General features: G+C 60.4%; 41 protein-coding genes and 1 tRNA gene. 28 read left to right on the top strand and 14 right to left on the bottom strand.

Annotation, left to right across the window (positions count from 1 at the left end; all coding sequences use genetic code 11):
- Positions 1 to 1,140 precede the first annotated feature (1,140 nt).
- The 4 genes from HY852_RS19000 to HY852_RS18985 all read left to right on the top strand — a co-directional run bounded on the left by HY852_RS19000 (position 1,141) and on the right by HY852_RS18985 (position 4,902).
- A complete protein-coding gene (locus tag HY852_RS19000) occupies positions 1,141 to 2,700 on the top strand; it encodes a 2-isopropylmalate synthase (RefSeq protein WP_291606334.1) in 1,560 nt (519 codons plus the stop codon).
- 170 nt (positions 2,701 to 2,870) lie between these two features.
- Entirely contained in the window at positions 2,871 to 3,872 is a 1,002-nt protein-coding gene (locus HY852_RS18995) for a TRAP transporter substrate-binding protein (protein ID WP_291606332.1), read from the top strand.
- Between the two features lie 202 nt (positions 3,873 to 4,074).
- Entirely contained in the window at positions 4,075 to 4,662 is a 588-nt protein-coding gene (locus HY852_RS18990) for a Spy/CpxP family protein refolding chaperone (protein WP_291606331.1), read from the top strand.
- A gap of 164 nt (positions 4,663 to 4,826) precedes the next feature.
- Positions 4,827 to 4,902 (top strand) — tRNA-Lys (locus HY852_RS18985).
- Between the two features lie 136 nt (positions 4,903 to 5,038).
- Here the strand turns inward: HY852_RS18985 and HY852_RS18980 are convergent.
- From HY852_RS18980 to HY852_RS27965, 3 genes are all read right to left on the bottom strand, one after another.
- Entirely contained in the window at positions 5,039 to 6,565 is a 1,527-nt protein-coding gene (locus HY852_RS18980) for a hypothetical protein (RefSeq protein WP_291606329.1), read from the bottom strand.
- 61 nt (positions 6,566 to 6,626) lie between these two features.
- Entirely contained in the window at positions 6,627 to 7,271 is a 645-nt protein-coding gene (locus tag HY852_RS18975) for a hypothetical protein (protein WP_291606328.1), read from the bottom strand.
- 245 nt (positions 7,272 to 7,516) lie between these two features.
- On the bottom strand, positions 7,517 to 7,705 hold the full coding sequence (locus HY852_RS27965; protein ID WP_367116374.1) for a DUF2235 domain-containing protein: 189 nt from the start codon (positions 7,703 to 7,705) through the stop codon (positions 7,517 to 7,519).
- Positions 7,706 to 8,691: 986 nt separating this feature from the next.
- On the opposite strand from HY852_RS27965, the gene HY852_RS18970 reads away from it, so the two are divergent.
- The 7 genes from HY852_RS18970 (at position 8,692) to HY852_RS18940 (ending at position 19,730) form a co-directional block, all read left to right on the top strand.
- Positions 8,692 to 11,172, top strand: coding sequence for an AAA family ATPase (locus HY852_RS18970; RefSeq protein ID WP_291606327.1), 2,481 nt, complete (start codon positions 8,692 to 8,694; stop codon positions 11,170 to 11,172).
- A 27-nt stretch (positions 11,173 to 11,199) separates the two neighbouring features.
- Positions 11,200 to 11,916: a DUF3223 domain-containing protein gene (locus HY852_RS18965; RefSeq protein WP_291606326.1), complete on the top strand. Its 717-nt coding sequence runs from the start codon at positions 11,200 to 11,202 to the stop codon at positions 11,914 to 11,916.
- A gap of 97 nt (positions 11,917 to 12,013) precedes the next feature.
- The gene (locus HY852_RS18960) at positions 12,014 to 12,169 is read left to right on the top strand and encodes a hypothetical protein (protein ID WP_291606325.1); all 156 of its coding nucleotides are present in this window, start codon (positions 12,014 to 12,016) and stop codon (positions 12,167 to 12,169) included.
- A 657-nt stretch (positions 12,170 to 12,826) separates the two neighbouring features.
- On the top strand, positions 12,827 to 14,701 hold the full coding sequence (locus tag HY852_RS18955; protein WP_291606324.1) for an AIPR family protein: 1,875 nt from the start codon (positions 12,827 to 12,829) through the stop codon (positions 14,699 to 14,701).
- A gap of 746 nt (positions 14,702 to 15,447) precedes the next feature.
- Positions 15,448 to 16,776, top strand: a complete 1,329-nt coding sequence (locus tag HY852_RS18950) for a DUF5623 domain-containing protein (RefSeq protein WP_291606323.1) — start codon at positions 15,448 to 15,450, stop codon at positions 16,774 to 16,776.
- Between the two features lie 291 nt (positions 16,777 to 17,067).
- Positions 17,068 to 17,277: a hypothetical protein gene (locus tag HY852_RS18945; protein WP_291606322.1), complete on the top strand. Its 210-nt coding sequence runs from the start codon at positions 17,068 to 17,070 to the stop codon at positions 17,275 to 17,277.
- A complete protein-coding gene (locus tag HY852_RS18940; RefSeq protein ID WP_291606321.1) occupies positions 17,274 to 19,730 on the top strand; it encodes an AAA family ATPase in 2,457 nt (818 codons plus the stop codon). Before HY852_RS18945 ends, HY852_RS18940 begins: the two co-directional genes overlap by 4 nt.
- Positions 19,731 to 19,836: 106 nt before the next feature.
- On the opposite strand, the gene HY852_RS18935 is transcribed toward HY852_RS18940, so the two are convergent.
- The 7 genes from HY852_RS18935 to HY852_RS18905 form a co-directional block, all read right to left on the bottom strand.
- On the bottom strand, positions 19,837 to 21,180 hold the full coding sequence (locus HY852_RS18935) for a hypothetical protein (protein WP_291606320.1): 1,344 nt from the start codon (positions 21,178 to 21,180) through the stop codon (positions 19,837 to 19,839).
- Between the two features lie 11 nt (positions 21,181 to 21,191).
- On the bottom strand, positions 21,192 to 27,434 hold the full coding sequence (locus tag HY852_RS18930) for an AAA domain-containing protein (RefSeq protein WP_291606319.1): 6,243 nt from the start codon (positions 27,432 to 27,434) through the stop codon (positions 21,192 to 21,194).
- Positions 27,431 to 28,099, bottom strand: a complete 669-nt coding sequence (locus tag HY852_RS18925; RefSeq protein WP_291606318.1) for a 4Fe-4S single cluster domain-containing protein — start codon at positions 28,097 to 28,099, stop codon at positions 27,431 to 27,433. The genes HY852_RS18930 and HY852_RS18925 overlap by 4 nt, the downstream gene beginning before the upstream one ends.
- The gene (locus HY852_RS18920) at positions 28,096 to 29,928 is read right to left on the bottom strand and encodes an AAA family ATPase (RefSeq protein WP_291606317.1); all 1,833 of its coding nucleotides are present in this window, start codon (positions 29,926 to 29,928) and stop codon (positions 28,096 to 28,098) included. Before HY852_RS18920 ends, HY852_RS18925 begins: the two co-directional genes overlap by 4 nt.
- Before the next feature lie 187 nt (positions 29,929 to 30,115).
- Positions 30,116 to 31,054, bottom strand: a complete 939-nt coding sequence (locus HY852_RS18915) for a tetratricopeptide repeat protein (protein ID WP_291606316.1) — start codon at positions 31,052 to 31,054, stop codon at positions 30,116 to 30,118.
- A gap of 37 nt (positions 31,055 to 31,091) precedes the next feature.
- The gene (locus HY852_RS18910; RefSeq protein ID WP_291606315.1) at positions 31,092 to 34,649 is read right to left on the bottom strand and encodes a YhaN family protein; all 3,558 of its coding nucleotides are present in this window, start codon (positions 34,647 to 34,649) and stop codon (positions 31,092 to 31,094) included.
- A 1-nt stretch (position 34,650) separates the two neighbouring features.
- Complete coding sequence (locus HY852_RS18905; RefSeq protein WP_291606314.1) at positions 34,651 to 35,925, bottom strand: DNA repair exonuclease; 1,275 nt, start codon at positions 35,923 to 35,925, stop codon at positions 34,651 to 34,653.
- Positions 35,926 to 36,717: 792 nt separating this feature from the next.
- Here HY852_RS18905 and HY852_RS18900 point away from each other — a divergent pair.
- The gene (locus tag HY852_RS18900; RefSeq protein ID WP_291606313.1) at positions 36,718 to 37,116 is read left to right on the top strand and encodes a thermonuclease family protein; all 399 of its coding nucleotides are present in this window, start codon (positions 36,718 to 36,720) and stop codon (positions 37,114 to 37,116) included.
- Positions 37,117 to 37,707: 591 nt separating this feature from the next.
- Here HY852_RS18900 and HY852_RS18895 read toward each other — a convergent pair.
- Positions 37,708 to 39,273, bottom strand: a complete 1,566-nt coding sequence (locus HY852_RS18895) for a recombinase family protein (protein ID WP_291606312.1) — start codon at positions 39,271 to 39,273, stop codon at positions 37,708 to 37,710.
- A 305-nt stretch (positions 39,274 to 39,578) separates the two neighbouring features.
- Here HY852_RS18895 and HY852_RS18890 point away from each other — a divergent pair, with 305 nt between their 5' ends.
- From HY852_RS18890 to HY852_RS18850, 9 genes are all read left to right on the top strand, one after another.
- A complete protein-coding gene (locus HY852_RS18890; protein ID WP_291606311.1) occupies positions 39,579 to 40,037 on the top strand; it encodes a GIY-YIG nuclease family protein in 459 nt (152 codons plus the stop codon).
- Positions 40,038 to 40,129: 92 nt separating this feature from the next.
- On the top strand, positions 40,130 to 40,357 hold the full coding sequence (locus tag HY852_RS18885) for a hypothetical protein (protein ID WP_291606310.1): 228 nt from the start codon (positions 40,130 to 40,132) through the stop codon (positions 40,355 to 40,357).
- A 6-nt stretch (positions 40,358 to 40,363) separates the two neighbouring features.
- A complete protein-coding gene (locus tag HY852_RS18880) occupies positions 40,364 to 40,588 on the top strand; it encodes a hypothetical protein (RefSeq protein WP_291606309.1) in 225 nt (74 codons plus the stop codon).
- 538 nt (positions 40,589 to 41,126) lie between these two features.
- Positions 41,127 to 42,323 carry a DUF932 domain-containing protein gene (locus tag HY852_RS18875; RefSeq protein ID WP_291606308.1) on the top strand — a complete coding sequence of 399 codons (1,197 nt, stop codon included), beginning with the start codon at positions 41,127 to 41,129 and terminating at the stop codon, positions 42,321 to 42,323.
- A 160-nt stretch (positions 42,324 to 42,483) separates the two neighbouring features.
- Positions 42,484 to 44,613 carry a ParB/RepB/Spo0J family partition protein gene (locus HY852_RS18870; protein WP_291606307.1) on the top strand — a complete coding sequence of 710 codons (2,130 nt, stop codon included), beginning with the start codon at positions 42,484 to 42,486 and terminating at the stop codon, positions 44,611 to 44,613.
- Positions 44,614 to 44,683: 70 nt separating this feature from the next.
- Positions 44,684 to 45,736, top strand: coding sequence for a toprim domain-containing protein (locus HY852_RS18865; protein WP_291606306.1), 1,053 nt, complete (start codon positions 44,684 to 44,686; stop codon positions 45,734 to 45,736).
- 332 nt (positions 45,737 to 46,068) lie between these two features.
- Complete coding sequence (locus HY852_RS18860; RefSeq protein WP_291606305.1) at positions 46,069 to 46,995, top strand: DUF2493 domain-containing protein; 927 nt, start codon at positions 46,069 to 46,071, stop codon at positions 46,993 to 46,995.
- A gap of 202 nt (positions 46,996 to 47,197) precedes the next feature.
- A complete protein-coding gene (locus HY852_RS18855) occupies positions 47,198 to 47,677 on the top strand; it encodes a hypothetical protein (protein WP_291606304.1) in 480 nt (159 codons plus the stop codon).
- A 542-nt stretch (positions 47,678 to 48,219) separates the two neighbouring features.
- The gene (locus HY852_RS18850) at positions 48,220 to 48,540 is read left to right on the top strand and encodes a DUF736 domain-containing protein (protein WP_291606303.1); all 321 of its coding nucleotides are present in this window, start codon (positions 48,220 to 48,222) and stop codon (positions 48,538 to 48,540) included.
- A 239-nt stretch (positions 48,541 to 48,779) separates the two neighbouring features.
- Here HY852_RS18850 and HY852_RS18845 read toward each other — a convergent pair whose 3' ends face one another.
- Entirely contained in the window at positions 48,780 to 49,013 is a 234-nt protein-coding gene (locus HY852_RS18845; RefSeq protein ID WP_291606302.1) for a helix-turn-helix transcriptional regulator, read from the bottom strand.
- A gap of 192 nt (positions 49,014 to 49,205) precedes the next feature.
- Between HY852_RS18845 and HY852_RS18840 the strand changes: the two genes are divergently transcribed.
- From HY852_RS18840 to HY852_RS18830, 3 genes are all read left to right on the top strand, one after another.
- Positions 49,206 to 49,499 carry a DUF2285 domain-containing protein gene (locus HY852_RS18840; protein ID WP_291606301.1) on the top strand — a complete coding sequence of 98 codons (294 nt, stop codon included), beginning with the start codon at positions 49,206 to 49,208 and terminating at the stop codon, positions 49,497 to 49,499.
- Positions 49,500 to 49,582: 83 nt separating this feature from the next.
- Positions 49,583 to 49,849 (top strand): DUF6499 domain-containing protein, encoded by a 267-nt coding sequence (locus HY852_RS18835; protein ID WP_291606300.1) that lies wholly within the window; start codon positions 49,583 to 49,585, stop codon positions 49,847 to 49,849.
- Positions 49,770 to 50,432, top strand: coding sequence for a DUF2285 domain-containing protein (locus HY852_RS18830; RefSeq protein WP_291606299.1), 663 nt, complete (start codon positions 49,770 to 49,772; stop codon positions 50,430 to 50,432). Before HY852_RS18835 ends, HY852_RS18830 begins: the two co-directional genes overlap by 80 nt.
- Before the next feature lie 184 nt (positions 50,433 to 50,616).
- Here HY852_RS18830 and HY852_RS18825 read toward each other — a convergent pair whose 3' ends face one another.
- Together HY852_RS18825 and lspA are read right to left on the bottom strand one after the other, a co-directional pair.
- A complete protein-coding gene (locus tag HY852_RS18825; protein WP_291606298.1) occupies positions 50,617 to 51,417 on the bottom strand; it encodes a GNAT family N-acetyltransferase in 801 nt (266 codons plus the stop codon).
- Positions 51,418 to 51,600: 183 nt separating this feature from the next.
- Entirely contained in the window at positions 51,601 to 52,203 is a 603-nt protein-coding gene (lspA, locus tag HY852_RS18820; RefSeq protein ID WP_291606297.1) for a signal peptidase II, read from the bottom strand.
- A gap of 232 nt (positions 52,204 to 52,435) precedes the next feature.
- Between lspA and HY852_RS18815 the strand changes: the two genes are divergently transcribed.
- The 4 genes from HY852_RS18815 to HY852_RS18800 all read left to right on the top strand — a co-directional run bounded on the left by HY852_RS18815 (position 52,436) and on the right by HY852_RS18800 (position 54,660).
- A complete protein-coding gene (locus tag HY852_RS18815) occupies positions 52,436 to 52,714 on the top strand; it encodes a helix-turn-helix domain-containing protein (RefSeq protein WP_291606296.1) in 279 nt (92 codons plus the stop codon).
- A 109-nt stretch (positions 52,715 to 52,823) separates the two neighbouring features.
- The gene (locus tag HY852_RS18810) at positions 52,824 to 53,288 is read left to right on the top strand and encodes a DUF2840 domain-containing protein (RefSeq protein WP_291606295.1); all 465 of its coding nucleotides are present in this window, start codon (positions 52,824 to 52,826) and stop codon (positions 53,286 to 53,288) included.
- The gene (locus HY852_RS18805; RefSeq protein ID WP_291606294.1) at positions 53,285 to 53,794 is read left to right on the top strand and encodes a S26 family signal peptidase; all 510 of its coding nucleotides are present in this window, start codon (positions 53,285 to 53,287) and stop codon (positions 53,792 to 53,794) included. Before HY852_RS18810 ends, HY852_RS18805 begins: the two co-directional genes overlap by 4 nt.
- Before the next feature lie 272 nt (positions 53,795 to 54,066).
- On the top strand, positions 54,067 to 54,660 hold the full coding sequence (locus HY852_RS18800; RefSeq protein WP_291606293.1) for a lytic transglycosylase domain-containing protein: 594 nt from the start codon (positions 54,067 to 54,069) through the stop codon (positions 54,658 to 54,660).
- The last annotated feature ends 228 nt before the right edge of the window (positions 54,661 to 54,888 follow it).

The raw sequence follows: 54,888 nt of genomic DNA, 5'->3' as shown, positions 1-54,888 counted from the left end.
GGGCCTCAAGTCCGTGAGCAAGGCTTTCGCGTGGACGAACGGCGCTGAAAGCGTCTTCGCTTAAGGCTTCGAGGGTGAGCACACGCCAGCCGTCGAACGCCTGGCGAGGATGTGCGCGGACGGCCAAATCGTGTGGTCCTGACGCCCGAAGCTGGCGTCAAGCCCGTGGAGGTGACTCATACCAACCGGTGCGAGGCGCCAAGGAATCCGCGCGGGCGACGGTGGCAATAGAGCTCGTCTCACCGGGGAGATCACGACATAAGCCGTTAAAACCATCCGTGCAGGGAAGGCCGGGTTGCTCCGGCTGCCCTGTGGTCCAAGCCGTGTGCGTCTTGCGCACGGACCGCGGGTGCCAGCCGGCACCCGGCCTTCCCTGCGCCCTCTGTTTCTGAAGAGGGTGAGAAAGTGAAACAAAACTCGGGCGCAAACGCGCCGCGAGAAGGCGGATTCATATCTACTATTTGAGATTCGGTGTTGTCGTTTGCCCGTCATTGCGCGCGAAGCGAAGCAATCCAGACTGTCTCCGCGGTGACAGTCTGGATTGCTTCGGAGCTTGCGCTCCTCGCAATGACGCTGTTGAAGCTGACGTGCGCCACATACTCAGTCGTAATGCCCGGGCTTGTCCCGGGCATCCACGTCTTCCTTCACGACGTCACGTGGATGGCCGGGACGAGCCCGGCCATGACGGGTGTCCAGAAGGCAGCCCGCCTCAAGCGCCGCCGTTGCGGCTACCCTTTCCGAGAAGGGTGGAGGGAATAAACCGAAGTTGTCGCAAATAGGTCATCAATACTGACCCTCTTTTGGCGTTGCGGCTGTGGGCCGTTCTCGTTAAGAAATGCCTCTCAGCCGCCACGGCAACGAACCGTCAATGGTTTTGGCCGAGGATTTCGCGGCTCACTAGGGTCTGGCAATGCTGATTCGCAGCCACATCGAGGGAATTTCGGGGGAGGCGGCTTGGGCTGTTCCTGCCGCGATTCCGGCTGCCTCGCTGTCCACCCTCCTTCTTGGCGGGCTTCTTCTTATCTGCCCCTGAGGGCCGGCTGGGCGGTATGCGCCTGGGCACTCAGGGGTAGTACGAGATCACCGGACCCCTCAGCGCTCAAGGCAAGACGAGCGCACCAGCCTAAAGGAATTTTTGAAATGGCCCCCGTGAACAAGTCCGAGAAGGACCGCGTCATCATTTTCGACACCACGCTGCGCGACGGCGAACAGTGCCCCGGCGCCACCATGAGCTTCGAGGAAAAGCTCGAGGTCGCCGAAATGCTCGACGACCTGGGCGTCGATGTCATCGAGGCCGGCTTTCCCATCGCCTCGGAAGGCGACTTCCAGGCGGTGAGCGAGATCGCCCGCCGCTCCAAGAACGCCGTCATCGCCGGCCTGTCGCGCGGGCAGCCGAACGACATCGACCGCTGCGCGGAGGCGGTGAAATTCGCAAAGCGCGGCCGAGTCCATACTTTCATCGCCACCTCGCCGCTGCACATGCGGGTAAAGCTCGGCATGTCGCCGGAGCAGGTGATCGAAGCCTCGATCGCCAGCGTCACCCGCGCGCGCAATCTGATCGACGACGTCGAATGGTCAGCCGAAGACGGCACCCGCAGCGAGATGGACTTCCTGTGCCGCATCGTCGAGACCGTCATCAAGGCCGGCGCCACCACGGTCAACATCCCCGATACCGTCGGCTATGCGGTGCCCGAGGAATATGCGCAATTCATACGGACGGTGATCGAGCGCGTGCCGAATTCCGACAAGGCCGTGTTCTCGGTCCACTGTCACAACGACCTCGGCATGGCGGTGGCGAATTCGCTGGCCGGCATCGGCGGCGGCGCGCGTCAGGTCGAATGCACCGTCAACGGTATCGGCGAGCGGGCGGGCAACGCCGCGCTCGAGGAAATCGTGATGGCGATCAATGTGCGCAAGGACAAGTACCCGTACTGGAACAAGATCGACACCACCATGTTGACGCGCGCGTCAAAGCTGGTTTCGGCGGCGACCTCGTTCCCGGTGCAGTACAACAAGGCGATCGTCGGCCGAAATGCGTTCGCGCATGAAAGCGGCATTCACCAGGACGGCATGCTGAAGGACGCTTCCACCTACGAGATCATGCGGCCCGAAATGGTCGGCCTGAAGCAGTCTTCGCTGGTGCTGGGCAAGCACTCCGGGCGGCATGCGTTCGTCCACAAGCTGGAGGAGATGGGTTACAAGCTCGGCGCCAACCAGGTCGAGGATGCCTTCGTGCGCATGAAGGCGCTCGCCGACCGCAAGAAGGAGATCTATGACGAGGACATCGAGGCGCTGCTCGATGAGGAGATCGCGGCCGCCTACGACCGCATCAAGCTGTCCTCGCTGACGGTGATCGCCGGCACCCATGGCCCGCAGCGCGCGACCATGAAGCTCGACATCGACGGCCAGACCAGGATCGAGGAGGCCGAGGGCAACGGTCCGGTGGATGCGGTGTTCAACTGCATCAAGGCCTTGGTGCCGCACCAGGCCAAGCTCGAACTGTACCAGGTCCACGCCGTCACGGAGGGCACCGACGCGCAGGCGGAGGTGTCGGTGCGGCTTTCCCAGGACGGCCGTTCGATGACGGCGCGCGCCGCCGATCCCGATACGCTGGTGGCTTCGGCGAAGGCCTATCTCGGCGCGCTCAACAAAATCGTCATGAAGAAGCAGCGCGACATGCCGACCCAGGCCGCGAGCTGATTTTACCGCCAATGCCCTTCACTCTCTCTCGCAAGGCGAGAGTGAGAGGGCGGGGGCGTCAAGCTCCCCCAAAGAGCAATAGCCATGGGGCCGACTTGGCTGTATTGCTGCACCAGTCGAAGACGCGCGGATCTGCCGGGCGCTTCGACGACACCTATGTGGGAGGCACTATGCGGAAGCTCGTATTTACAGCGGCATCCATTGCAGCCTTGGCCTTTGCCGGCCCGGCCGCCGCGGACGATCCGATCGTTATCAAGTTCAGCCACGTCGTCGCGGCCAACACGCCGAAGGGCCTTGGCGCCGAGAAGTTCAAGGAGCTGGCCGAGAAGTACACGGCCGGCAAGGTGAAGGTCGAGGTCTATCCCAACTCGACGCTCTACAAGGACAAGGAAGAGCTGGAGGCGCTGCAACTCGGCTCCGTGCAGATGCTGGCTCCGTCGGTCTCCAAATTCGGTCCGCTCGGCATCAAGGAATTCGAGGTATTCGACCTGCCCTACATTCTGCCGAACAGGAAGGCCCTGCGTAAGGTGACGGAGGGACCGCTTGGCGAAAAGCTGCTCAAGATGCTCGAACCCAAGGGCCTCGTCGGTCTTGCCTACTGGGACAACGGCTTCAAGCAGATGAGCGCCAACAAGAAGCTCGTCACGCCGGACGACTACAAGGGCGTCAAATTCCGCATCCAGTCATCGAAGGTGCTGCAGGCCCAATTTCGCGCGCTGAGCGCGCTGCCGCAGGTGATGGCGTTCTCGGAAGTGTACCAGGCGCTGCAAACGGGTGTGGTCGACGGGCAGGAGAATACCTGGTCGAACATCTACACCCAGAAGATGCACGAGGTTCAGAAGTACATGACCCAGACCAACCATGGCTACATCGGCTATGCGGTCATCGTGAACAAGAAGTTCTGGGACGGTCTGCCGGCCGACATTCGCGGCCAGCTCTCGAAGGCGATGAAGGAGGCGACCGATTTCAGCAACGCGCAGTCGCAGAAGGAGAACGATGACGCGCTCGCCGAGATCAAGAAGAGCGGCAAGACCGAGATCATCACGCTGACGGCGGAGCAGGACGCCGCGATGCGCAAGGTCATGGAGCCGGTGTACCAGGAGATGGCCTCTCGCGTCGGCCAGGCCGTGCTCGACGAGTTCCAGAAGGAAACGAAGGCTGCGGGCAACTAGGCTCGACGTGAACAGTCGAACGAACAGTCGAACGTGACGAGAGGGCCTCCGTACCGCGGTACGGAGGCCCTCTGTATTTGAATCGTAGTTGTGATTGTCGCGACATTACATCTTGGTAACACATCGCACTCTGTCCAAACTGTAAGTTGAATGCGCCTTGAGGCGAGCCCATCTTCAACAAACCTTTCACGAGGAGGTCCCCATGAAGAAGTTCGCCATCGCCGCCATTGCCGTGCTCAGCATCGCCGGCTCGACCGCGGTTTACGCGCAGTATCACCGCCCGTGGTCTTCAGAGCACATGCGGCACATGCGCATGAATCCGGAGGATCGGGCCGCCTTCGTCGATGCGAAGATCGCTGCCGTTCATGCCGGGCTGAAGCTCAACGCGGATCAGGAAAAACTGTGGCCGCCGGTCGAGGCAGCCGTGCGCGAGTTCGCCAAGCTGAGGATCGACCGCGCCCATGCGCGCATGAACGCCCAGCGCGGCACTGACCAGGACCAGAAGCTGGACGATCCGGTCGCGCGGCTGCGCCAGCGCGCCGACGACATGGCGGCGACCTCCGCGGCGCTCAAGAAGATCGCCGATGCCGCCGATCCGCTCTACAAGACGCTGGACGACGGCCAGAAGCGGCGCCTTGCCGTCCTGACCCGCCATCGGGGTCCGTTCGGGGCCGAAGGTCCACACGGGCCCCGGTCCTGGAGGGAGCATGGCATGGACCGGCACCACCACGGCGACCGCTCTTTCGATCGGGACGGCGGGTCCGACAGGGACGGGGCGGGCCGCCTCTGAAGGCGCCGCCTACCTTTGACGAGGGCAACCGAAGCCGCTGGAATCCAGCGGCTTTTTGCCTTGGCGGGTGGCGCGGCTAACGTTGGAAAACTGCGGCCGGTTCGCTTGCCTTCGCCGGACTGCTTTGCTAAACGACCCCCCTCGCAGGCCCGTTCCGGCCCGTCGGGCGCATAGCTCAGTTGGTAGAGCAGCTGACTCTTAATCAGCGGGTCCCAGGTTCGAGCCCTGGTGCGCCCACCAAACAAAAATTCATCTTTTTCAACAACTTACGGAAGTCGTCGTCGAGAACAAAACGGGTCTCGTGCGACGTTTTTTGTGGTCGTACGTCGCACGCCGTGCGACGAGTTGACGACGCCCCGTTCGACCCGGTGAGCGATCAGCCTTTCATCCCTTCCTTGCGTACCTGCAATTCGAGCCGGTCGATGCCGGCATCGGCGCGATCGGCATTGCGGGCGCGGTAATGCTTCACGATCGTCTGCGCACTCCGGTACGAGTGCCCGGTGATGTCGCAGATCGTCAACAGGTCGCAGCCTGCGCGATCGAGCAGCATGACGCACGTATCCCGCAGGTCCTGGTCGTGTTTCTGGTCGAGTTCGCCGGCGCCATTGACGAACATCAGCGACGGGCACGGCTTCAGGCGCCATGCCGCCTCATTTCCATTGCTGTCGCGGGCCGCCTGCACATCCAGCCATTCCGCCAGCACACGCGCGCGCTGATCGATCGCGCGGGCGCGCCTTGCTTTGTTCTCTTCATCGAGCGGGAAAGGTGAAAATTGCGTGTCGACGTTCCTGATCAGTTCGGAGGTCAGTCGCTCCGCGCGGACGATCGCCTTGCGCACGTTATCCCGCGCGAGAAAGCCGAACACGGCGATAGCGCGCGCAGTCGACACCCAATGCCGATAGGTGCTCTCGTCATAAGGCTCGCCATTGTCCTCGTTGACGACAAGTTCAGGCGGCACCTTCTCAAGTTGAAGCCGCAATTTGAGCGCCTTCACCCGCGTGCGCGCCGCATTGAGCCGTGTAGTGAGTTGTGGTGCCTCCTTGATATCGACGAGTTCGCCAGTCTTGCTCTGCCGGAATGCGTGCCGTCCCTCCACGTCGCTTTCGTTACGCATGATCAGGCGATCTGTCTGGCGTTGACCAGTGAACAGTGCGAGATAGAAACTGTCGCCGACAGAACAGCGTTCGATTGCATCGGCTGCGGCAACCCAGGCAGAGAATTCCGGCATCGAGACCAGCACGATGCGGCCGTCCGGATGATCGAACTCCATCCCCTCTCGCGGGTTGGGTCCGAGGCGCCACAAGACGCTCTCCTGGCCCCAGGTAAATGCGGCTGATAGCGTCGCTATCATCGCAAGCGCCATATGATGACCGCGTACCGATTTCGCGTAGTTGTAGAATGCTCGGAGTTCCGGCTTCCCGATCGACGATGGTGTGGCGGTCGCGATCGCCTCAAGTTCGCGCGCGGGCTCGGCCACGCCGAGCAGTCTGGCGGCGCGGACCTCGGCACGCATCTTCGCAGCGGCTTCACGCGTCTGCGGCCGATAGAGGACGGCGGAGATACACTTGCGGTAGGATGATTGCGAGGCGGTCGACAATGCCTTGAACTCGGCCGACTTGCTCCAGTCGTCCAGAAGATCCTCAATCGAGGTACGCCTCCGGGCAGTAATCTTTTTCGGCAATTTGCCTGCGCGGCGCGCCGCCTCAATTTCCGATCTTCGTTTGTCGGAAAAATCGGATGCCTCCTGAAGATTGAACCATGCGCCGACCGGGCGGCCCTTTTCATCGTTGGGCGGATGGCGAAGGTCGGCGTCGACAAAGCCGAGCGCCCTGGCGTAAGCGCCATGAGACGAGCGCGGACGACCGTTACGCCACTTCACATAGGGAAATTTCGGATCGGCCATAGAAAGCCTCGGTGCCGAAGTAAGTGAAGGCACCTATTGGAATCTAGCACGATCCGGAATGTCAAGCGTCATGATGCCCATAGGCCGTTCTCAGCCGCTCGCGATGTTCTTCATCGCTTGCTGCCGAGGGTGGCGCGAATGTGTCATTAGCGATGGTCTTCGGGCGCATAGGATGATGCCGAGTCAGCCAGGTGTCGAAGCCACTACGTTCCCATTTAAGCGGCCCCCGTTCGCTGATCGGCGCTGGCAAGCCGTCGCGCTCGTGCCGGATTTGGCGCGTGCGATAGAAAGTGTCCAGTGAGATGCCTATGGCCATCGCAACCTCGGTCGAAGAATAGGGCGGCAATATCCTCTGCGGACTATTCGGCAGGCGCAAATGCATAAGTCCGCAACGTCGCGTCACTCTTCTCTCCATTGACCAATGTCGATGGAAGATGGGAGCAGACAAGAACGAAGGGGAAAAGCGCACGGACCATTCGTAGGGAATTCGGCTAATTTGGAGTGCAAATACGATGCAAGCGGCGCTGTCACGTCGAGCATTCGCGCGCCCCTTATGCGAACCTACATCCAGATCGTTATGAGCGGCAGAATATTGACGGCCTTCGTTGATTTTGCTGCGTTTTCGTACTGGCTCGATAGCATCCGTTGGATAACGTTTTTTCTGGTGCGAAACTGGTGCGGTACTTAGAAAACCAGGATCAAGCACCAGATGGTCGCCTATGGACCTGCTGACTCTTAATCAGCGGGTCCCAGGTTCGAGCCCTGGTGCGCCCACCATATTTATCAAGATCTTAGCGAGAAAGACCGTTTGAGAGAGCCGAACTAAAACGGTTTTTCAAACGGTGAATTTTCGAGTTCGCCAAACCGTCCACTCTCAACAATGTGATCGGCGCCGGGGCAGCAGAAGACAAGGGCGACTGTTCAAAGGCGTCCGACACAGCCGGCGTTCCTTCATGTCAGTTCAATATCGTCAGCGACGTGCAGGCGCGCGTCCTTCTCCAGGTAGCCGCTACCGATATCGGCGTGCACTCCCAGAAACCATACCTGTTCGAAGTGCAGGCTGCGGTGTTCGTCCCGCCTGTCTTGCTTCTCCTGTATCGGGTGACCAGCCCACCCGCTTGAAGTCGGCGCGGTTCTCATCAACTGAAATCGCGTGCTTGGCGCAGCCTACATCGGGATCAGCGTTTTGACCGTCAGGTCTTCTGCGTTCGTCCACGTTCAAGCGGCGGGACCCAACCGGTACCCGAAAACGGCGACTGTCCAAAAGACCACTTGTCCCTGTCCCGCGGTCCCACAGGTTAGGAAGTGGCACTCTGGGACAGATCAAGGTCTAGAAATTGCCGCCGGCGCTTCGCGCCAATCCTTACCCATCCAAGGGCGGCAAACGCACTAAACGGTCGCCTTCAAGAGCAGGGCGGCTGCGAGGACGCAGAACGCTGCGACCATGAAGCAACACGCCCCGAGCGGCCCTCGAACTGGATCTTTGGGAGCTTCAGGCTCAGTCTAACCATGCTGGGTGATCTCCGCGCCACCTCTCGGGCGCCTGAGGGTCCCGTCGATGTCGCCGGGCGACCACCAATCATGGGGATATTCCTGCAAGGCGCACGAAAAAAGCGGCGAGCGCTCCGTACCCCTAAAGGGCAGGCGGCGGCCGCATGTCGAATGAGGGCTTCCGGTGATCAGACCGTTGCTGCAGGAGCATTGTTGCTTCTAATCGACATGAGCGGCGAGCGCTGAACCTGCCGTGGCCGCTAAGAGGCTGTGCTGGTCATTGCTGGAACGGCCAGCACACATGGTGAGCCCGCTTCACCCCAATGGTTGACGGCCCTATGCCGGGATACATGGCGCGCCTCGCCAGCGGCCGCGTTGGGAGCTCGTGAGCGAAGTCCCTGTGTTTAAGCACCGTGAACCCTGCTTTTATTGAGACTTTCCCACCTCTCGGAATTGACCCGCAACCCAAGGTTATGCAAATGCAGCAAGCTGCACTTAACCACGAAACCGTCAGCTAACCCGTGACAGTACTCCAAGAAATACTCGCGTGGTCGTATGACCGCCCGACTTGGCAGCGCGATGCTCTACGTCGCCTTGTGCTAAATGGCGAACTCTCGGAAGACGATATTGGGGCGTTGACTGACATCTGCAAAAGCGCCTACGGACTTGCAGAACAGCAAGCTGTCGCTCCGCTGACCAGCGACGATGTACCGGCAGAGGCAGCGGGCAACGCTCCCGTTTCCCTGCTGTCCATATTTCATCACCGTGGGGTGAACGCGCTCGCAGAGGATCAGACTCTCAAGTTCGGGCCCAATCTCACCGTCGTCTACGGCGACAATGCCGCTGGAAAGTCCGGGTATATCCGCATACTCAAGAGCGCATGCCGAGCACGAGGCCAAGAGCAGATTCTCGGAAACGTCACTTCCGGAACAACGCCGCTCTCGCCCGTGGTATCAATCAAGTATGGGGTTGGAGCCGAAGAGCAGCCGCGCGAATGGACGGGCGAAGGCGATGACAGCTCCATTTCTCGCGTGAGCGTGTTCGACACCCAATGCGCCGCCGTCTACTTGACCGAAAAGACAGATGTGGCATTTCGCCCATTCGGACTGGATCTGTTCGACAAGCTGGTCAAGGCATGCAAGTCCGTGCGAGCGAAACTTGAGGCCGAACGGAACGCCTTGAGTGCCGATGCCCTGAGCACCATACAAGTAGAAATTCCTCACGGGACGGCTGCCGCGAAATTTCTCGCGGGGATTAGCTCGCTTACAAGGCCGGAGACGGTTCGAGCGATGGCGAGCCTGTCGTCGGAAGAAAGCGCTCGGCTCGCAGAACTAGAGAAGTCGTTAGGCGATCTCCAGGCCAATGATCCCGTTAAACTGGCCCAGCAACTGGACTTGCGCGCAGGACGTGTCGAAGCGTTCGCGCGCCAGCTCAAGAACATCGAAGCGACACTATCCGCAGGAGCTATTGCCGAGGTCTTCACCGTGCGAGCTGAAGGCTATCGAAGAGCCGGAAAAGCCAAACGCCTTTGCGAAGGGGCCTTCCCAGCGAACATGCTGCCCGGCACTGGCGCAGAAACTTGGACAGCTCTCTGGGAGGCGGCACGTCAGTTCTCTCAAGAGAGCGCCTATCCCGCCCAAACATTCCCCGTCGTTGATGATGGTGCCGTTTGTGTGTTGTGCCAGCAGGATCTAGACCATGCGGCTGGCCACAGGCTTAAGCAATTCGAGGCGTTCGTCGCTTCGACGACGGAAAAAGAGCTTCGGGAGCTGAGGGAGTCTCTTTCTCAGCTCAAAAAGACTTTTATTGACGTTCCCATTGTCACTCCTGCCGCTGAAGATTTGCTCAATGAAATCCGTATCGAGCACGCGCCGCTTGCAGATTCGATAGCAGCCGCGTTGTTGACGAATGAAGAACGTCGAAACGCGGTGGTTTCAGCTTTGGCCGAGAACCGGGATCTTGTCGCCGATTGCCCAGAGTTGGTAAGCATTGCTCACGAGGCCGATGCGCTCGCCGCACAGCTTAGGTCGCGGATCAAAACGCTTAGGGACAGTGCAACGAGCCAAATGCGCGATGCCATGTTCTCCGAAGTGTTGGAGCTGCGCGCTAGAGGTCTGCTTGCACGGCACCAGCAGGCGATCCTCGACGATATTGAACGGAGAAAGAAATATGCTGCCTATGGCCTCTGCCTCGACGAGACCAAGACGCAAACGATCACGCAAAAGAGCACTGCTGTTACCAAGACCGCTGTTTCACTGAAGCTCAAGCAGAGGTTCAAGGACGAACTAGCGCAGCTCGGCTTTCGCCATGTCGAGGTTGAACTTCGCGAAGCAGGAGGATCGGACGGCGTCCTCTATCACAAGCTGGCACTGACTCGCGCGCCCGGCGTCGAACTGCCAAAGGTCGTAAGTGAGGGTGAGCAGCGGTGTCTTTCGATTGCAGCATTTTTTGCCGAACTCAGCACCGCCGATGATCCTTCCGGGATCGTGTTTGACGATCCGGTCTCATCGCTGGATTACAAATACCGCGAGGCAGTAGCACGGCGACTGGTAGTGGAGTCAGAGGCGCGACAAGTCATTGTCTTCACTCATGATGTCGTTTTCCTATTGTTTCTCAAGCAATATGCCGCTGAACTCAATATCGATCAGCTCGATCAGCATATTCGGCAACTCTCCAAGGGAGCTGGAGTCTGCGAAGAGGAGCTGCCGTGGGTCGCCTTGCCCGTAAAAAAGAAAATCGGACATCTCAAGAACGCGCGCCAAGCTGCAGATAAACTTTTTCGTGATGGCCATCAGGATGCCTACGAAAAAGATGCAAAGCATCTCTACGGCCTGCTGCGCGAAGCATGGGAACGTGCGCTTGAAGAAGTTCTTTTGAATGGAATTGTTGAACGGTACCGCCCGAGTGTTCAAACGCAACGGCTTGCCATGATTTCCGACGTTACGGACGAGGATTGCCAAGCGCTTGATGCCGCGATGACCAAATGTTCGAGGTGGCTTCCGGGCCATGATCAAGCGGCTGCGGCACGCGCGCCCGTGCCTGAGCCGAACGAACTGAAGGACGATATTGACGCGCTGGAGAACTGGGTTGCGGCGATTCAGAAGCGGCGGCGGTGACTTCGCGCACACCAACAGAGGGCTTCAATGGCGAAGGCGAAATACAGCATCGGTGGCGATGCATTCACGACGAAGGCAGGGATTACAGAGCGCTGCCGCAAGATTCGCGACGCAACGCCTGATGGCGCCTTGGTTGCGGCGGCTCCGGATGTTGCCTTTCTGCTTGATCTGTTCGGCACATGGCATGACGAGTGGGATGACAAAACTGCTGGCGGCTTTGTCGGCTTCACCACCATGACGGTGCGTGCGAATGGAAGGGTGACGCGCTGCTTCGCTATTCAGTCGGCGGACGATGACCAAATCGATATTTCATTCCCGCATGCCATCCGACGGATCGAAACCGCCCGGACGGCAACCCTGATACCGCAGGCTTTGCGTGATTTCCGCAATGCTGCTCGGATTGAGGTCGCACGGCAAACGATGAACTACAGAGCAACGGCACTTTCAGTCGGAACACCGTGCTCCGTAACGGGCCTCCAGCTCACGGCAAGTAATTGCGCGGTGGATCATCATGGTCGGAGCTTCGACGAGCTTCTGTTCGCGTTTTGCCAACTGCGCAGCATAAATCCTCTGAAGGTCCAAGTCGGCTCTGTGCAGGGCGTGCAAGCGCGGTTCGTTGACCGGGTATTAGCTCAACATTGGCAGAGTTACCACCAACAACATGCCCAACTAAGGCTCATTGAGAAGACTGCGAACCTGAAGATTCCCAAAGTACGAAGATCTTGGGATACACTAACGACCTGACGTTTCCGGACACAGCGCTTGTTTCCAATGGCCGAAGGCGATCCCATCCGCGTCATTCCCCCACCGTGGCGTAGACGACGACTGCGGAAGCCTTGAAGTGTGGTTCGCGGACGGGCGGAAATCGGTCAGGTTCTACTGGGACAACCTTGTCTCACGCCGATTGAACCCGAGCACCCTGACGCGACAAGAGGCCATCGAGAAGGCCACGGCGCTGGCGAAGGCCGAGATGGACAAGCTGGACAATCCAGAGTGAGCCGACACGGGCGATGCATGTACCCGCTACGGCAAACGATCGAGACATGCGAACGTTTCCAAAACCTGCCAGCGAACACCACGTGAACCGTTGTCACACCCTAGTGGGTCGGGTGTGACCGCGAAGCCAAAAGTAGGATGTTTTCAAACGCGATGCTGCCGAATGGTGGAGCCCGGCAAGACTCGAACCTGCAACCAGACCGTTATGAGCGGTACGATGTGCCCTAAGCTATTGACTGATTTGCATATTTTGCGCCTGTTTGACCCCGTCTTGCACGTTTTTTGTGCTCAACCTGTGCCCCAGCTGAAAGTGAAGCAAACCCTATAACTGAAGGGGTTTTCTACGCTGCACGACGTCCCAAACGAGACCGGGTGACCTTACGTTTCTTCGTGATCATCTCCGCCGCGTCGCGCATGTAATCCGGGTAGTGGTGGCCATAGTTTTTGATCAGCGTCTTCTCCGAAATACAAAGGAATCCGGACGCCTGCCACAGCTCGACTCCCTTCTGCATCAGCCAGGTAGCAGCCTTGTGGCGAGGGTGTGAGGCGCCACGCTGCCCTCGGACAGATCGAAGCTTCGCCAGCGCTACGGCGCTCGCCATCCCGGTCTTTACGCTCGACACCGCCTTGACGTGCCGCTCGACGAAGTGGCTCGCTGATGAGCCAGTCCCGCGTCATGTCGCGGGTAGAGGTCGCGACGTCGAGCCTGGTCGGGTTCGTTGACTCGATCTTCGCCAACTGGACGGTCCTGCCGATCTCCGGCATGCGATTTCCCCGTGATCGTTATCGTGGGGCTAGCAAATCCGATGGATTCAGTGGCAGCATCACATCTTGGCCGGCAAGATCAACTCGACCAAATGGAAAGCGCGAAACGATGTCCAAGTTGCACGTTACCCAGACTGAGGGATATCTGAAGTCCAAATTGGACGGCCGGATCGACATGAGTGACTACGCTCATCATTCCGATCCGCAGCAGGTCAAAAAGGCGTTTCTCACGCGAGCGCTTGCCGCACTGGCTGTCTCGCAAATGACTGAAGAGCCCATTGAAGAACTGGCGAAGTCAGTAACGGACGGCGCGCAGGATGGTGGTATTGATCTGGTCTATTTCGGTCCGAGCGACCGAACTCTGTATCTGGTCCAGACAAAATGGCATGAGGACGGACACGGGTCCATTGAACTCGGAGAGGTTCTGAAGTTCATCGACGGCGTGAAGAAAGTTCTCGACGATGACATCGCGTCGCTAAATTCACGAATACAGGCTAAGCGGCCGGACATTGAGAGTGCGCTGTTCGATGCAAATGCAAATTTTGTGCTCGTCATAGCTCATACCGGCCAAGAGGACTTGAGTGCCGAGGTCCAAGCTGCGCTCGACAGTTACGTGACCTCTCAAAATGACACGTCGGACCTCATGTTCGTACGTGTGCTGAAACAGGGCGATCTGCATAAAGCCGTTGCCGCTGGGTTGGCGGGAGCCCCGGTCTCGGCTGAAGTTCAGCTGTATGGATGGGGGCAAGTAAAAGAACCGCATTTCGGTGTGTATGGCCAGGTATGCGCCGCTGACGTCGCCAGTTGGATGAAAGCTAACGGTAGCCGATTGTTTGACAAGAACCTACGGCAGTTCTTGGGGACGAGCCAAGTCAATCAGGACATTGTTGACACGCTGTTGAAGCGCCCAGAGGATTTCTGGTACTTTAACAACGGCATCACAGTTGTTGCATCCGGGGTGGCGAAGAAGCCAATAGGCGGTAACTCGACCGAATCGGGCATCTTTGAATGTACCGGTTTCTGTGTCGTGAATGGCGCGCAAACGGTAGGTTCGATTTTTGCGGCAGCGACACAAAACCCCGACTCCGTTCAGAAAGCGATGGTTCCGGTACGAATAATCTCCAGTGAAAAGAGTCCGTCGGCCTTTGCGTCCGAGGTTACTAGGTTTACCAACACGCAGAATGCGATTGAAAAGCGTGATTTCGTTGCTCTAGATCCCGAGCAAGAGAGAATTCGACAAGAACTCCACATCGAGGGAGTCGAGTATGCATACAAGTCAGGAGCCTCGAGCGGGTCTGCTGCAAAGAGGTTTGACCTTACCGAGGCAACAGTGGCGTTGGCATGCTCCAACTCCGACGTATCGCTAGCCGTCCAGGCGAAGCGGGAGATTGGTAAGCTCTGGGAAGATTTGTCAAAAACACCCTACAAGCAGCTCTTCAACGGTGGGGTCAGTGGGCCGTACGTTTGGCAGGCAGTACAGGCACTTCGGGCCGTTGATCAGGCATTGAGTTCAGAATCGAAGAAGTACACGGGGCGTGACGGCCTTATCTGCGTTCATGGAAATCGCTTCATAGAATGGGCCGTCCTAAGCGCTTTAGGTCTGGAGTCGGGCAAGACGTTCACCTCGGTGGAGGGCCAGATCCCAAGTCTGGTCCATACCACCATTGCGAAGCTGCTCACGGCCGTAAAGCTCGGTTATGCGGACTCCTATCCGGCTAGCCTTTTCAAGAATTTGGGTAAGTGCAAGGTTCTTTCGAGCAAGATGTAGTGGATCAATGCCTCGCAATCAGCGCTGCACACGCAGTTAACTCAAGCCGACTGCACGTGGAGCCGCGGCGACGGCAGGCCTGTCGCTCGCAGCCAGCACGCTGGTGCGTTGAACGAATGTCCATTTGCTCTGTGGCTGCACGCGCCAACGCCGCGTCTCATGCGGGCGCGCCGGCAGCATCGAGTTGTTACCTCTTCTATCGTGAGGCTCGTAACCGTCGGCGGTCGCAGCATCTGCCAGATGAGCACATATACCTGTGCCCCAACCTGCGCCCCCATTTTTTTGACGTTTTGCTAAGCCATTGAATTGCTGGTGGGCCCGGCAGGACTCGAACCTGCAACCAGACCGTTATGAGCGGCAGAGTATCGGTCAGTTTCGTTGATTTTACTCAGATTTCGTTCGATTTCGATTTCGTTCGTTGTGCTTTGCGAAGGTCGTTTCTGGAGCGAAACTGGTGCGGTTAGTGGAGCTCGAGCATCAAGCCCCTTGGTCATTGCCAGCTTGGCGGGGAGGGGACAGGGGGTAGATAAGAGTTAATGCCGGAAGCCTCCGGGTCCCGGCAGGGGCGAGCATCCTTCCGTAGAAGTCTAGGTTGTGGTAAGTTCGAGTCGGCTCTCGGCAGGAGCCTGCCGCCCGTCATAGCGAAGCCGTTGAGGCGCTGTCACAATCAATCGTTCCCGTCATGTCGTGTCGGGCTCGAGAGGTGGTTGACGGGCGACGCTTCGCTAAGGGCCGGGAGACCTGACGTGTCGAACGATCACATTCGTCCGTCCTCGATTGAGGGCATCAAGCAGCTCGCCAAGCGATTTAAGAAGTCCGATCACATTCGGTATGCCATCGCCTTAGACATGGCATCAAAGGCGGCTGGCTTCGAAAACTACAAGCATGCGCTCCGCAAGCTTGGAGATGGCTTCGCAGCCCCTGGCCCATTAGCCGTGCTGTACGTCTCTGTTCTTTGGCGAGATCGTGCAACAAAGGCGATGGGTTGCGAGCTTTTGAGGATGCAGCTCGTGAAGCCTCTCGACGCGTTGCTGAGGCCGACGCAGTACAAGGCATCGCGGGGGCTGGCTACGATGCGACGCGAGGGTCCCGATCATCTTGCAGACACATACACTGCGTCGTCGCAGCAGGCGGCCCGCGAGGCTGCGTGCGAGGCGGCGAGAACTATCCAGTTTATCGAGGCCACGCGACTCGTCCCGTCAAACGCGAAGCGATCCTTCCCGCGAGGACAATTCCAGTATCGGATGCCGGGTTCCGACCACGACGCTGCATGGTTTGATCCAGCAGCGAAGACCTTCATCCGCACCACTGAGCCTTACACCCGTGGCGGTGTTACTCCGGAGCAGGAGGAGTGGGCGGCCCGACATGGTTGGGCGGTCGCGGTTTCGCGCTGGAAGGGTATGTATCGCCCCGACGGCGGAACGTCGCTCTTTCTTCTGGCTGATGTATCCAAGGGATATTCGCTGGAGCCGATCGTCTCGCGATTGACGGAGGTACCGGCCCCCATCGTCGCGTCTGCCTGGAATGGAGAGTCGATGCCGACTGTGCCCGCGTTTGTCAGCCCGGGTCGGATGGCGGAGATCGAGGCAAAGGCGCGCGAGGTCAAGACAGTTGGCGAGCGGCGCGGCGCCGACAACTCGGTCAAATATAGTATGTTTCTTTCGGGTGCGCGGCGCCGGCCGAAGACCCGCATGCCGCTTGAGGGGCACAGATTGGTTGGGCGGCTGCTGAAGTCGACCCTGATTGGGACGAGAGCACGCGCAGGCGTTCACCAACGCGTCGATGCAATCCGCTGCGAGCTCGATAACTGGGTCCAGTGTGAATATAAGCGCAACGAGCTTTCGAATGACGTGTTTTTCGACCTCTACTATCACGAACTTCCCGAGAGTGATCCGCTAGCCGCGGCACCCCCAAGCTGGGATCGGCATATTGTAAGCCTTGAGGAGATCAAGGCGACACTCGTCCGGTACTATCCCGAATGCTCACCGCTGCGCCAATTGCTGAAGAAAGCCGATTTGGCGATCGCATCTCTTCGCGCTTGGAATGTCGCTCCCATAAATACGCCGAAGGGCTGAGAGTTCAGACATCATCGGAAGATCGGAAGTGTGGGGATCTGCTCTTTCAATGCTTCCGTCTTTCTCTGCAGTGCAGAGAGCCCCGGCCCCCGATGGGGGGTCGGATTTGCGCAACGAGAGTGAAGTGGCAGCCCAAGCTGAAGGGACAGATCGGCGATTTCACCACCGCGACCAGCATCCTCACGGGCCCGCCGACCGCGTGCTTTGGCTGCGTCATCCGTGGTCCGAAACCCCCACTGACGCAGGCAACATCTTCTGCTATCTTATGTTACGGGCAGGGGGAATCACAACTTGGATACGGCGGAAATTAGCGACGAGGCGGCGGAGCCGCCCGTAAAGGTCAAGTCTGTCGCCGGAGTTATTCTTGGCGAGTTCTTCGACGCCTTGGCAAAAGAAGAAGGTTTCGCGGAAATTGCACCGCGACTGCGCAAGGTCGTGCTCGAAGAAGGCATTTTCGCCGAGCCATCAATTCGCACCGCTCTCTTCCCGGATGTTTCATGATCCGGATCGACAAGATAAATATCAAGGAATTTCGTGGCATTCGCGAGCTGACCCTCGAACTCAAGGGCCAGAATTTCGCTGCCTGCGGGCCGAACGGCACCGGCAAGAGTGGCATCGTCGATGCGATCGAATTCGCCCTGACCGGCAATATCTCCCGCCTCGCCGGCGCTGGCACAGGCGGTCTTTCGGTCAAAGCGCACGGCCCGCACGTCGATAGCCGTACCAAGCCTGAGGCGGCCTCGGTGACACTCGATGTGATCATCCCTTCGCTCGGCAACAAGAAGGCTCAGATCCGCCGAACGGTAAAATCTGCGGGTGCGCCAGAGATCAAGCCGGCAGACAAAGATGTCATCGCCGCATTTGAAAACGTCAACCTGCACCCCGAATTCGCACTGTCACGCCGCGAGTTGATCCGCTACGTCCTCTCGGAGCCCGGCCAGCGGTCGAAAGAGGTCCAATCGCTGCTGCGCCTCAACGATATCGAGAAGCTGCGCGGTGTCCTGCAGAAGATCGCTAACGCCTGCACCAAGGATCTTTCGGGCCTTGAGCGAGCGGAAAAGGACGCGATAACCAACCTGCTGGCCGCGCTCAGAACAGCGCAACTCACGAAGAAATCCATCCTTGAAGCCATCAACCCACGCCGTGAGCTACTGGGGCTCGCGCCGCTGACCGATCTCGAGGCCGACACGTCGGTAAAGGACGGTCTGATCGCCGCTGCTGCGGCTGTGCCCGGCCGCGTGCCGAAGATACAGGCATCCGCCGATCTTGCGACTTTGCGGCAGGCGCTCCTTGCGTTTCAAGCCGATGCCTTCAAACAAGCATGTTCGACCGCCAATGCAAACGCTGTCGAACTCGGGAAGGATGCCGACAGCCTCGACGGCCTGTCGCGTGAGGCACTCCTAAAGTCGGCGCTTGAGCTGTACGACGGAGCGGCTTGTCCGGTCTGCGACACACCGTTCCAGCCTGATGTCTTCTCCGACCATCTTACGGGAAAGCTCGCCCACCTTGACGACGTGAGCAAGCGTCGTGCCGCACTCGAGGCGGAGTTGAAACCGATCCTCGACTGCCTCCATGCCGCCGGTACTGCGCTGAACATTATGATCGAGCACGCCGGCATATTCTCCCCGAAGATCGACGCCACGGCTTTGACCGACTTCAGGTCCGTTCTCCGTGACCGATACCAGCAACTTCAGAAGCTGCTCCCGCTCGAGGACACGCGTGCGGTTCTCGACAGCGCGCATGTCGTCTCCGACCTGGAGCCGGCACTGGCCGCGCTCGACGCGGCGATCGCCGCGATTCCGGAGCCGACCAAGCAGGACGCCGCGCGCGATTTTCTCGTTCTGGCGCAGGAGCGGCTCGAACACTATCGCGGCGCTCGCTCGAAACTCGCGGCCGCCAAGCTCCGTGCCGATCGCGCCACCAAGGTGTTTGCCCTCTACGGGAAGGTCACGACTGCCGCGCTCGAAAAAATCTACAAGGACGTCGAGACTGCTTTCGCGACTTACTATCGGAAGATCAACGAGGAAGATGAGAAGACCTTCACGGCGAAGCTCATGCCCTCGATCGGCAAGCTCGGTTTCGATGTAGATTTTTACGGCCGCGGGCATTTTCCGCCAGGCGCCTACCATAGTGAGGGCCATCAAGACGGCATGGGCCTCTGCCTGTACCTCGCTTTGATGAACCATCTGCTCGGCGAAAATTTCACCTTCGCGGTCCTCGACGACGTCCTGATGTCGGTCGATGCCGGCCACCGGCGTCAAGTGTGCGCCCTGTTAAAGGAGAAGTTCCCGAACACGCAGTTCATCTTCACGACGCACGATGAGATCTGGCTGCGGCACATGAAGTCGGAGGGCCTGATCAAGGGGCGCAACTTCGCGCACTTCCGCACATGGACCGTCGACTTCGGCCCGACGGAATGGGATGACCGAGACGTCTGGACCGAGGTGGAGGACTATCTCGCCAAGAACGACGTGCGAAGCGCGGCTGCGCTTCTTCGCCACTACCTCGAACATTTCGCCAAGGAGGCTTGCGATCGCCTGCGCGCTCATGTGGAGTTTCGCGGCGACGCTCAGTTCATGCTCGGCGACCTTCTTCCCAATGCCACCAGCACGTTGGGCGAGCTCCTGAAGAAGGCAAAGGTTGCGGCAAACTCCTGGAACCAAAAGGATGTCGTCGAGCGGATCAATGCGATCGAAACCACGTTCGCCGAAGCCAAGACCAAGACGGGCTATGAGAACTGGCAGATCAATACGGCCGTCCATTTCAACGACTGGGCCGACCTCAAGAAAGGGGATTTCGCGCCCCTGGTATCGTCGTTCCGGGCATTCACGGGCGCTTTTGCTTGCCAGACCTGCAACGAGATGTATTTCGTTTCTCCCGAGCGCGGCAAGAAGGAGGCGCTACGGTGCGGGTGCGGAGCCCTGAACCTCAATCTCCTCCAGAAGGGCGCCTAGTCGGCAGCAGCTTTCGCAGGGAAAAGGGCACTCACCTCCGCGCGAGAGCGTGACTTGGTGCGACGCGTGCTCGCCTTGCATCAGGATGGCTTTCGCCAGATCATCCTCAACGTGGCAGCGACCGAAGCTGGCGTTCGGTATCCGCTTCGGCGACCCGGCTCGGGCCAGATATGATCTTCAGCGGATACTGGCCGGCGGGACGGGCGGTTTCGATCGACAGGTTTCCGCCGCGTTTGGCGACCAAAGCCTGCAAGCGTTCGAACTCACCGCACCAGATCGTTTCGATGTCCCGGTCGCGGAGGGGATCGCGAGCTTCTGCCGGATCTCCGATCCCGACTGCCCTGACCTGAAGAAGGTCGGATTGCGCGCTGCCCGAAAGTTCGACCCCGTAGCCAGGGTTGGCCGCCTTCCGCAGGACGATCCGTCCGTCTTTGACCCACGCGGTAGCCATTCCCTCGGAGACCTCATAGCCCAGGCTCGCGAGTCCTTCGAGCACTGCCGCTCGGCGCGCTTCCGCGGCGATGGCGCGGACCTCCGCCTCGATCAGCGCATCAGCACGCTTGATGAGCTCTGCCGCTGTGCCGGTCTCCCCAGCAAGCGTCCGCTCGATTTCGGCCGACAGGGCGACCGCGTCCGGTGAACTCATCTGCGAGAGCTCAGCCTGCCGCTCGCGCAGCTCCGCCGCGATCCGCTGGCGCTCGCGAGCCGTCTTCACAGTTGACGTCAGGTCCAGGAGCAAGCTGTCAGCGACCAGCGCCTGCCGCGTTGGAGCTTCCGCTTCCAAAGCGGTGATGCGAGCCGAGAACGAGCTCGGATCGACGCCCAGACCCTTCAACTCGCCGAGAAGTTTGTCGACCTTCAACAGGACTGGATCGCCGCCGTCCTGAGCGTGTTGCGACATCCAGTCATCGAGTGTCATGCGGCGTTCGCCGGCGCCCAAGCGCTGGGCGAGCTCGCGCTGCCGGTCTGTAACGCCCTGCGATGGGCCGGTAGGCTGTAGTAGCTGGATTGCTTTCGAGACCGCTGCATCGAGCTGGTCACGTGAGGCCGATTTCAGCTCTACCTGAAGCTCGTTGGGAACCCGTATCCCGGACGCTTGCAACCTTGCGATCACCGCTTGTGCCGCTGCTTTGGCGCGTCGCAGGTCCTGCCGCGATCGGGCCGCGGCTTGCGCTGCTCTCTCGGCACGACGTTCGATATCGCTGTTCAAATATGAGATCTCGGCGGCGACCCGCTTTTGCAAGTCGACGAAACGATCGGCGTCAAGCAGGCGGCGAAGCTCGTCCCTGTGAGCCATCACCTTGTCGATATCTTGCTGTTCGATGGTTCCGTTTCGCCTGCAGGCCAAAGACCAATTCTCGATTGTGGCCTCCAGTCGCGCGAGATCTCGCCGGCAGATCGCGATGACTTCCGCGCGGGTAACTATTCTGAATGCTTTTGGGCCACTCATTAAAATCCTCCTCAGCTACGAAGGGCATTCTCCACGGCGCTTCTGAGACGGGACCGCTCGGCTTCGCCCGAATGAGTCCATGCATATGAAGAAACTCTGTGGACGCGGGGCACGGCCTTCGACAGCACCTTCGGTCGCCAGATCTCGCGAGCTCGCGCTTTCTCGAGCAAACGGTGCCGTGGCGCGTCGCATTCCACACCGATCGCATACAAGCCGGTGCGCGGGCTCTTGATCGCGAAGTCGAGGCTGAATGCGCCGCTATCCCGCGCCCGCGTCGGCCTCCATCCCTGAGTCTCGAGAAAATCCTCGACCGATCTGGTGAACCCGTCCTCTTCGTGATGGTGGTGGTCGACGCCAGCATGCTTCTCGGTGACGAGGCGCTGGAGCAGCGTTCCACCCGACTCTGAAAGTCCGTCAGAAACCATTCGGGCGTATTCGAGATAGCCCTGCAGATAGTCGCGTGGAACTCGCGGCCCGCTGCGTCGGGTCAATAGATCCGATATCTCCGAAACGGGCATCGAGGTGACGATGACTACCTTTTCTCTGGCGCGTGTCACGGCGACGTTCAGCCGCCGTTCGCCTCCCACGTGACCGAGCGCGCCGAAGTTCTTGCGGAATGTACCCTGCTCGTTGCGTCCGAACGTGGTGGAGAAGACAATGATATCCCGCTCGTCGCCTTGCACGTTTTCCACGTTCTTGACGAAGAAACCCATGTCCTCGCCGTCCTCGACGCGCTCGCGTTCGCGTATCAGTGCGTCGCGAAAGGCCCGGTCGGTCTCCGCCTTCTCCTCGAGCGCATCTTCGATGGCATCGGCCTGCTTGCGGTTGAATGTGACCACGCCGACGGACGGCGGCGCCTTGTTATGCCAGAGCTCGGAGAGATATTCGACCACATCCGCAGCTTCCTTCTCGTTGGTCTGCGTCTTGTAGACACCATCCGACCGGATGACTTGAATTGGCTTGACCTTTCGGATCGTCTCTTCGGGGTGGCGGACCGGCACGCTGAGGCCGTTCGCGTAGAACGAGGCGTTCGAAAACGAGATGAGCTCGCGATATTTCGAGCGGTAATGCACCTGGAGCGTTCGCTTCGGCAGAACCGCACGGGCCAACTGAAGGAGGTCGGGACAATCCTTGATCTCGCGCCGGTTCCACGTTTCGGCGAACACTTCGCGCTCCTCGTCGGTAGCTCCCTCTTCGGGCTCCTCGCCGTCGAAGATGGCGGCTTCGTCGTTCTCCACCTTGCTGACGAAGAAGGACGTCGGAGGCATCTGCTTCTCGTCGCCGCTTACGATCACGAGCTTGCTGCGGAAGAGCGAGGGGAGGGCATATTCGACCGGCATCTGCGACGCCTCGTCGAAGATGACGGTGTCGAAAAAAGCTGCACGCGGCTGCAGCACGCGACTCGCCACGTCGGGCGTCATCAACCATACAGGCCGGATAGCGAACAGACCGAGCGGAACGCCGCGCTCGATGAATTCGCGGAGCCTGAGGGCCCGCGGGCCACGCAGGCGCGTGATCTCGCTCCATTTGGTTGCGGTACCGACCCGCGCGGTTTCGATGCCGTGAACAAGGAGTTCCCGGTTGCAGCTACGGATTTGCCGATCCGCGTCGGCGAGAGCGACGATCTTGCCTTCAACCTCCTCGCCGTCGAAAAGCACATCCGGGTTTGCCGACTCTTGCGCCGTCTTCCACGCCAGTCGGGCTTCGCGGCCGATGGTGGCACGGACCGTCGCGTCCAGATCCGCAGGGGCGCGCATCAGGAGATCGGCCTCCTTCGCGCGCAAGAGTGCGAAAATTGCGCGCTCGCTCTCACCCAAGCGGGCCGACCTCAGCCGGTACTCCTGGTAGCTCGAAAGCATAGGCAGCGCGTCCACGATCTGCGCGATGGCCGATCCATTGGAGCGCCCGTTCTCGATCGTCGAGCGTCTCGATCCGAGCCAGAGCTCGTCGAAATAGGAATTGAGCCGAGCGAGCGCGGCACGGCTCTGCTCCCGGCCGTCGTGCCTGCGCAGCGTCAGATCCGCCCTGACAAAGAACTTGTCCAGTTCCTCGGCCTTCTGGGTCAGGACAGCCCGGTCAAGTGCCGCCCTGTCGGGGCAAGCATCGACGATTACAACGAGCTCGTGGACGTTGCTCAGCAACGAATGTAGATGAGTGGCCAACTCTGAGAGTTTTGTGGGGGAAAGGCCGGCATCGGGCGACCGCGCGAACAGGGTCGTGAAGTGCTCGCCAAGACGCGCCCGCGGCGCGCGCAGGGCGAGCTCCAGCTTTGCCGCCCGAAAAAGCGCAGTGATCGCATCGTCCTTTTGCGGGAGCTGCAAGGATAACAGCGTCCTTGCCAGTCGCCGTTTCCCCGACCACCGCCGCGGATTGATCCGGCCGAGCAGGGTCGGCGGTTTCGTAAACCTCGCTCCCAGCGTGACCATCGTTCGTAATTCACTTTGGTCGACCGCGATCAGCCGGGAAGAGAAATCCTTGATGTATGCTGTCGAGTCCAGAGAGGTGAGCTCGTCGTTGATCTCCTGAAGCTCGCGGATGATCCTGACCCCGGCGGACGTCCCGCCTTCGGAACGCCGAAACAGCGGCAGCCAGTATCCGAGGTATGTGGCGAGAGCGCCGACCGATCGGAGTTTGTCAGCGGTCAGCAACCATGTCCGAAGAGCGGCCGGGTCCGGAGCGGTCAGGCAGTCCGAAGTCTCGGCATCGGTCTGCTCACGTCGCGTATCCGTCTCGGCGAAAGCGCGCAACGCGTCGGTAAAGGCCTCAATGGTGCCTCGATCCGGATTGAATGGTTTCAGGACGGACAGCGGGCTGCCCTCGAACTTTGAGGGCAGCCAATGCTTGGCAAGCGGTCCGCAGCTTTCCTCGATGCTGGCGACGTCCGCGGGATGAAGCTCCGCCAAGAGCGGCCGCAGCGAAGGAGCTTCGATCGGCTTTGGGTGCTTTGCCTCGATCGCAAGCAGCTCGGCGAGCAAAGCGCGATACGATAGCCCGGTCCGCTCGTCCACGGCGTGCAGCGCGGCCTGACGACGATCGAGCTCGGATTCCAAAGTCTCGATCCGCACGGCGAGCCGCTCGCGATCGCGTTTCCAGGTCGGGACAGTCCCCGAGGGGCGAAGATGCAGAGCCTCGACCTGAGAGCGTATCGAGCTGATGATCGCCTCCCGATCGCGATTGACGTCCGTGATCATGACAAAGCGATCCGTCAGACGCTCTTTGTCCAACCGCTTTCGGACGACTTCGAGAGCGGCTTGCTTCTGGCAGATGATCAGGAGCGATTTGCCGGTTCCGATGGCGTCTGCGACCATATTGACGATGGTCTGGCTCTTTCCGGTTCCAGGAGGCCCCTCAACGACCAGCCCCGGCGTTTGGCGGGCCTCGATAACCGCATCCTCCTGGGACGGGTCGCTGTCCGCCGTAAAGTATCTGTCCAATTCGCGTGCCGGCTGCGAAGTGGCGGTGCCGGCGGCGTGGTCCTGCTCATTGAGGCGTAACGCCGCTTCCAATGCCGTTCCCTTGGGCGGCAGCTTTCGCAGGAAGTCGAGGTCCGTCATAACGGCCTGGCCCATGAAGGCAAGGTGGAAAAGAACCGCCGAAGGAACCAGCCGACGCTCGTGCCCTGCGACCTTGACGTCCTTTCCAGGCAGCGCGGTGAGTTCGTCGCCGGCAGGTGCCGCGAGCGAACTGAAAGCGTCCATGACGTCCTGGACCGATAGGGTCGCTCGCGTCAGGAGGTCTCTTGCCGCGTCCTCCCACTGCTTGGCCTGCTCAATTCCCACAATGCCGTCGAGCGCCGGGTTGGGGATGACACGTTCGGCATCGACCTCTGAACTTTTCTCACGTCCGTACCCAAGCGTGATATGTCCGCGATTGCCGACTTCGGGAATGACGCGCACCGGCCAAAGCAACACTGGCGCGATCCGCGGCTTGGCGTTCGGCCTGCCATCACGCATGAGAAGAAAGGGAAATCCCATATAGAGCCCGTCAATGCCCGTATCGCGTTTGTAGAGCAGGGCATGGGAATGAAGCGAGCGTAGCCTTCTTTCGAGGCCATCATTCTCTGAGAATGCTGCCGGATCGATGTTCACGTTACGGCCGGTCCGCGCGAGCAGATCATCAAGGATTTCCGCCGCCGGATGCCGCGATGTGTTCAATTCCATCAGGTCGATGCGTGCCGACTTGCCGATCAGCATGCGCGTAAGCGGCCCCCGCAGCACACCGCCGGAAATGCGCTTGGCAAAGAATTCGAGGATCCGCGAGACGTAGCTTTGCTTCGGAAGCGGTTGCCAGAGGTGGGCGGGCACGGACAGAACCGCCAGAGCCCGACCGAGCGGCATGCGTCGGTCCAGCCGGAATTGGTCGGCCCATTCGTCCACGACAGCTATTCCGCACCTGGCGAAATTTTCGATGCGCTCGTCGATGGTTTGGTAAATTTCCCGACGTGGCCGCTCGAGGTGGGCGGCCGCGTCCTTGGGTGAGAACCTTATCCCCGACCCCGAAGATTCTTTCGCGGCTTCCTCGATAACCTCTGCCGCCGACCGAAACTGGCTGGAGGAGGCCGCGAGAAGAATAAGCAGATCTTCCTCGGCGGTCTGCCGTCGTTCGATCAGCGACGTCAAACCGGCATGATCCGTATCGGGAAACAGCTTGCGCTTTTCCTCCCAAAGCGCCGCCATGCGGGCGGTCGAGGTCGACAGAAGATGAACCCGAAGCGTTTCCTCGTCGATCGCGATTTCAAGCTGATCGAGACGTTTGTGAACGGTCTCGGCGCGTGCCTTCAGACGCCAGAGCGAATCCTCAGGATCGATGCGGTGAAGGAGATCGGGCACCGGGCCGGTGATGAGGGCATATCCGTCGGCCGGATGGTCAAGCAGCCAACCGGGCGTCACGATGTTGCCGCGGACGATCAGCGGCATCGCCGGATTCAAGGTCTTCAGGGAAACGGAAAGTTTCAGGTCGTCGGAGAGGTTCTCTGTTTTCAGGAGCTGACGCAGTGCGGCCGCGATCTTGGGGTCGAACCCTGCATCGCTCGCCCAGGTCGCAATCGCACCTCGAACGGCCAGATTTCGCGCCTCATCCCAGTTCTTTGCTTCGGCAGCCGCAAAGGCAAACGCATGCGGAGCGCGGTACTGCCGACCACCCAGCGAAATGGAGGTGCGGCCCTCGGTATCGCCGGACGTCTCCATATCGGGGGCCGAAACCGGTTCACCTTTGAGCCAAGCCTGGACTTCCTTCCATTGCCATCGGCGGCGGCGGTCACGCGCGAGGAGGCCGCGCAGCAGCAGATTCAATGAGGGATCCAGATCGTCGGGCAGTGGCACGCCGCTCGTTAGGACATGGATCAGGAAGGCGTGTTCGTTGACCCCCTCGAAGCACGCTCCTTTCGTTATCTTCTCGAGCACGATCATTCCCAGGCTCCACCAGTCGGAAGCCGGGGCAACCCCGCCGGCGATCGTTTCCGGAGCCATGTAACGCGTCGTCTCCAGGGGAGAGGCGATGTCGAGATCAAATTCGGACAGCCGCGCCGAGCCGAAGCCGCCGATGACGAGATCCAGCGGATCGCGGGATCTGACGAAGACGACGGACGGACGCAAATCGCGGTGACGCAGTCCCGTTTCCGCAAGGGCGTGAAGGGAATCCGCCAACTCCCGGATCACAGATTTGATCGCGCTCTGATCGGCGGGATCAACGGCAAAATCGGCCAAAGAGCCGCCAGTGAATTCCTCGCAGACCTCGTAGGCCCGGTCACACCAGCGGCCATGGACGAAGATTTCAGGTACGTGATCGCGGGGAAGCCTTTGCAGGACGTCGTACACAGCTTGATCGGGCTCGGACCCGGGAGCGTAGAGCGTCAGCACCCCACGTTGATTGTCGGCATCGCGGATAGAAGCGAAACGCTCCCGAACGAGGCTCGAGGAGGGCATCCTGTCCAGAAGCCGCCAACCTTCGATGATAGTTTCGGGAGCTGGCGGTTGCGGATCGGGGGCGGGGGATGATGGCTGGACTTCTGGCAGGTCGACCGGCTCGCCGCACGTCCCACAGATGATGTCTCCCGGAAAAACCGGATGACCGTTGCGACACGTCAGAGTTTCGGGGGGCGGTGCCGGCGCCGGCGGAGGTGGCCTGGGCGCACCACGCTCGGTGATATCGACGGTGGAGAGGTCCCACCCGCAATTGTGGCCGTCGATCACGCCTTCGCAGAAAAGCTCGGTGAGAGGCCGCTCGGTGTCGCAGTTCGGGCAATGTCGGATCATTCTACGTGTATCGTCGGCGATGCAATGCGTTTGTCTTCGGAGGTGCTGAGGGTCGCCCCTGCGCTTTCAAGCACGTGCCGGAGCCGGCCGAAGTCGTCTCGACTGGGGATCCCGGCGAACCAGACGTCGCCGTTCTCGTCGAACATCACGTCCAGCGTTCGGTCTGTGGCATTCAGCCTGCGATCGAGGCTTGCGAACCGCGTCTCGCCCAAGGGTGTCAGAAGGTGGAGCGCCTGATTGTCGCTGCCGCGGAGCACAAGTGTCTGCTTTTCCTCCCTGACAAAGGGGCCGCTGACGAGCGCGTCGATCAGCCCGGGCGAGCAAGCGATACGGTCGGAAACCGCATCCCACTCGTATCCCGTGAAGACGAGAATGTTCGTTTCCATAACGTCTCTGATTCTTGCGGTGAGCTCGAACAGCGCCTCGGGTTGATCAAATGGCTCGCCGCCGGAAATAGTGACGCCGTCCGCGATGGCACTCCATACGGAAATCGATCGGATCACTTCGTCGACGGTGGTCGTCCCGCGTCCGGGCGCCCATGTGTCCATGGAGATGCATCCGGAACAACGTAGGGAGCAGCCCTGAAACCAGATGCCGATCCGGCGGCCCGGACCGAGGGTGGTCACTGGAAAATGGATGCGCGAGAGATCCATGCTGGTGCTCACGGCGACGGCTCGCTTTCGAGGCGGATGGTGGTCGATGAACCGGCACCAATCTCTGTAATCAGGTAGTGACAACCCGTCTGCGCACCGCCGTCGAACAGGGCGCGCGACAATGGATTGACGAGATGAGTCTCTACCTGGTTGCGGATCCCGCGTCCACCGTTGGACAGGTCCGCAAGACACAGACCGCGCAGCGTGTCGCTGGCACTCTTCGCGAGGCTGACGTCGTACCCGAGTGATCGGACGTCAGCCAGCAGGGCATCGACCATCTGATCGAATATCTCGTTCGCCACCTCGGGCCGGATGAAATCGAAGACGATGACGTTTTCGCCGATGCGGTTGAGAATCTCCGGGCGGTTGAGAACCTGCTTGAAATGCTTCTCGATCTCGCTCCTGACCTTCGTCTTGACGCTTTCGAATGGCTCCTCCGGCGTTACGTTGGGCAGCCGCCCTCCCGAGGGATCCGTGACGTAGATTCCCAGGTTCGACGTGAAGACAATGAAGGCCTCGGAGAAATAGACGCGATCGCCTCGTCCCGACGTGAGAACGCCGTCATCAAGGACTTGCAGGAACTTGTCGAGAATTCTTGGATGAGCCTTTTCGATTTCGTCGAAAAGAACGACGCTGAACGGCGTTTCCCGGATCGCGTTGGTCAGCTCGCCGCCCACGTCATATCCGACGTAGCCGGGTGGAGCTCCGATCAGCCGTTGGTCGGAATGCTCGGCGCTGAACTCGGACATGTCGAACCGGATATAGGCGGTTTCATCTCCGAACAGCAGGCTCGTGATCGTCTTGGCAAGCTCGGTCTTGCCGACGCCCGTGGGACCAGCCAAGAATGCGACGCCTCTCGGTCGGCCACCCCTCGGGGATTGTCCGATGCCGGTGACCGCGCGCTTGACGATGTCCAGCATGTGCGTGACCGCGTGGCTCTGGCCTTTGACCCTCCGCCTCACGAACTCGTCCGCCGTGCGGATCTTGTCGCGGCTGATCCTGCGCCAGGGATCTTCCGTGACGCCGACCTTGAAACGCCGGACCGCATCCGAGATCCGGTCGAAGGTCACGGCCTCGCTGCGCGCGAGTTGCGCCACGGCGCTGACATCGAGCAGCAGCAGCCCCTCCGTTTCGTCGACGAAGCCCTGGATGCACTTGTCCAGTTCGGATTGGGCCGCATCCTGGGCGCCAGGAAGGCCGCGCACCAGCGAGCGGATCATCGCGCGCCTCGCGATGTGGTCGGGGCGCCCAATCGGAATGTGCCGGACCTTGGGATTGCCGACGAGAAACCAGTCGGGCAGGTCGCCTTCCTTGTCCACGATCCACACGATCGTGTTGTAGAAGGGTTGGCGCCGCTCGCCGGCAGGTCTCGCCCGCGCGCTGTGCGACAGGATGGAGGCGCGCGAAAAGAGCTGATGTTCGGCCGGAGCCAAGGCCTCGTTCCGGACAATCAGCCGCGACGCGAAATCGACGATGAGCGCCGCAGGCGTTCCATCCAACGCGACATGCCGCTCAATGGCCGCGGAAAGAAGGTCAATACCGCCGGCCGCGGTGCCGTTTGGCGCGGTCAGGCCAAGCTGGGTGAGGAAGCTGCCGTCGGACGGCTCGACCGCCCGAAAGCCATTCAGAAGATCGAAGCTTGCGATGCGGGTGTAGCCGGCTTCCTTGAGCGCATCGGGCAGGACCCTGGACAACGGTGCGGCTGTGGCCTGTCCGGGGGCCACTTCGAGAATCTGGAGATCCCTTGTGTTGCCGGAGAGCACAAATTGGCTGCGTAGCGGCAGAAAACGTGCCAGGTCGCGTAGCCACCTGGCCTTTTCGGTCGAACCCTCCTGCACCACGACTGCCCCCTCGCACACGTTCCGGGCGATTATAGGCCAGGTCGCTCGTAATTTTCGAGTGTCTCTCCAGCCACTTGGCCCGGAAAATGGGACTAGATGCCGGCTTTTCCCGCGCTCCGGACGAATTGGCGCAAGGCTGGCAATGGGGATTTCATGCCCCAACGGCCCAGGCCAAGAGAGATTTACGTCAGCGTGCGAGCATCTTCCGGATCTGATCCAGGCGGCGCTTCACGCCAACCTTCGGGTCGAGGGAGACAGCCCGTTCGTAAGCAGCCGCGGCGTTCTGAAGGTCACCTGTCGCGTCCAGGCACGTCCCACGGAAGCGGTACGCACGCGCCTGGCTCCGCTGGTCCCTATAGCGTTCGGCCGCCAAAGCGATATCGATGGCCGGCAGCAGCAGCGCGATGAGATCGGGGGACCGCGGTCCGGCTGCTTCGGATAAAATGCGCTCGATGATGAGGAGATCGCCCTGTTGAAGGCCCAAGGCGAGCCATGCGCTACGATCGAGAAACCTGCCGTCCATCGTGTAGGCGAAACGCCCGCCATTCTGATAGCCGAGCACGATCCGCTGCTCGTCCGGGATGAACGTGTAGCTGCTCGCCCAACCGGATTCTGGCTGGAAGGCGCCGATCTCGATTTTGGAGCAAAGATCGAAGACAAAGAGCTTGTTGCCGTCTTCATGCGGCGCGTTCGCGGTCTGGCATACTGCCCAGCGTCCATCCGGCGACAAGCCGTTGTTGAACAGGTTGGCACTAAAGGTGCGGCTCAACAAAGGCGTTCCTTGAGAGGTGAAGGCGGCGAGGGTTCCGCTCAAGTTCTCGATTGAGCCCCAGTCGTTGATGATAAAGACACCGTTGTTTGCAACCTTGCCATCGTTTGGACGTGGCATGGCGCCTTCGGCGACGATCTTTCTGGTGTCCAAGAGAATCCAGCGGCCGTGCCGCGATTGATTGGGGCCGCCATCGAGCCAAGCCAGCGTGTAGCGTCCGTCGGGTGACTTGCTCGACCGCCCAAGGAAATCACGCGAAGGAATACGGATGAAGTCGCGCCCGAAGCCGATATCAGCCTCTTCCACGTCAGCTTCCGGCTGAGTTTCCTTCCCAAAAACCCAATTGAACAGTCCCATTTCGTCCCCCGACGATGGGGTTAGCAACGATAAGGCCTCATGCGGCGCGTACCACGACAGCGTTCGGTGCGGGATGCGGGCTCAACGAGACCGTTGATATCTCTTCTCCGACTGCGTTCCGCGCCACTTCGATAAGATGCTGATGATGCGTAAAGAAGAGGACCTGAGTCTTGCGGGCAAGATGTCCCAGGACCCGAAGGCCGGCGGCCGAACGCCCGTCATCGTAGTTGACGAACAGATCGTCCGCGACAAAGGGAAGGGGCGCCGCATGTTCTAGATATTCCTCGACAGCAGCAATTCGTAGCGCAAGATAGAGCTGATCGCCCGCGCCCGTGCTCAATCCCGGGAGACGAACTCGATCGCCGTTGCTGCGAACACCAGCCAGTTTGGGCGTATCGGTATCGTCGAACTCCAGGCTCAGCGCTTCGAACGATCCGTCGGTCAGGATCGCGAACAGTTCGCCGGCGCGTTTGAGAAGGGGCGCCTGCTTTTCTCTCCGAAACCGCTCGATGGCCCATTGGAGCAATACGGTCGCGGATCGAAGGCGAATATATTGTGCCGCCGCATCACCCATCTCGACGAGAGCCGATTGTCGATCTGCCGCCGCACGAGCCGCGCCGTCATGGCCACCGATGGATTCAAATTCCTGACGGTCGGTGTTGCGCTTGTTGATCGCCTGGATATGCCGGTCGCGTAAGGCTTCTAAATCACGGTCCAATGCCTGTTGACGTCCCGCGATCTGATCGAGATCAACAAGCGCGCATTCGTCGCGCAGTTGCTGTACCGAAAAGCCGTCGCCGTCCTTGGAAAGCGCGTCCGTTGCGTCCTGATATTCCGACTGCAGCTTGCGGAGCTCATCAGAACGCTTGATGGCGGATCTGAGTGCCTCCAGGCTTTCCACCTTGGCCAGACGCTGAAACCGCTCAATGGTCTCATGGGCCTCTCGCCGCGATCTCTCGGAAACGTCAATCTTCTCCTGCAGCCCCGATAAGGCCAAATCCTTCTCAGTGATGACGTCTCGAATCCGGGCGGATTCCTTGAGCAAGCGCTCCAGTTCCAAAACCGCGCTATCGGCGTCCAGGCTGGAAAGCTGCGGTGCGACAGCCTGGACCAAGGCCGAAACATCAGCGTCAAAGGTCGATATGTCACGTTCGATTTTATCGATGCGCTCGTGGCGCAAATCATTGATACGGACGGCCAGCTCGCGCATTTCATCAGTGATATTGACCTGGCTCTGAATGACGTCGACCGCCGAGTCTGCCGGCAGCCCTGCGCTCGTGAGCGCGGCGCTCCACTCCGCGGTCCACTCAGCCCATTGGCTCTCGGCCGTACCCTGAATCTTCCGTTTGCGCTCGACATCGGCCAGCGCCTTGCGACGCGCATCTTGAAGGTCTCGCTTGGCGCTGGCCAGTTGCTCCTGCTGTTTCTGAAGATCAGATGCCTGCTCGATCACGATCTTGAGAGGAGTGTTCCTGAGCGCGAGCAAATTGACGCCGAACGCATTTAACTGATCACATATCTGCTCCTTCGCCGCCACTTCGTCGCGTTGATGAAGGTCGATCTCGCGCTGGGCAGCGTCGCGCTTGCGAAATAATTCAAGTAACTCGCGGCGAGTGGTAAGGAATTCCATCATCGCGTCGGGCGTCAGCGGATTGACGCCAGACGGTTTCCACATCTCGATCCAAACGGCCGCAAATGCGGTCTGCTCCGCGACCAGCCTATCCTGCTCCTCGGCCAGCGACGAAAGAACGTCCTGCTGCTCGCCGATCTGTCGCGACATGACGACGAGCCGCGCAGCGTTCTCTGCGTTTTCGAATCGCCGATCCGCCAGCAAATCCGCTTGAACCACCGCAGCTTCATAGGCCTCCGAAAGGTCCTTGTCCTGGCTGAAGCCGTGGACTTCGGCTTCCTTGACCTCTTCGCCTTCGATGAAGCGACGTCTGATAATCGACCACCCACGGTCGCGGTGCTCCCGTGCATCGGTGAGGTCGCCTGGCGAAACGACCTTTTCCTCGGAAATCATCCGTTGATAGGCATTTTGCAGACGCGTGAGGTCCTGACGTGCCGTCTGTGTCCGGTCGTTGGTGGCCTGGATGCGTCGATGTAGATCGTGCTGCGCGTCGCGATGCTGCTGCACCGCCTCAAATGGGGGAATAGACATGGCAACCAGAGCTTCCTCGTCCCGAGGCGCTGGGCTCATAGCTTGAAAGCGTTGTCGGATGGTCGAATCCGCTTCGTCACGCTCTCGCGTCGCGCTTGCGGCACGCGCAGCAAAATCACCCGCATTGGCGGCAACCTTGATGGCCGCCGCCAGCGCAGCAGTGTTGATCGCATCCTGCGAAGCCGCTATTTGCGATTCCAGATCAGAAGCCTTGTCGTGAGCTTCCTGTACCGCGAGCTCTGCATTCTCCACGGCTGAAGCCAATACACCGCGCCGGCCCAACAGGCTGCGGAGCAGTGTGACTTTTGACCGCGCGGGAATGCCGGCGATAATCTGGTCAATATCCTTGCCTTGCCAGTCGAGATCGGTCGCAAGGCGGCGGATTGCTGCCTCGGCGCCGGCAAGCTCGACACGCCGTTTGGGAAGATCGGCTTTTCCCGCACGAACCTGGATGCGACGCTCATGGAGATGTGCGATATCTTGCTCGCGTTGCAATAAGGCGTCGTCATAGGTGAGGGGAGCTCGTTCAGTCCTCAATGCCTCGATCTGCTCAGTCAGTGCCGCTAGGCGCGTAGCGGCCGCTTCATCATTTCTTGCCGCCGCATCCAACAGTGCCGCGGCATCGTCTGGCAGGATCGTAACTGCCCCCAACTCTGCGATGGCCGCCTCTATATCAACGTGCTTGCGCACGTCGCGATACACGCGACGAATGCGCGTGAGTTTTCTCAACTCAGCAGACTTTTCATTGATCTCCCGTTCAAGCGCAAGGCAGGCCTCGTCAGATGACTCAAATGCCGTCTTGAGATCCTGCCACTTGTTCGCGGTCACCGTGCATTCGCGCAACAGGCCCTCTGCCGTTTTGAGTCGTTCCTCGGCCTGGGCATATTTTCGACGGCCCGACCGCCGTGCTCCCCAAAGACCGTCTGCCTCCTCAGCCATTTCGGTCAAATGCCCGCGGAGACCGGCGATACCGGCACCCGCAGCGAACAGGATCTGGCCCACATCGTCGCGCGCAGCGACGATGTCCCGCCCTCCCTCACGCAGACGCTCATGATCAAGGGCAAACATGCGGGCGAAGAACTCGCGACTGACACCGCCGAGCGGCCCGGCAAGAACGCCATCACCCGCCGGCAGCGGAAGATCGTTCGCACCAAGCAACGTATCCTTGTTGCCCTTGCGCCGCCGTACCTCCAACGCCTTACCATCAAAGTCAAGAATGGCGCCGATACGCATGGCGGCATAATCGTGGAGGAAGTTACGAGGCGACGTCGTCGGGATCCCAAACAGAAGATCCTCGATGGCCGCCATGGCCGTTGATTTGCCGGCTTCATTCGGACCGAAGATGACGTGCAAGTCGGTCTTGCCCTGTGGCAGATCGATGGACGCATCCGTGAAATGACCGTAGCGGAGGAGGTCGAGGCGTCGGATGCGCATGTTACGCGCCCTCCCTGGCAAGCCGTGCGGTCAGGTAGATACCAGCGAGGCTCGCGAGGCGCGCATAGTCACCCTCAATCGCAGCCTTCAAGAACGGATCGTCGAACTCTGACCTCACCTCGTGAGGGAGCTTTCGAACCAGGTCGCCGAATTCAGAGCCAAATTGCGCGAGCAAGTCGCTCTCCGTGCCGGCCTGGGCCAGAGCGGATTGAAGGTCCCCAATTGTCTCGCCAGCCGACGCCGGAACAAGTCGAACATTGTCCGGTTCGGTTGAAATCACAACACGCTCAATCCAGGCCACCTCATCCCCGAGCGCAAGAGCAATGGCGCGGCATTCAGCCAGGAGGTGTTCCGTTGAGCCGACCAGTTGGCCGTGAAGCTCGCTTCTGCCGGTCAGCTCGACCCGGCACGCAAGGAGACGCCCGGCGGTCTCGGTAGCAGCCGCGCCTTCGATAGCGGCTCGAATGCGATCGATGACTTCGCCCGCTCGCGCACATCCGTCGATAGGAACATGCAACTGTCGCCAGCGGACAACGCTGGCGTCGAGCGGCGATATCTCCTCGATCTGCCCTTCCTCGACATTAATCAGATAGGCGGTTTTCGCCCCTGCTTCTCTGATATGCCGCCCCTGAAGATTGCCGCAAAACACGACATGGGGGTCCTCACAAAGAATGGTCGCCTGGTGCACATGCGCCAGGGCCCAATATTGGTACCCCTTGTTGATGAGGTCATCGAGCGTGCAGGGTGCGTAATTGACGTGCCCGCCCATGCCGCCAAGACCGGTGTGCAGGACCCCAATATTGAAAAGACCACTCACCGGCTCTGGATAGTCGGGTACTAGGTTTTCTGTAACGTCGCGTTGGCGGAAGCTTTGCCCGTGAACGGCAACATCGTAGCCATCAAGCTTGAAAGTCTGAGGTTTTCGCGAGGAAAAAACTTGGACGTTCTCTGGCAAAAAGAGGCGCTTAGTGATCTGGCTTTCGGCGTCGTGGTTGCCGTACAGAAGAAAAACAGGAATGCCGGCCTGCGCAAGCCGCCCCATCTGTCGTACAAAGAACAAACCCGTCTGATAGTCGCGCCAATCGCCATCATAAAGATCGCCGGCAATAATCATGAAGGCGACGTCTTCATCGATCGCGCGTGTCACCAGATTGTCCAGCGCAGCGCGCGTCGCCGTTCGAATCCGTTCGGCGGCGGGCCCCTCCTGGCCAGCCAGGCCTTTTAATGGACTATCGAGATGGACATCGCCTGTATGTATAAAACGAAACGACTTCAATGGTGGAATCCTTCCCCAGGCACCTCAAGCGACCCGATGATGTTCGATCAGCAGGGCGGAGCTGGTGCCCGCCAGGGTTCCACATTCTCGTTTTGTTCGCAATCGGGTCGATCAATGATTCCCCCAAGCTCCACAGCGAAAATCTACCCTTGAACACCTGAAGAACGGTCCAATTTATCGATATGCAGCTCCTCGGCGGGGGCACTCGGGAAAGGGTCCCGCCGCCATGAAGTATGCCGGCGTCGCTATCACTGCCCCGTTCCCGGGTGCCCTCTTAACCGGTCTCGTCGCTGCACTCGGTCCCGCTGCCGCCTTCGGCGTCGCTATGCTCACGCTCCTGCGGGTGGCATTTCAGTCGGGCGATGCGCGTTCGCGCACGCCTGATGGGCTTCGCGATCAATGATGCATAAGAGGAAGAGTGGAGCGGCGTTGACCGTGACGGGTTGAGGGCCGGAGGAGAGTCTTCCGGCGCCCCTCATAGAGATTTCTCCCATGAATACGCAGGTTCTTTCGGTCGGGCTTCCCGACCAATAGCGTAGTCTTGGGTGAGGTTTTCGACGCCGGGTCATAGACGGAGTAGAGCGCCTGCCGAAAACCTCCGCAAACAACCCTATACGTTGAGATGGGAACAGGCGCCGGCTACTGTTTCTCGTGACGGTTGCGAGTCGCTGCCCCGATCACATGCGGCACCGCCGTTTTGAAAGGAAGTCTGCATGGAGGCGCCTTGGGCCGCTCTGCCTTGCGCTTTTCCTCTCGTTTTCCACGTCCAGCCTCCGGGCAGGACCGATCGACGTGAACGCCATTGTGGTGGTCGATGGCGACACCATCGACGTGGGGGCGCACCGTTACCGCCTGGTCGGCTTCGACACGCCCGAGATCCAGACGCAGAGGCGCCAGGTGTCGCCGGATGAAAGATCGCTGGCCGCGCTTGCGAAGCAGCGGTTTGTTGAGCTGCTGCACGGCGGTTCACTCGACTTGACCGAAGTCGATTGCTCCTGTCCGGCCGAGACGCTCGGCACCAAGAAGTGCAATCATGGCCGGAAATGCGGCATCCTGCTGCTCAACGGCAAGAACATCGGCGACACCTTGATTGCGGAAGAACTGGCCGTGCCGTTCCATTGCGGCAAGACCCGCTGCCCGAAAATGCCGGACTGGCCGAAGATCATCGCGCGGCAGTTTCCCGGAAGGTAGCCTTCACCTTCCGCATAGAAGCAAGCTTTCGCAGGCGCTCCGACGCTGCCCAGGGCTGGTGGGGGACAAACCCTTGATTTCGTGCGGTAGTTGCGTTTTGATGCATTGCCTCGGGGGGCGAGAAGATGCGTTGGCTGGGAATTGTGGTGCTCTGTGTGGCGCTGGGCGGATGCTACGCCACTGGCGCAGATGTTCGCGCCAGACTGGGCCAAGACTACATCGGAAAGAATGTTGATGCCCTTGTCGTTCGGTGGGGCCCGCCCGTAAGCACTTTCAAGATGAACAGCGGCGAAACCGCCTATACGTGGCAACTCGCAACTGCCAGCTCCATTTCGGTCTCTCGGGACGGTCAAGGGAGCGCGTCCGGAAGCTCGCGGGGATACGCTTGCAAGGTCAATGTCATTGCAGCGCCGGGAGGAACGATCACACGGCTCGACACCGAGGATAAGGACAGCAGCGTCTACTACGGGCCGATCCCTACGGGCATCCAGACTGGCAGCATTTGCGCAGAGCAACTTGGAATGAAGCAGTAGAGGCTGGGCTGGTTATAAGGTGGAGCAACGGCGCCGCTGCTCTCCTGCCCCGACTGTGCTAACGGCGGAACAGTGCAAGGCTGTTCTGGGTGGCAGTCACCAGATCTACCGCCCTCTTGACTCGAACTGCCCCACGGTCATGCCCCTCTGAAAAGCAGAGATAGCGCCGGGAAAGCTTCGCTGCGGGCAGTATCAGGTAATCGGCGATCGCCTTGTTCGCTTCGTCCAACCTCAGAACGACCAGCAATCCGGACTGATTTTGCCGACGATGGATACGCCACGAGGAAACGTGGTTTGAACCCCGCATCTTTAAGTGCCGGGCCACCTGGAAATGTATTCGTACCCTGCCGCGGACGGTCACACACGGAAACCTCGTGTTGATTTCCACCTTTGAACAGCCTATCGCCTCGGCAACCTGTCTTGCATGAGCCTCCAAGACCTCCAGCCAGTGCTCCTTGCTGTCGATCCAATCGTAGTTGCGGGACCCTCCATAGCCGATCAGCTGGAAGGCTTTCCGCAGCGATCCGAAATGCTTGATGTAGGACGATGTGCTCGGGAGGCCCGAAGCGGCACAGATCATCCTCGCCGTAAGCTTGCCCTTGCGCCTTAAGAGCAGGCGCAAGCGGCGCAACATGTCCTCCTCCGGGATGCTGATGTATCGCTCAGCCAATATCTCCTGTGCACGGGCAAAGAGTTCCGGATCGATCACCGGATCAAGCACAGGGTCGCTTCTGACCCAACGGTCGCGGGGGTTGTTGACCAGCTTCTGTCCAAGCCGGCGTGAGGTCCGGTTGTAGACGATATTGCCGGCATAGTTCTCGTTTCTGAGGATGTTGTGGACCATAGTGTCTGTCCACGGCCGGCCGTGCTGGTTGGCGGCACCGCCATCATTGAGTTTCCGTGCGATCTCGCTTTCAAAACTCTGTTCGACCACGAACTGCCGGAATATCCACTTTACGATGGCCGTTTCCTCTTGGGGCCCGAGCGCCAGCTGCACGCGGTCCGTTTGTAGGGATTTTCGCTCGCCCTTTTCCAATTGGCCTTTCGACTGGCGGCTCTCGCCGATGAGTTCGCGGCGTAAGCCGAAGGTCAGCGGGCCGCCGACGCGAAAGCCCAGGCTGGCGACCCGACAGTGGCCGGTATGCACCTTGACCGACAGCTCGCGACTGAATTCAGCCGCCATCACCCGCTTGATGTTTTTCACGATGCTCGACAGCAGGCTTCCATCATTGTCGAACTGTTCCGCGCAATAGGTGACCTTGATCCCGTTCTCCTTGCAGATGAACTCGTAATAGGCGCTTTCGTCGACATCCTGGAAGCGACCCCACCGACTGACGTCATAGACCAGGATGTTATCAAACTCCGCCTTGCCGGAGCGGACATCATTGATCAGCTCGGCGAGTCCTGGCCGGCCGTTGATGCGCAGGCCGCTGCGACCGTCATCGCGATAGGTTTGAACGATGTTAAGGCCATTCTGCTGAGCATAGGCCGCAATGGCCGCAGCCTGGTTCTGGATCGAATAGCGCTGATGGTCGGTTGACATCCGGACGTATTGTGCTGCGCGAAGGGCCTTGATGCGCTTCGCCAGACTTGTGCCCTTGCGTATGACAAGCGCATTTGCCATCGGCCGACGTCCGGAAAGGACTGATTGATCTTACCCCCTGGTAAGGCCCCGAGCAACGTCGAAGGCCTTAGCGGCGACGGCAGGAATAACTCGGACGGCGTCAGCAAGCTCAAGGCCGACAACGACTAACCAGGCCGCGGACATCCGCGATCTTCGTAAGTGGGGCGGCGCGCTGTAAACCTCCTAAGTGAGCTGCAACCAAGGAAAGTTAGCCGGTTGCACATTTGCATCAGCAATATTTGCGCGCATCATCGAACCAGGGGCGGGGGGTGATTCCTTCGCCGGTAATTCAGCGCTGAGGTCCCGTGCAGGTCCCTGATAGCGACTTCTCCATTGCGAACACTCCGTTGCCCTGGTGGTCTCCATATCCCGCCATCAACGGCGGATGGCTCTACATTCTTCGGAATGGTGATCTTCTAAAACTCGGAAAAACCACGAATCCCAAGAGAAGGTTGCGTGAGGCCTGTACTTGGCTGCCCAACGGTGAAGTGATTGGCATCAAGCCATTTTGGTGTGTGCATGAGCTTGAAAGGACACTTCTGTGCGGGATCGCCAACTTTTGGTTTGAGGGCGAATGGCACGAGTTTCCTGACGACAGTTGGTCTGACTTCTTGATCAGCGGCTTCCGAGAGTTCTCCGATCACGACAGAAGTCGGAATACGGTTGATTTTTCTTACTGGATTGGCGGTTCAGGTATGGGCGAGGTGATCATGGAGCAAAACCATCGCCGGATCTCTCTCCGCCGATTCCAGCGTGAAGGATGAGAAAGCCGAGGTATGACTTGGTCCCGTCGGGAGCGGCGGCTGCTGTACCCGCCAGACGGCGCAAGGCTTCTTCGGTATCAACAGAATAGGTCATGCTTACCTTTCCCCAATACTGGATCCAACGTCGCCGGCTTATCAGAAGGCTAAATAGAAACTACAAGGCCGATGACAAGGCCGTTGCCGAGGCGACAGCTGCCGGCCTTCATTCCCGGTTTATCTACGATCTCAAGACCGACCAGGCCCAAGAGAATTGGCTGCTGGAGGACGGGCTGCAACAACTAGAGACGAGGTATCTGTGCATCCAAGCCTACAAGCATTGAGTTCCTGTGCCGCCTCACAGTGATGAGGAAGCTTGGGAAAAGTCCACCAATATCGGCGGATATCAGCTGACCCAGAAAGGATACGCTGCGCTTCGGGCCGAACTTCGCAAGGAGAAGAACGAGCGATGGCAATGGTGGGAGCTAAGAAGCAAGGTGCTCATCGCAGTTGCGACCTCTCTCACCGGCTTGTTCGGTGCGCTTATCGGCTGGTTGGCGCTGTTTAAGAAATAGCCCTGCGTTTGTCTTAACAACAATGTTGCAGGATTCAAAACGTATGCAACAGTGGTGGACATCCATTTCGCTGCGGGCTTTGACCGTTGCGTAAGTCTGGTGCAAATTACAGGCCGTGAAATACGGCTATGCGGATGGCGTAACGAGCGTCTCGCCGGGGGCGCTCGGTTCCGCGTCCCGCCTATGGCGGCGCTATGCTGACGCTCCTGCGGGCGCCCTTTTAACCGGTCTCGTCGCTGCACTCGGTCCCGCGTGGCGTCCCCGCTTTTGCGGGGACGTCGCTATGCTCACGCTCTTGCGGGTGCCTTGTTCGCTGGGGCGATGCGCCTGCAGCGCACGCCGGTGGATCTGAGCGTACCTCGGCACAAGGCAGTCTCGTGTCTTGCTGCGTAGGGCCGGCACCAGCTCACGGAGGCGCCTTGTCGGGTTATGTGTAAAGCTACACATCTGCCAAGAGAGTGAGAGTTGGTTTTGCGGCTTCCGCGACGGGTTTGAGGCCGAGAGAGAGGCTTTCGGTCGCCCGTCATGGAGACGACCCATGACCCAGCTGAATGTTCTGGACGCTACTCGCGGTGAGCGTGGCGGCTACAAGGTGGATGTGAGCCGTGGTGAGCGCGTCGGACGCGTGTCCTCGGAATGGTTCTCCCGGCCAGCGGACGAGCGGTACCTGTCCCTCTCGGAGCTCCAGGCCGCTGTGCGCGGCCGCGCCGAGCGAAGCCGGACCCGGACAGTCGAGAGCGCGGCAATCAGGGTTGAGGCCAACCGTGAGGATGCGGAGCGGCTTGCGCTCATGCTGCCGGGCGAGGAGGTGCCACTCGCACCGACCCACTGGAGCTTTGGTCAACTGGCAACGATGGTTGGCGCGCCATCCACCTATTTGCGCCAGCTCCCAGCGCCGCTCGCCGCCATCAATCTCCAGTATGGGCTGACGTCGCATCGCGCCGAGTTGATCAAGACTCTCGAGGTCGAGGACGGACGCGTCGAGCTGCGCGCCGTGACCGGTCCCGACTACGGCCGGATCTACGACCATGAACTGGTCGCCGCCGTGCAGCGGATCGCCGGCAATGGCACCGGAGACACCCGGTGGAAGATCCCGGGGGTGCTCGACTGGTCGACCGGCATTTACACCCCCCTGGTCGACGTCACCAAGAACTCGACCACGCTGTACGCCTCGGATCGTGATGTCTTCCTGTTTCTGGTCGACGACCTCAATCCGATCGAGGCCGGGAAATTGCCGGACGGTTCGCCCGATCTCTACTTCCGCGGCTTCTATTGTTGGAATTCCGAGGTCGGCGCCAAGACGCTCGGGATCGCGAGCTTCTATCTTCGCGCCGTCTGCCAGAACCGCAATCTGTGGGGTGTGGAGGATTTCGAAGAGATCACCATCCGCCACTCGAAATATGCCGCGTCCCGCTTCGCCCATGAGGCAGCGCCGGCGCTCACGCGGTTCGCCAATTCCTCGCCGATGCCGTTCGTTAACGGCATCAAGGCCGCCCGGGAGCGCATCGTCGCGCGCACCGACGAGGAGCGGACCGAATTCCTGCGCAAGCGGGGGTTCGGCAAGTCGGACACGGCGAGGATCATCGAGACGGTGCTCGCTGAGGAGGGCCGCAAACCCGAGAGCGTCTTCGACTTCGTGCAGGGCATCACCGCCGTTGCTCGCGATAAGCCGCACCAGGATATCAGGCTTGATCTCGAGGCTCGGGCGAAGAAGCTCCTCGACCGCGCCGCCTGATAAACGGTCGAGCCGCCCGGCGGATCTTCCGGGTGCAAGGCGCGACCTTCGTGATTCTGCTTCGGCGCCGCCCTCCAGAGGAAGAGGGCGGCGCTCGACTTCGTGACGGGCCAGAAGATCCAGAGAAGGGCTCTGGATCGTCCGTCGCGGAGAAACTCTAATGGCGAAGTCCGTTCAGAAGATCACGCTCAGTCAGTCCCGGGATATTCCGTTCAACAAGCTGGTGCTGAGCCAGTCCAATGTCCGCCGCATCAAGGCGGGCGTCTCGATCGAGGAGCTCGCGCAGGATATTGCCCGCCGCACGCTCCTTCAGAGCCTCACCGTGCGGCCGGTCCTTGACGACGCCGGCGCGGAAACCGGGATGTTCGAAGTTCCGGCCGGTGGGCGGCGCTATCGGGCCCTTGAGCTTCTGGTCAAGCAGAAGAGGCTGGCACGCAATGCCCCCGTCCCCTGTGTCCTGCGGACCGAAGGTCTCGCCGAGGAGGATTCGCTTGCCGAGAACGTGCAGAGGGCACCGCTCCACCCGCTCGACCAGTTTCGCGCGTTCCGGGATCTGCGCGAGAAAGGTCAGACCGAGGAGGAGATCGCAGCCGTGTTCTTCGTCAGCGTCCAGGTGGTCAAGCAGAGGCTCAAGCTTGCTGCGGTTTCACCACAGCTGCTCGATATCTATGCCGAGGACGGCATGACGCTCGACCAGCTCATGGCGTTCACGGTCAACCCGGACCACGAGCGTCAGGAGCAGGTGTGGGAGGCGGTCCAGCGCTCGCACACGAAGGAGCCGTACTACATTCGGCGCCTCCTGACCGAGGGCGGTGTGCGTGCCTCCGACAAGCGGGCCCAGTTTGTCGGCATTGACGCCTATGAAGCCGCCAGCGGCGCTGTCATGCGGGACCTTTTCCAGCAGGACGATGGCGGCTGGCTGCAAGATCCTGGGCTGCTCGACCGCCTCGTCGCCGAGAAGCTGGAGCGCGCGGCAGATGGCGTTCGTGCCGAGGGCTGGAAATGGATCGAAATGGCCATCGACTTCCCCTACGGTCACACTTTCGGCCTGCGGCATCTTTCCGGTGAACCGATCGCGATGAGCGAAGAGGAGGTTGCCACGGCTGAAGCTCTGCACGCCGAGCAGGAACGTCTCGAGCAGGCCCATGCGGAAGCGGACGAACTTCCGGAAGAGGTCGACCAGCGGCTTGGGGAAATCGAGACGGCGCTCGCCGCGCTTGATGAACGACCGGTCAAGTATGAGCCCGACGAGGTTGCCCGTGCCGGTGTCTTCGTCAGTATCGACGGCTCAGGTGAGCTGCGGATCGAGCGCGGCTATGTCCGGCCTGAAGACGAACCGGCAGTTCCGGAATCCCAACCTGTCACCGACGAGGAGTCGAGCGGTCCTGGGTCGGCCGCCTCTGTGTTGGGACACGGCGCTGAGGTGCAGGCGAGCGCCCCGGTCGCCCAGGATGAGCCTGAGGAAGAGGAGGGCATCAAGCCAATCCCCGATCGCCTGATGATCGAGCTCACGGCGTATCGTACGCTTGCCTTGCGCGATGCGCTGGCTCAGGACCCGGATGTGGCGTTCCTGGCGACACTGCATGCGCTCTGCCTGAAACTCTTTTATCGCTACACGTCCGAGTCCTGTCTCGATATCGACGTGAAAAGCGTCGTCTTCGGCAATCAGGCGCCCGGTCTGAACGATGCCGCGGTCGCCAAAGCTGTCGACGAGAGGCACCGGCGCTGGTCGGAGCATCTGCCACGCGAGTCGACCGAGCTCTGGGACGCACTGCTCGCCTTCGATCCGGACAGCTGCGATGCCCTGTTCGCCCACTGCGTCGCGCTCAGCGTCAACGCGGTCTACGAGCCCTGGAATCGGCGCCCGCGCGCGCTGGCGCTCGCCGACCGCATCGCCGAGACGATCGGGCTTGATGTTGCGGCGGCAGGCTGGTCGCCAACGGTTGAGAATTATTTCGGGCGCGTGACCAAGGCGCGCATCCTGCAAGCCGTGCGGGAGGCCAAGGGCGAGAGCGCAGCTCAACTGATCGAGCACCTGAAGAAAGCCGAGATGGCGGAGCGGGCCCAGGAGCTGCTCGCCGGCTCGGGCTGGCTGCCGGAGCCGTTGCGTACGCCCGGCCGCGCGGTGGTCGCAGCGTCTCGGATGCCCGAAGCCGCCGTGGAGTTGCCGACCGAGCCGATCGGCGAGCAATCGGCGACGGCCGGCTACGAAACGGCCATGGCTGATCCTGAGCTCCCAGCCGAAGATGAGGTGGTTGCGACAGAGCCGCACGCTGTCGCAGCCGAGTAACGAAAGGAGTACGCGCACGCACCCTCGGGCCCGCCGGCGACGGCGGGCCTTGCCCATGTCTGAGGTCGCCATGTCCACGCAAGCGTCTGATCTTGCCCGCCGCCTCGCCGACCAGGCCGAAAGCGTCTGCCGGTATTATCTGTCGAACGGACGGCGCTCGGGCCGTCATTGGATCGTTGGCGACGTTCGAAACACACCAGGGCGGTCCATGTTCGTCCGCCTGAAGAGACCGGTAGCCGGCAAAGGCGCCGCCGGCAAATGGACGGATGCGGCAACCGGCGAGCATGGCGATCTGCTCGACGTCATCCGGGAAAGCTGTGGGCTTGTTGATTTTGCCGATGTCGTTGCCGAAGCTCATCGCTTTCTCAACCTGCCGCGGTCTGAGCTTGAGCCGAAATCTAGCACTCGGATCCCTCCAGCGCCGGTCGGCTCACCGGAATCGGCAAGGCGCCTGTTCGCCATGTCAAAGCCGATTTACCGCACCATCGCCGAAACCTATCTTCGGACGCGCGGCATCACGGCCCTGGGCGAGACGGAGAGCCTTCGCTTCCATCCGCGCTGCTACTACAAGCCGGATAGAGACTTGCCGACCGAGATGTGGCCCGCCTTGATCGCCGCCGTCACCACGCTCAATGGTGTCATCGCCGGCGTTCACCGGACCTGGCTGGATCCTGCCGGTCGCGGCAAGGCGCCGATCGACACGCCACGACGCGCAATGGGCTTTCTACTCGGCAACGCCGTCCGAGTTGGTGTCGTGACCGACGTCATGGCCGCAGGTGAAGGCCTCGAGACGATGCTCTCGCTACGGTGCGTGCTGCCGACGCTTCCGACGGCCGCTGCACTCTCCGCCAACCACCTTGCGGCATTATTGCTCCCGCCAACGCTTCGCCGGCTCTATATCGCGCGCGATGCCGATCCGGCCGGTGATCAGGCCGCAATTGCTTTGACCCAGCGTGCCGTGGCGGCGGGTATCGAGGCGATTGGATTGTCGCCCAGGCTTGGCGACTTCAACGAGGATCTGCGGGCTCTGGGGTTCGATGAGCTTCGCGCGGCCTTGCGCGTTCAACTCGCACCTTGTGATGTCGTTCGCTTCACGCCTTTCCCGACCGTCGAGGCCGGTTGAAGGTGCGATCTCGGCTCCGTCGCGTCCGGTCGCAAGCTGTGGCTTCCGGATAAGAGTCGCGCCCGGGCCTTCTAGAGGGCGATCGGACGGCAGGTGCTGCGGACCGGCAATGGCTGCGATGCGGCTATTTTCCGCCGGCCCTGACACAGAAGCGACAGGTCGCGTCTTCACAAGGCCTTTGCACCGCCAGGCAAAATAGCCGCACCTTCGCCATCCTCCGCTGGCGCTTCGGCCCTCCGCTTTGCTTCGGGTTCTGGTCCGCATCCGCTGCCGTCTGAGTGATCGCCACGAAGGCCGCGATGGGCGCGGCCAATCCGGCAAGGGCCTCAGCCATGACGACCGATCACGACGACTTCGAACCGCCGCACAGCTCATCTCCAACCGATCACGTTCTTGAGGCGCTTCAGCTCTACGGCTACCGCCCCTTCGAGGGCGAACCCGATCCACGGCCGCTGCCCGAAGGCAAGACCATTACGGTCGCGATCGCCGACATCTTCGACGCCGTGATCGCTACTCTGAGCGACACCCGCCTCGAGCCTGATCTTCCAGACCTGCTGTGGTCGGCGGTCAATCTGTTTCACCGAGCGACGAACCGCATCGAACGCGAGCTCGATGCTAACGAGCAGGCCCAGCGCAGGAGCCAGCGCGAGCAGGACGGCTCAGAGGTGCAATCGGTCGAACTCGAGCGCCTCACCGCGCAGGGCATCACGCTCATCGAGCGCCGCGACTGCATGGAGTTCTTCCGTGATCGGGCCATCGAGCACTTCGAGCTTCATACTGGCGCATCCTGGCGACCCCGCGCCGGATCGTTGGTCAACCATCGCACGCTCACCGCGGCCATGATCGACTCCAGAGACTTCCTGGCGGCAAAACGCCGCGCAGAAACCGAGCCGATGTTGCCGCCTGGACCGAAGGTCGCTCTCACTGGTGGGCTCGACTTCAACGACGTCTCGCTCATCTGGGACCGGCTCGACAAGGTGCATGCCAAGCACCCTGACATGGTCCTGCTGCATGGTGGCTCGCCCAAGGGCGCTGAGCTAATCGCCGCCAAATGGGCGACCCACCGCAAGGTGCCGCAAATCGCGTTCAAGCCGAACTGGACCAAACATGCCAAGGCAGCTCCGTTCAAGCGCAACGACGCCATGCTCGAAACGCTGCCGATCGGCGTCATGGTGTTTCCCGGCACCGGCATCCAGGCCAACCTCGCCGACAAGGCGAAGCGGCTCGGCATTCCCGTCTGGAACTTCGGCGGCGCTTAAGGCGCCGTCTTTCTCACGACGGAATCGACCAAAGCTGCATTTCTGCTCGGTTGCTCGACAGAGAGTCGCTCGTCAGTAGGAGGCCACTACGAGTGGCCGCATTTTCTCGTCGCTCCGTCGTCGAGTTTCGGCTATGTTTCAATCAGCGCCGCGGTGGTGGTGGAAGGCGCGACCGTCACATCTGTTGAACGGAGCCACCACCATGCTCGCCCTTGGACTCGTCCTCAATGCTGTTGGGATCGGCCTATTCTGCTGGCTGATCTTCGCGCTCGCGGTATATGCCTTTCCCTTCTTCGTTGGGGTCAATGTTGGCATCGCGGCGTTCTATGGTGGCGCGGGAGTCGCAGGTGCACTGCTCGCCGGCATTGCCTCTGCCGCGCTGACGCTCGCGGCCGGTCAGTTTGCTTTCGTCACCATTAGGCCGCTGATCTTGCGTGTCGCCGTTGCGGCAGCCTTCGCGGTGCCGGCGGGGATTGCGGGGTACCACGTGATGTTTGCATTTTCGCAGGTCGGTGTGCCGTCCCTGTTGTGGCGTGAGATCCTGGCCTGGATCGGCGCAGTCGCCATTGGATTTACGGCATGGACACGAATCAGCCTGTTCGCACAACGACGTCCGGAGCTCGGCAGGGCGGCTCGACATCTGTCGCAGTCACTTCTGACGACCGCGACACGCGAGCGATAATTCCTTCGCTTCCGCGTCGATTTGCTTTTCCGTTTTGGACGCGGCGGGCGCTCGCTCTTGAGATTCATGGTCGGGAAATGGGACCTCGCGGAGCGGTCGACTGATGCGATGCCCACCTCATTAGGAGCTGTGAGTAGCGGCGGAGGAGGGAGATCTCGGTCGCAGTTTTCTCAAGACGACATGCCGCCGTTTCCCGCAGGTTGCTTCTTTCTCCACGCTGGACGCTGCCAACCTGTTGCATAGGTGAACCGACGTCCGCCACGACTTCTCCTGAAAGATGCTCGGTGCGCGAGCACCTGGCCTCTTGATGGCTTGATCTGGCCGAAGACCGGCTGCGCCTCGATCGTCTGAGCCGCAACGCCTACGGTCGCGACTTTCTTCCCCTGGGCTGACGCCCATTCCTCGCGAGGCAAGAAAGTCGCTGCTTCGGCGTCCTCCGCTGCGCTTCGGCCCGCAAGCGGGTGCGTCACCGATCGTCTTCGGCCGAGAGGCGCCATCGAGGCCGCGGTGGTCGCGGCTCGAACAACTCAAGGAGAAGTAAAATGGCTACCATCGGTTCCTTCAAGAAGGTCGGCAACGATTACCAGGGCGAGATCGTCACGCTCAGCCTGCAGGCCAAAGGCGTCCGCATTGTCGCCGAGCAGACCCGCACCAGCGAGAACGCTCCCAGCCACCGCATCTACGTCGGACGAGCCGAGATCGGGGCAGCCTGGTCCAAGCGCTCAGAGGAGGGCCGCGACTACCTGTCGCTGAAGCTCGACGATCCCTCGTTCACCGCGCCGATCTACGCGAACCTGTTCGACGATGAAGGCGGCGAAGGCTACACGCTGCTCTGGTCACGGCCGCGCAAGAACGGCGACTGAGGCTTAGCGCCGACAAGCCCCGCCCGATCGCTCGGGCGGGGTTTTCGCATGACCAAGGCCGACGAAGAAGCGAGCAAGAGCTCAGCCAACTTACGCAATCCCGCATCGCGTATTACGAATTCCTTCTCTTACCGGCCGGTCGTCCAACGCGGTCGAAAGATATGCGTCCACTGCGGCGTTAGCCGATCGTCAAATTGCGACCAGATTTCTGATGCAAAATCCTTGCTCTCAAATAAGGATCAACTCCGCATCTTTTTGTCGCCGGAGGGACGCGTCAAAAGATCAGCTGCCTCGACGCCGAGAACTCGAGCCAAGCTGTCGACAACGTCTATGCCAGCAGCGTAACGGCATCTTTCAAGCGAACTGATGTAGGTTCGGTCGATCTTGGCGCGATGTGCAAGCTCTTCCTGCGACAAGCGACGTGCCCGTCGGAGTCGTTTCAAGTTCGCTGCCAGTACCTCTCGAATGTCCATGTTCGAGAGGGCAACGTGTTGAAGAGTATTCCACCACGGAGTATTCTCGACAAATCGGGGATTGCAGGTCGATGGATTCAACTTGCGAACAGATATTTAACGTTCGAGCAAACAATCCTGTAGATCGTACCGCGGGGGCCGTACGAAGGTCGTTGAGGCGCGGATAGACTTCCAGGGCAGGGCAGGAGCTTCATGCAGTCACCGCCACTCGATCCCGAAATTGCAGATCTCGCGCCCAATGAGCCGGCGTTGACGGCTTACGACGAGGAGCACGCCGTCACCTACATGCGTCTTCTCGATGCGGAAGCAGCCAATGCTGATTGGCGCGAAGCCGCGCGCCTCATCCTGCACATCGATGCCAGTGTTGAACCGGATCGCGCGCGCCGCGCTTTCGATAGCCATCTTGCACGCGCCAAATGGATGACCAGCCAGGGCTATAAGCTTTTGCTGCGGCGCGGCCCCAGCGATCCCCAGCCGCGAAGCTGAACAAGCTGAATTCAAACTGAAAGAATCGCGATGCTCTGCTCATTGTTTGATCGCAGCGGCGATCGGAGAATTGAGCGGACATTATGTCGCAACCACAAATAGTCACAATTATCAACTGCAATTCCGTCGTGGGGGCGCAATGGGGAGGCAGTAAAGTGTCGGTGTTTGATTGGCGATCACCTGAATCCTACGCTCGTTTGGAAACGGCCGAGGCTCCTGATTTCGCCTGGGAGTTGCTCCGCCGCAACGCGGATTACCGTAAAGAATATCGTGCGCTCGCCAGCAGAAAGTTCGCGCTTTCGGCATTGGACGAATTTCGACTTCGCTGGGGGGTATGCTTTCGCGGCTGATCCGCAGAAAGCGTTCTACGCACAGACGATCTTCTGGGCGCCGGAGATGCTACCGAGCGTACTGAAGCTCGACAGCACGGCAGCCGTTCCATCACTCGGTCGGCCGCACAATCTCGACCTGCGCCGGCTATCGCGTGAGGAGCTTCGACACGCCCCTGACGGATGGCATGTGGTAACGCGCATGGGTGGTGCGACGCATCGCTTTTGGCTGGACAAACTCCCGGCCGACGGAAGATCGCTTATCCTCCATCTACCGCTCGACGCCGATTTTGATCTGCGCGCACACGCCGCGCATCGATTCTGGTCGGCCCTCGAAAAGCGACCCGTCGCACCTTCACGACCCGTGCTGTCCCTGGAACGCTGCCAGCGGCTCACGCTCGCTCTGCGGGCGCTGGACGGACGAACCGAGGGAAACAGCTACCGCACCATTGCCGAGGTCCTGTTCGGCAGCCGGCGGATTCCCGAACGATCTTGGAAGACTCATGATCTGCGCAGCCGCACCATCCGCCTGGTCCAATCCGGGCTGTCCCTGATGCGGGGCGGATATCGCGCGCTCCTGCGCCGCGGCTACCGCGAGCATTAGGACGCGGACGTATTGACGCGAAGCCATAGCACTGATCGAAGCGAGCTGAACGAAAGCAAGGTAGTCGCTGCCAGCACGCCCCTGACCAGGCCCCGGTTCGTCGCTCATGGGCAGAAGCGGACATCAACCGGCCGACAGTCCCCGGGGAAACCGTCGAAAATGACCCGTTGCGAACTTTCCAATCTCAACCGTTCTTGGGCACTCTCCGCACCCAGGTGCGGGCAAGCATCACTGGCTTGAAACCCAAACGAGCGTATAGGTGCTTGGGTTGTTCGGTGGCGAGCGCTCCAAGAAAAATGGTGTGGCAGCCACCAGCGCGCAGGCGCTCGGTGAATGCGGTTATGATGCTACTCGCGATGCCCCGACGCCGCGCAGATTGCAGTGTGAACAGATCCTCGATCATGCCGACGCCATTCGGCGCAGCAGCGTGGGCGCCGTACGCGACCGGAACACCGTTCTGCGCCGCAAGATGGAAATGATACGTGCCGCTCTTGGCGCGATAGCCGGCCACGATGCCGGCACTAACCTCGGGCGGCACGAGAGTGTTGCTAGTGCGCCGGCCCTCGGCATGATCGGCGAGGACGAGTTGTAGCAACATCTGCCAATCAGCATCGCTAGTGACAGGCCGCAGCTCGACTTCTGTATCCCGATTGGCGAGGTCGCCTTGTAAGGCCATCTGGATGGTGACGGGACGTTCTTCGAAATCATCGAGGGCAAGGCGGGCGAGAAACGCATCGGGTGTGAAGCAATCGGTATGGATCACGCGCCAGGGAGTGTGATCGAGATGTCGATCCATAGCCGCAAAAACCGCGTCAATCTCGGCGTCGGTCCGAGCGGTGACCTCGTCGGCATGATTAGAATCCCACACATCCGGGTGTGCCGGATCGGCGACAATGTGGCAAGCCGGCCCCATGATCTGCGCGTTTCCGAGCCGACGCTGCCACCGGTAAGCTTCGGCGATCCTCTGAGCCAGATCGGCGGTCATAATTTGTGTCCCAAGATCGGATGAATGTTCCGTCTAAGGCATTCGGCCTCGAAAGTCAGCAGTTGGCCTGAGCCGAACCATCCATTGCGAGCCGAAATGTCTGCTATGGACCGTAGACCGGACGAAGAGGCGCGCTGGCCTCGACCGCCGCTTGTGACCCGCTCCGGACGAAGACGAACACTCCTAATCGTTGGCCCGCCGGACCTTATGAGCCGCCAAAGCGGGCACGAGAGCCCCTAACAGAATCACTCCGAACCCTAGATCTATCGAAACATCCGCGACATTGAAAACCCAGACGAACCGAAGTTTCGATGCATCGAATAGATCAACGACGGCCCCCAATCGAACGCGATCGATGGCATTTCCAAACGCTCCCGCGCTGATGAAGGCAAACCCAAGAGCGTTCAAGATCGACGTTGATCGGCGCAACGCAAATACCAGCGAAATTGCCGCCGCGGCTAGACTTAAAGCAGCGAGCGCCCAACGTGAAAACTCGCCGTAGTCAGGGATCAGTCCAAATGCGTTGCTCCTATTCAACAGGAGTGTGAGGTCAACGGGGCCTGGCAATTTGATGGTCGTGCCAACAGCGCCCAACGCTTGAAGCGCCCAATGCTTTGTAAGCTGATCGAGACACAGCATTAGAAATGCAGTGGTTAAAGCAATGGTGCCCACGGTCAGACGGCTATTCAGAACCAGATCCTCGTTTCGGGGGCGGACGCATCCCCGGGAGCCTTGTACCAGATGATACTGAAGAAACGATACCGGCAATGTCGGCTGTTGGCCCATCGCGACATTTGCTGCGGTTGCACAAGGGCGGTCGGTATCGCGGCAAAGTGGAGATCACCGATGCTTCATGAGTACGCGCCCTAATCCGCGTTCAGCTTGCCTCACGCAGGCCGGGGTATCGAAATTCGACCCCTCTCAAATCGGCATCCCCCTTCGCGCATTCGCTTCGCCATTGTGACCGCCAGCACGCGAACAGCGCCTTCCTCGGCGCCGTGCTCTCGGAGGTTCTCAAATGGCCGATCCCCTGGCGGGCTTGCCGCCGCGATACCTGCGCACGCCCGAGGCGGCCCGCTTTTTGGGCCTATCCGGTCGTACGCTCGAAAAGCACCGCACCTATGGCACCGGGCCGACCTATCACAAGCTCGGTGGCCGCGTTGTCTATGCCCTCGATGACCTGAAGGCGTGGGTCGATCGCGGCACCAAAAAATCAACAACCGATCCCGGCACCGGGATCGTGCTGCCTGCCAAACGCCAGCCGCCCATTCCCTATGCGGGCAAGGAGCGGCGCTGACGATGTTGGACCGCAACTCCACCAGCCGCTCCCGAGCTGCTGCGTGCCAGTTCAGATCGGCCTGCCTTTCGCTCCTCCCGGCGATCTCGTTCCACTCTGGAGCACCAACATGAACGACCTCACCACCGTCGAGCTCTTGTGGCTTGAGAAGCGCATCGAGAACCGGATCCGGTTCGGTCAGCCCGTCTCGGAAAAGATCATCGATCGTCATCGCCGCGCTCTTTCGTTTCAGCCCGGCAGCGTGTTTGCGTTCGTCCGCTGGACCTCCAATGACTTTGGCACCGTTCTGTCGCGCATCGATATTTTGCGCGCTCCAGCGCCTGGACAGCCGTACTCGACCGTTCCCTGGGTCAATCCCGGCGGCGAGAGCGTGCTGCGATTGTCTGGCTGGCCGAAAGTGGAGCGCGTCCTTCAGTTGATCGACGCAATGGAGGCCCTTGGCATCAACCCCGCCGAGGCTGCGCCCGAATATTGGCATCACGTCCACAATCGTCTGTCCGTGAACGAAAACCCAAGAAACTACACCCGTGGCCGTCACCAGGCGTGGCTCCATCGTCGAAGGCTGACCCTATGACCGGTCGCTTTGCAAGCCTCACTGTCACTTGCACGGCGGCGGCGCTGACCCTGTCAGTGATCGAAGGCGCCTCGCCACATTACATCTGGAATGCCTCCGAGAGCGTGCCGCTCGGTCTGTATCGTTTGCAGCCGATTGAACATCTGATGGTCACCGACCTGGTGGTCGTCCGCCCGCCCGCGCCGCTTTCGAGCTTCCTCGATTCGAGCGGGTATCTGCCGACCGGCCTTCCTATGCTCAAGCGTGTGCTGGCGCTGCCGGGACAAACCATCTGCAGAACCGGCTTCACGATCTCGGTCGACAACATCGAAATTGGGCAGGCCAAAGAGCGCGATCACCGTGATCGGCTGCTGCCGGCCTGGCAGGGCTGCCGCGTTCTCGCCTCAGACGAAATCTTCGTCATGAATTGGCAGTCGGCGGACTCGCTCGACGGCCGCTATTTTGGTCCAATCTCAGCATCAGCGGTCATTGGGAAAGCCGTTCCGGTATGGACGGAGGAGGATTGATCTTGCCCGTTCTCCGCTGTTCCTCCATCCCGGCCATGCTCGAGAAAGCCACTACATCCGCAAACGGTCCGGATTGGCGTCAAGTCCGGCGCGACCGTGGATCGCCTTGCCCGGCAGATAACCCGGTACGCAAACGGCGGCGAGCAAGCGCATGATTCCTGGCGGTCTGGCTGACGCTCCAGCTGCCGTGGACCGCCACAGCCCAGACCGCAGCGGGTGAGCAGATTACGCTGTCGTCCATCTCCCTCCCGGTCGCCTCCTATGCATCATTCGTGACCGAAGCGTCCGATCGGTTTGCAATCCCGGAGCAGTGGATCTGTGCCGTGATCAGCGCCGAAAGCGCCGGCAACGCGCGAGCAATCTCGCCACGGGGAGCGCTCGGGCTGATGCAAATCATGCCCGCGAGCTGGGTCGAATCGAGCGTCCGGTACGATCTCGGCCTCGATCCGTTTGATCCGCACGACAACATCATCGCAGGCTCGGCGTACCTGCGTGAGTTACTCGACCGCTTCGGACCGGAGGGCTTTCTTGCCGCCTACAATGCAGGTGCCCGGCGGTACCAGCAGCATTTGGCGACGGGCCAGCCGCTTCCCGGCGAAACGCAAATTTACCTCGCAATGCTAGCGCCGCTGCTTGGGAACGCGCATCGCGAACTCACCCGTCTAGGCATCAGACCTGCAACTGCATGGCAGCACGGACACCTTTTCGTTAGGCGCTCGGTTAGCGCATCTAGCGACAATTGGTCGGCGCTATCTGCGCACCAGATGGAATCCTCGATCCGGCCGTCAGCACACGATGCGTCTGCGATCACGCCGCGCGCGACCGGGCTGTTTGTGCGGCGAGCCAGCCAGGAAGTTTCCCGATGAGTGCAATCCCATTCCGTCGAGCGGTGTCGGGAAATGGCGTGCGTTCGAGAGCAATGAGCGGAGTGCAGGGAGCAAGCGACCGGAGATGGCTCTTCTTATCGGGCTCCGAGAAAGCGGTGCACGGGGATAGCCGCCTGGTGGCCGAATCCGGAGCCCGGTGCAACGACTTAGGCAGTCGTTGCCACACAGGAGAGCTCCGATGACATATTTTGTGGGATTGGACGTCGG

This window comes from Bradyrhizobium sp. (assembly GCF_016213215.1).
Classification (GTDB): Bacteria; Pseudomonadota; Alphaproteobacteria; order Rhizobiales; family Xanthobacteraceae; genus Bradyrhizobium.
Note: the sequence above shows the minus strand (reverse complement) of the source record. Positions and strands in the feature narration are given on the sequence as shown.

Bases quoted from the DNA above. Each gene is read 5' to 3' on its own strand.
- HY852_RS18810 (WP_291606295.1), top strand. From the start codon at position 52,824: ATGAACGACCTCACCACCGTCGAGCTCTTGTGGCTTGAGAAGCGCATC.
- HY852_RS18930 (WP_291606319.1), bottom strand. From the start codon at position 27,434: ATGATCCGACATTGCCCGAACTGCGACACCGAGCGGCCTCTCACCGAG.
- HY852_RS18980 (WP_291606329.1), bottom strand. From the start codon at position 6,565: ATGGCCGATCCGAAATTTCCCTATGTGAAGTGGCGTAACGGTCGTCCG.
- HY852_RS18860 (WP_291606305.1), top strand. From the start codon at position 46,069: ATGACGACCGATCACGACGACTTCGAACCGCCGCACAGCTCATCTCCA.
- HY852_RS18940 (WP_291606321.1), top strand. From the start codon at position 17,274: ATGATCCGGATCGACAAGATAAATATCAAGGAATTTCGTGGCATTCGC.
- HY852_RS18870 (WP_291606307.1), top strand. From the start codon at position 42,484: ATGGCGAAGTCCGTTCAGAAGATCACGCTCAGTCAGTCCCGGGATATT.
- HY852_RS18855 (WP_291606304.1), top strand. From the start codon at position 47,198: ATGCTCGCCCTTGGACTCGTCCTCAATGCTGTTGGGATCGGCCTATTC.
- HY852_RS18865 (WP_291606306.1), top strand. From the start codon at position 44,684: ATGTCCACGCAAGCGTCTGATCTTGCCCGCCGCCTCGCCGACCAGGCC.
- HY852_RS18915 (WP_291606316.1), bottom strand. From the start codon at position 31,054: ATGGGACTGTTCAATTGGGTTTTTGGGAAGGAAACTCAGCCGGAAGCT.
- HY852_RS18995 (WP_291606332.1), top strand. From the start codon at position 2,871: ATGCGGAAGCTCGTATTTACAGCGGCATCCATTGCAGCCTTGGCCTTT.
- HY852_RS18955 (WP_291606324.1), top strand. From the start codon at position 12,827: ATGAGCCAGTCCCGCGTCATGTCGCGGGTAGAGGTCGCGACGTCGAGC.
- HY852_RS18805 (WP_291606294.1), top strand. From the start codon at position 53,285: ATGACCGGTCGCTTTGCAAGCCTCACTGTCACTTGCACGGCGGCGGCG.
- HY852_RS18885 (WP_291606310.1), top strand. From the start codon at position 40,130: ATGCTTACCTTTCCCCAATACTGGATCCAACGTCGCCGGCTTATCAGA.
- HY852_RS18910 (WP_291606315.1), bottom strand. From the start codon at position 34,649: ATGCGCATCCGACGCCTCGACCTCCTCCGCTACGGTCATTTCACGGAT.
- HY852_RS18895 (WP_291606312.1), bottom strand. From the start codon at position 39,273: ATGGCAAATGCGCTTGTCATACGCAAGGGCACAAGTCTGGCGAAGCGC.
- HY852_RS18835 (WP_291606300.1), top strand. From the start codon at position 49,583: ATGTCGCAACCACAAATAGTCACAATTATCAACTGCAATTCCGTCGTG.
- HY852_RS18850 (WP_291606303.1), top strand. From the start codon at position 48,220: ATGGCTACCATCGGTTCCTTCAAGAAGGTCGGCAACGATTACCAGGGC.
- HY852_RS18845 (WP_291606302.1), bottom strand. From the start codon at position 49,013: ATGGACATTCGAGAGGTACTGGCAGCGAACTTGAAACGACTCCGACGG.
- HY852_RS18840 (WP_291606301.1), top strand. From the start codon at position 49,206: ATGCAGTCACCGCCACTCGATCCCGAAATTGCAGATCTCGCGCCCAAT.
- HY852_RS18935 (WP_291606320.1), bottom strand. From the start codon at position 21,180: ATGAGTGGCCCAAAAGCATTCAGAATAGTTACCCGCGCGGAAGTCATC.
- lspA (WP_291606297.1), bottom strand. From the start codon at position 52,203: ATGGGCCAACAGCCGACATTGCCGGTATCGTTTCTTCAGTATCATCTG.
- HY852_RS18990 (WP_291606331.1), top strand. From the start codon at position 4,075: ATGAAGAAGTTCGCCATCGCCGCCATTGCCGTGCTCAGCATCGCCGGC.
- HY852_RS18825 (WP_291606298.1), bottom strand. From the start codon at position 51,417: ATGACCGCCGATCTGGCTCAGAGGATCGCCGAAGCTTACCGGTGGCAG.
- HY852_RS18815 (WP_291606296.1), top strand. From the start codon at position 52,436: ATGGCCGATCCCCTGGCGGGCTTGCCGCCGCGATACCTGCGCACGCCC.
- HY852_RS18965 (WP_291606326.1), top strand. From the start codon at position 11,200: ATGGCGAAGGCGAAATACAGCATCGGTGGCGATGCATTCACGACGAAG.
- HY852_RS18875 (WP_291606308.1), top strand. From the start codon at position 41,127: ATGACCCAGCTGAATGTTCTGGACGCTACTCGCGGTGAGCGTGGCGGC.
- HY852_RS19000 (WP_291606334.1), top strand. From the start codon at position 1,141: ATGGCCCCCGTGAACAAGTCCGAGAAGGACCGCGTCATCATTTTCGAC.
- HY852_RS27965 (WP_367116374.1), bottom strand. From the start codon at position 7,705: ATGAGAACCGCGCCGACTTCAAGCGGGTGGGCTGGTCACCCGATACAG.